The following is a 55,365-nucleotide window of genomic DNA, read 5'->3' on the forward strand; positions in this document are numbered from 1 at the left end:
AGCGCTGATGGGCAAAGGTGCCGCTGTAGGCGGCCAACGGGGCATTGCGCTCAATCTCACGGCTGATGGTGGAGGGTGAGCGGTGAAGCAGTCGGGCGATGGCCCGGATGCCCAAGCATTGCTCGCGGTACTGTGCCAGCGCGATGCGCTCGTCCGACTGAAGTTGCTGGTACTGGGGAGCTTTTGTCATTTCTGCACCTTAGTTGAATAAGGTGTTGCACTTCAGATTTGAACTCGCCAAGCGCGAGAGGGCTAAAACGCCCCCATATTGGGCTTAATCGTTGCTGTCGGTCGAGAAGGTGCGCACGTTGCTGTAAGCGTTGCTCACGCCGGGCACGGTGCTGGCCACATAGCGGGCCTTGGCTTCGTCTTGCACGCCTTGCGTCCAGCCGTGCAGGGTGATGCTGCCATTGCTGGCGGTAACGGTCACGTCCTTGGCATCCGCGCCGAGTTGGCTGGTCAGGGTGGATTGCACCGAGTTGGCCAGGTCTGCGTCGTTGGTGGTAGCGTGGGCGGGCAGGAATGCGCCAGCGGTCAGGGCGAGCAGGGCGGAAACAGCGATACGGTTAAAAGAGCGGGTCATGGTGAGGTCCTTTGGGGTTGTTGCAATTGTTTTGCGATGGAGTGATCTTCCCAAGCGGCGGCGGCTTGTGTGTGTCGGCAACCTGCAGGCTGTGTTGCAACTGCAATCTAGGGTGAAACCCTAGGACTTGTGAGTGCTATGTTTTGAATAGCTTTATGCGCAGGTACCATTTGCGCTGGACGGCTAAAACGATAGGAGGTATCCATGGATGGTTGGGACCGCAGCAGCCCATGCACACCGCCGAGTTTGCGATTTGCATTTTTTTAGATATTTCAGCGTATGTCCCAAACAGGCCTCATCGTTCGCGTCGCCGAAGCCGAGCCCCGCGTTGCACATTTGCGTGAGCGCTTCCACCCCGTGGCCAAGCTTGGCGTTCCTGCGCACGTCACGGTGTTGTATCCGTTCATGCCGCCGGAGTGCATAGAGGGGGCCGTGGTTCGACGCATTCAGGAAGCCATTTCCGGCATCAATGTCTTCGGGTTCACTTTGGCGGCGGTGGGGCGGTTCCCGGCTACGACCTACTTGGCCCCCGAGCCCGCCGCACCGTTCATCGCTCTCACCCAATCCTTGGCCCAGGCGTTTCCCGACTTTCCCCCGTTCGGGGGCGAGTTCGAGACGGTCATTCCGCACCTCACCGTCGCGCACGGCAGCGCCACCGACGCAGATACCGCGCAAGCCGAGTTGGCGGTGGCCATGGCCGCAAACGGCCCGATTCACTGCGTTTGCAGCGCTGTGGTTCTACTGGAGAACGCTTCCGGCTTTTGGAAGCAAATGCATGTCTTTCCGCTTTTGCATGGCCAAACTGTCGACTAAGCCACCCCCAAACCAAAAACGGCTGCAGCTATTTTTTAAATAGCTGCAGCCGCTGGTTGCATGGGCGCGAGAGGGCTAAAACGCCCCCATATTGGGCTTAGTCGTTGCTGTCGGTCGAGAAAGTGCGCACGTTGCTGTACGCGTTGGCCACGCCGGGCACGGTGCTGGCTACATAACGGGCCTTGGTTTCTTCTTGCACGCCTTGCGTCCAGCCGTGCAGGGTGATGCTGCCGTTGCTGGCGGTGACGGTTACGTCCTTGGCATCCGCGCCGAGTTGGGTGGTCAGGGTGGATTGCACCGAGTTGGCCAAGTCTGCGTCGTTGGTGGCAGCGTGTGCGGGGAGGAAAGCGCCAGCAGCCAAGGCGAACAGAGCGGAAGCGGCAATGCGGTTGATAGAGCGGGTCATGGTGGAATCCTTTGGGTTGTTGCACCAAGATTGGTGCGTTGTTTTGGGGTGAAGTGATCTTCCCAAGCCGCCACAGCTTTTGTGTGTCGGCAACCCGCAGGCTGTGTTGCAACTGCAATCTAGGGTGAAACCCTAGGTTTTGAATGAAGAGGCCTATTTTGGAGGGTGAAAATGGCTGCCTGTGCTTACGCATTCAGCACAAGCAGCTCCTATTTTTGACTATCAAAAGAGAAGCAACTTGTGCCTGCCGCCTATGGTGGCTTCGTTTTTTTAGCCGATGGAGCGCAGTGCGCCGTTAACCACCTTCACCCGGTCACCGGCTTGCCAGCCGGGCTGCTCGGACTGGTGCAGGGTGCGGGTGGAGCCGTCGTCCAGGCGCACGGTGATCTCGTAGCTGTGCGAGGCCTTTACCTGGCCTTCGATGTGGTTACCCGCAAAGGCACCGCCCAGGGCACCCAGCACGGTCGCCACGTCGCGGCCCCGGCCACCGCCGACCTGGTGGCCCAGCACGCCGCCCACCACTGCGCCGCCTACCGCGCCCACACCGCTGCCTTTGGCGGCGGTGGTGATTTCGCGGGTGGACTCCACCACGCCGCAATTGCTGCAGATGGCGGCCACTGGCCGTGGCTCGGTGTGGGTGTTTGTGGTGGTGTTGCGCACCGGCGCTGCCGCCATTTGCGGGGCCTTTACGGGGGCTCGGACTGGCGCTTCCACCGGGGCTGTGACTGGTGCCATCAGCGCCGGTTGCGCCAGGCTGCTGGTGTCGGTGTTGCGCGCCGCAGAGTTGGGAAGCCAGCCCATGATGGCGGCCGTACCCACGGCGCAGACCAGCACGATGGCCGAGCAGGCGGCAATCACCAAGGGATGCAGACGGGGTTTTGAGAGGGAGTCGGTAGGTGTGTTCATGGAGGTGATGGGGGGGAGAAAGTGGGTGGGCTAAAGGGCTCCACGGGGATGGCCAGAGATGTGACCTGGTGGGTTTTCAACGCCACAGTCTTGGCCGTGGTTGACCTGGGCCTGCACACGGTGGCGGTTTGGCCTGTGGTTTTTCGTACAAAATTGCTATTTAAAATGTAGCTTCTCGCGCTGGTGGAATAAGCGCGGGGTGCCAAAAGTACCTATGCCTTCCGTGGGCCCGGGCCAGGCCCCAACCCATCTACCAAAACACCGCGCTACCATCCCCGCATGACCACCCATTACGAATCCCTGCAGCACGCCGCCACCTACCAGGATGCCTTCGGCGTCGAACCGCCCAGCGCCCTGGGCGAGCGCGACATGTGGCCGCGCAAGCCGGGGTTTTGCATCCGGCCCATGGCGGCCGAGGGCGATGCGCCTGCGTCGCGCGTCTTGACACCCGCCCAGTGGGGCCTGGTGCCGCATTGGGTCAAGTCGGCATCCGACGGCAAGCTGCGTGCGCCCAAGCTGGTCAACGCCCGGTCCGAAACGGCCAGCACCACGCAAAACTTTCGCGATGCCTGGCTGCAAAACCAGCGCTGCATCGTGCCCATGCAGGCCTTTTATGTGGACGACCTGCGCAGCGGCAAGGCCGTGCCCACGCGCATCTCGCGCATCGACGGCAAGCCCATGGGCGTGGCCGGGCTGTGGGCCAGCTGGACCGGGCCGGATGGCGTGCCCTTCCTCAGCTACACCGTGCTCACCGTCAACGCCAACAACCACGCCCTGATGCGCCGCTACGGCCCTGCGGGCAACGACAAACACATGCCGGTCATCCTGAACGAAGGCGCGGTGGATGCCTGGCTCACGGTGCGCATCGAAAAAGCCAAGGAATTCATGCGCCAGTACCCGGCCAACTGGCTGGCCGCCAACCCGCTGGAAACCAAGGCCGACAAGGTGCCGCAGGGGTTGTTTTGACGTTGCAGCCCTTCGCCCCCTGGATGCTGGTGGCTGCCAGCGAGCAGGGCGTGCGCACCGCGCCGCCCGGCCAGAGTAATCCGCGCATCACCGCCTACCACGCAGGCACCAATATCGCGGGCTATGACGACAAGGCGGCCTGGTGCTCGTCTTTCGTCAACTGGACGCTGGCCCAGGTGGGCATACCCGGCACCGGCTCGGCCCTGGCCCGCTCGTGGCTGGACTGGGGCCAGCCGCTGGACGCGCCCGTGCCCGGCTGCATCGTGGTGCTGACCCGCGACAACCCCACCGGCTGGACCGGCCACGTGGGTTTTTATTTGCGCACCGAGGGCGACCAGGTGCTGCTGCTGGGCGGCAACCAGCTGGACTGCGTGTGCGAAAACAGTTACCCGCTGGCCTCGGTGCTGGGCTACCGCCGGCCCTCCGGGCGTTAGCGCACAGACGCACGTCACACACCCGGGTTAGGCTGGGGTTTTAAAAGGAACTCCCATGCGCACACCTTCCATTGGCATCATCGGCACCGGCTGGGTCGGGGCCAGCGTGGCGATTTCGGTGTTGCAGGCGGGGGCGGCGCAAGAGGTGATCTTGTTCGACACGCGCGACGGCCTGGCCGAGGGCGAGGCCATGGACCTGGCGCACGGCGCGGCCTTCTACCCGTCGGCCCAGGTGCGGGCCGGGTCGCTGGCCGAGATGCTGGACACCCAGGCCATCGTCATCACTGCAGGCAAGGGCGGCACACCCGGCCAGTCGCGGCTGGATTTACTGAAAGAAAACCTGGGCATCCTGCGCAACATCGCCCTGCAGCTGCGCGGCTACCAGGGCATTGTGGTCATCGTCAGCAACCCCATCGACGTGCTGGTGTTTGACTTCACCCAGGCATCCGGCCTGCCGCCCGAGCGCGTGATCGGCACCGGCACCATGCTGGACACCGCGCGGCTGCGCCAGATGCTGGGCCAGCAGCTAGCGCTGGACCCGCGCTCCATCCACGCGCAACTGGTGGGCGAGCATGGCGACTCGGAAGTAGTGCTGTGGTCCAGCGCGGAAGTGGGCGGCGTGCCCCTGCGCAGCTGGGCGGGCTGGCAGCCTGCCGACGAAGAGCACATTGCCCACCAGGTGCGCCGCGCCGCCTACGAGATCATCCAGCGCAAGGGTGCTACCAACCACGCCATCGGCCTGGTTACCGCCCACCTTCTGCACGGCATGCTGCGCGACGAGCGCCGGGTGCTCACCGTTACCCGCGTGCAGACCGGCGCGCTGGGCTTGCATGGTGTGGCCTTGTCGCTCCCCACCGTCGTCAGCGCCCAGGGCGCGGTGCAGGTGCTGGAGCCCGCCATGGATGCGCAGGAGCGCGCGGCGCTGGAAAAGTCGGCCGACGTGCTGCGGGCGGCGATTGCCTCGGTGGCCTAAGCATGGCCCAGACTGACAAGTTCATTTAACACTTTCGAAGAAATGTTATATCCGTTTAACACCCAAACCCTTGAAATGGCCGTGCAAGACTGTTAAATTGAGCGTACATTTTCACAGAGTTGTTAAACGCAATGAACACCTTGCAAGCCATCGCCGAGGGCCTGGCTGCGGGTCGCCAGGGCAAAAGTGACGTGGCCCTGGCCCAGCAGACCGGCCTCACGCGCCAAAGCATTGGCCGCGCCTTGAGCGGCGAACACAACTTCAGCGTCACCACCTTGCTGGCGATTGCGCAGGCCAACGGGCAAGAGGTGATGCTGGTGCCCCGCGATGCCGCCCGCGCCCTCACCGGCCCGCGCCAAACGCCTGTGCAAAGCGTGTCCACCATGGCGGACGAACTCAAGCACCTGTGATGTTCAACGTCGAAGTCCTGCACATCCTGCTCGCTGGCCGCCCCGTGGGCCAGTTGTTTCGCTTCGCCAACGGCACGGCCAGCCCCATCATCCGCTTCGTGGCCGACGATGCCTTCGCCGCCGACCCGCAGCAGGCTATTTTGTCCGTCAGCATGCGCGCCCGCGACCCGGCCCAGCAGGCATCGCTGTGGAAAGACGTTGCCGCGCCGGTGTTCAACGGTGCCGATGGCCGCCTGCCCGACTTCTTCCAGAACATGCTGCCCGAGGGCGTGTTCCGCACCCAGCTGGCGCAAGAGCGCGGCTGCCGCGAAGACGACCACTTCGCCCTGTTTGCCGCCTGCGGCCTGGACCTGCCCGGTGCGGTGAAGGCGCTACCGGCCCACCTCGACCGCCAGGCCCTGGCCCGGCTGGTCACGCAAGACAACGATGCGCTGGAAATGTCGGTCACCGCCGACCCGCTGCCCCTGGGCGTGTCGATTTCCGGCATGCAGCCCAAGGTGGGCCTGATCGCCCAGGGCGGGCGCTACGTGGCCCGTAAACGTTCGGGCGTGACCCGCATCATCGGCAAGCTGCCCCAGGTAGACCGCGCCAAGCTGCCCGAGCTGGAGCACCTCAGCCTGTCCATGGCCCAGGCCGCCGGGGCCAACGTGTGCGAGCACAAGCTGGTGCCGCTGGACAAGCTGGACTTTGCCCACGGCTACACCCTGGGCGGCAGCAGCAACTTTCTGGCCGTGACCCGCTTCGACCGCGATGGGGCCAAGCGCATCCACTGCGAAGACTTCGCCCAGGCGCTGGGCGTGGACCCCCGCAACAAATACACCGGTGCCACCTACGCCGCCATGGCCGGTTTGATGCTGCGTTACCCCGACAGCCTGGGCCTGAGCGCCGTGCACGAACTGCTGCGCCTGGTCACCATCAACGAGCTGATGGGCAACTATGACGCGCACCTGAAAAACTTCTGCCTGCTCTACCCCGAGAGCCACACCCCGGTGCTGTCCCCCGCCTTCGACATCGTCGCCTGGTCTGCCTACTACAGCGGCCAGGGCAGTGCGTTGGCGCTGTACCGCAACGACGGGGCCACCGAGCCCGAGCTAGGCAAAACGCTCAACCCCCGCACCCTGCGCGCCTTTTGCAACCGCGTAGGCATCGCCGAACAACCCTGCACCCGCCTCGTCCGCGATACGGTAGCCCGGGCCTACGCCACCTGGCCTGCGCTGGTGGAGGCTAGCCAGATTTTGGAGGGGCAGAAGGAGAAGCTTTTGGCGCGGCTGCGGGGGCATGGGTTTGGGAGGGGGAAGGGCAAGGGCAAGGTGGGCGCGGCGGTAGTGCCTTGATTGTTGGTTTTGGCGTTGCGACTGGTGGTGCGCAAAATTGCTGAGTCTTGCGGATAGTGATTGAGCTTACCGGTGCTCAGTTGACTCGTTCTGCCTGGATTTTGATTGGCCGATGGTGGCTTTGGGTGTATCCAGTCATTGAGACTGGTGTCCGAGTGACAGCAATTGCCATAACCAGCAATTCGACGGGCGACAGTTCAACTGACCGGTTGACCACCAAGACCAGTCGTTCGACTCACACTGACAAGACGAGGTCATGCAAATGACCGGTCTTGGCCGTGATGAACCGGCGCTTTCAGCCCGTTGGCATCATTCGCTCTGAAGATGTGAGCGTACGGTCTGTAGCGGACACATGTTGACCGTAACTTAACCCCTGTTGGGTCTCCCCTAACAGTCCTAAAACACCTTTGGGCATTAGACACAGTTCGATTGAATGGACGGCTGTGCGAAAATACATTATTTTGTGTGCGGTTCACCATAAAATAATGTGCATCCGCACTCATGTAACCCCGCAGATGAACTACGATGTATTTCTTGCTGAGCTGTCGCAAGCTGGATTGACCATACGCGCATTTGCTGAACTCATAGGGATGAATAAGAACTCCGTGTCCAACTACGCCAGCGTCGGCAGGGTGCCTAGCCACCTGGCGGTGATTGCAGTGTTGCTAGCTGAGATGAAGGGACGCGGCATTAGATTTGAAAGTGTGCTGGCAAAGATCGATCGAACTCTAAAGAAGCCACGGGGCGCCGCCAAGGCGGGCCACTTCGGCGGTGACAAGCAAGAGCAGTTGGAGTTGCCTGTGTGATCAAACATCCCCCCATTACCCTGGACTGGCTCCACGAAAGCCTGGGCTGGAATCGGCCCGAGCAGGTCCTGCGACCTGACGGCGCAGGTGCCGCGAAGTTTGCGACGCTGGTACAAGAAAAAATCGGTCGCGCTTTGGCGGGCGAGGCCGCGCTCCAGGTGAGCCGCATTGGTGTCCTAGCCGCGCAGCCTTATGCTGCGAGCACTGAGCCGCCAATCGCCGTCGTAGTTGAGTTCTCACATCCTGCTTCAGAAGAAACGCTTAATGAGCTTCACCGACTGGCGTGGAACTTCTCCCATTGTCCGGCTCTGATTACCATTGAGCCTAGCGTCATACGCGTGTGGACATGCTGCGAAGCTCCCGCCACAAATCAACGGCCCGCGGATCGTGTTGTGCACACAGTGACGGCAGAAGAGCTTGCCGCATCGCATGCAAATGCGCGCGAGCGCACTGCGGCGAATTCGTTGCACTGGATCAATCTGGTGTCGGGGGCCTTCTTTGCCGAACACGCTGGGCGTTTTAATCGGGATGGCCGAGCCGACCAACTGCTGTTGAGGAACCTGAGGCACATCCGGCAGCTACTCGCGAACATTGGCCTGGATGATGATGATGTCTGCCACGACCTGTTGGCTCGCATCATTTTTGTCCAGTTCCTATTCGACAGAAGGGACGTGGACGGTAACCCTGCCCTCACCGCCTCTAAACTGGCGCGACTCCATACTGAGGGTGTGCTGAGTAAGGTACATGCTGGCTTAGACAGCATTCTTTCAAGCTATACGGATGCCTATGCGCTTTTTGAATGGCTGAATGAGCGCTTCAATGGCGACCTCTTTCCTGGAAAGGGCGATACGCCGCACGCTCGGGCCAAGGAATGGGCCCAAGAAAAGCGCATCGTAAACAGGACGCATCTTTCCCTGCTGGCGGATTTCATTCAGGGCAATGTCGACATGCCTTCAGGGCAGCATTGCCTGTGGCCGCAGTATTCATTTGACGTTATTCCGCTTGAGTTCATCAGCAGCATCTACGAGACCTTCATCGATGAACGCGCGGCCGAAGGTGGCGTGTTCTATACGCCGCCACATCTAGTCGACTTCGTGCTAGACAAGGTGCTGCCATGGGACGGGACGGACTGGGATCTCAAGGTGTTGGACCCATCGTGTGGGTCCGGGATTTTTCTCGTCAAGGTCTTTCAGCGCTTGGTCCATAGATGGCGACTGGCCAATCCGGGTCAGACCGTGCGCGCCGAGCTGTTGCGACGATTACTGGAGCGCAACCTGATCGGCGTGGATATCGATCCTCACGCGGTTCGCGTTGCGTCCTTCAGTCTTTACCTAGCGATGTGCGACGAGATCGAGCCTCGTCACTACTGGACGCAGGTTGTGTTCCCGAGCATGCGCGATCGTCGGCTGCTTTGCAGCGACTTCTTTGCGGAACATATTCCTGGCATCAATACGCAGATAAACGCACAGGGCTATGACCTCGTTGTCGGTAATGCGCCATGGGGCGAAGACCTTGTCACGGCAGAGGCAAGGACGTGGGCGGTTGCTGACGGGCGTAACTGGACCGTCGCCAACAAGGACATCGGTGGCTTATTCCTGGCCAAGGCTGCGCAACTACTGAAGCCAACTGGTCGAGTGGCGATGATTCAGTCTGCGAGCGCCTTCCTGTTCAATACAAGCCCCAAGGCTTGCGATTTCCGTAAGCAATTACTCCAGACACATCGAGTCGAGGAGGTGATCAACCTCGCGGCGCTAAGGTTCGACGTGTTCAAGCGCAAGTCTCACACGCCCAAAACATCTGTCTCCCCCTCCTGTATCGTGGTGTTGTCGCCCGGAAAGCCGGCATGGAATGACCGGATCTCATACGTTAGTCCGAAGCGTCTCAAGCCGCTCACCGATGAGTTCACGATTGTTGTCGAACCTCAGGACTGCCGCACCCTGTATGTCCATGAAGCCTTGGACGATTCCGCCATATGGACGGCGCTCATGTGGGGCTCGAACCGTGACCGGGCGCTTCTCAATAGGCTGATTAGATATCCCACCATTTCTCGTCCTAGCGAAGCGATCAAGGTTCTGACGCGCCAAGGCTTTATTTATGGTGACCGTAAACGAGCCCAGCCTGAATTGGAAGGTCGGCCGCTGTTTGATCAAACAACGTTCCCCCAGGGGTCGCTCATGCACCTGGACACGGATGGACTGACCCCAGTACACGATATACGCCTTCACTCGAAGGACTCCACGAGCTTTGCGGCTTTCGAGTGGCCTCAACTTATTCTCAAAAAGGGGTTGCAAAAGGGGCACGCCCGATTCCAGGCGCGCCTGGCAAGGTCGAAGATGCATGCGGCCGCTGTGTTCAATGACAATTATGTGTCGATCCATGGGCCTTCGGAGTTCCTTGAGGCCGCCTGTTTGACAGTGAACAGTTTGTTGGCCGTCTACTTCTTGAAACTCACCAGCGGGCGGATTGCTGCCTATCGCCCTGCGGCATTGACCAATGAGTTGCTCGACATCCCGATCCCGTATCCATTGCCACCTCATACGGAGGAGGCCAAGAGTTACGAGGACATCGATGCGATTGTTTACCGCGCATTTGCGCTAAAAGACGCGGAGAAGGTGTTGATTGAGGATCTGTGTGACTTGGCGCTCGCAGATCTCCGCGAGCTCAAGGGGCAATCCAAGGCCAAGAACCATCTTGTCGAAGAAGCTGCACCATCCGACGCAGCCCTAGAGGATTACTGCACCTACTTTATGCGCGTCCTCAAGGCGGGGTTTGGCGCTGACAAGGCAGTGAGTGCGACCATCTTTCACACCGAGGATGACAAGGCTTTGCCGTATCAGATGGTGTCTATTGAACTTGGCCGCCCTTTTGCCCACCCAGTTGATTGGCAGATGATGACGAACTCAAGCCTTTTGGCCGAATTAGAGCGCCTGGATCTGAGTGGTGGAAAAGCGACCGGGCATCGCCTGGGCATCTACACCCAGCGAGTGGTGCGTCTGTATGACGCCAGCAGTGGCATTCCGACGATCATCATCATCAAGCCGAATGTAGATCGCTATTGGACAAGGTCTGCAGGACTGAACGATGCGGATGAGGCTTCACTGGATCTGTATCGCATGCAGCAGCAGGACGAGCCAGGACAGGTGATCCAATGACGACAATACCGGATCCAGCATTTGTCGCTTTGGCACGCGCGTGGATGCAAGTGCCGACGGGCACCCTCCTGGCACTTGTTTGGGCCGCTTACGACGACATGCAGGCTCGGCCGTCGGCAATCGACACACGCGACCTGGAGCGCAGCATCACCCAGCGGCTGGAAGCGCGCATCAACGATGCGATGTCGGGTGACGAGCCGTTCCGTGTTCAACATGGTCCATACGAGCACGAGACCATGGCACCGTCGCCAGCACAGCCGCCCCAGTACGACATCGCGTTTGTGCTGCGTTCGGACGAACGCTTGATGTGGCCGATGGAAGCGAAAGTGCTGGAGACGGCAGGAAGGGTTGCTGACTATCTTGAGGACATCAAGGATCAATTTCTGACCTGTAGGTACGCGCCTTTCTCAGGCTCGGCGGCGATGCTTGGCTACCTACTAAGCGGAAAGACAGCAGACGCACTTGATAGCATCAGCAAGAAGTTGGGCTGCACGCTTCACGAAGTGAATGGCTTAACGTCGGAGCGGCCGCACAGGATATCCCATCATGTTCGGGCAGTCCCAGCCGGAAAGTACTATCCAAAAGATTTCACCTGCCACCACTTGATACTGGAGTTTTCAGGACTGAAGCGGCACACCTGACCACTACGCCCCACCGCCTCTGGCGCAGCTAGACGCACCGCATATCGACGAGGTCGGATCGCTACGCTAAGCCTGGAAAAAAGCCCGGGGCTGCGAAGCACCTCACATGTCAGGCGAGCTCATCTGAGTCGCTTCGGGATCGCCCATCTGCAACCATCTAGGGTGCGATAGATTTATTTAGACGGCTCTGTCCACGTAGTTCAAAATTCAAAGTCATATAAGCCCCCCGTGCCCATCCGACCAGCACAACCAGCTACAAATACAAGAGCATACCCATGCCCACACTCCACACCCCAGGCCTGCTGCTAAGACCATTCGAGCCCTCCGATGCCCCAGCCTTCACCGAGGCGGTGCTGGAGTCATTGCCATCGCTGTTGCCCTGGATGCCGTGGGCCCATGCGGGGTACAGCGAGCAGGAGGCGTTGGCGTGGTTTGCCTTTACCCACGCCGGGCGGGCGGCGGGCACGAACCATGAATTTGGCGTGTTCTCCGAGGACGGGCAGCGGTTCCTGGGCGGGACCGGCATCAGCCAGCTCCATGCGACGCACAGGGGCTGCAATCTGGGCTACTGGGTGCGGCAGTCGGCGCAGGGGCGGGGTGTGGCCAGCGGCTGTGTGCGGGTGCTGGCCGACTTTGCTTTTGCGACGCTGCAGCTGCACCGCGTGGAGATCAGCGCCGCCGTGGGCAATGCGGCCAGCGCGGGCGCGGCGCGCAAGGCCGGTGCGTTGTGGGAATGCACGGCCCGCAACAAGCTGTGGCTGCACGGCCGGGCGGTGGATGCGGATGTGTTTTCTTTGGTGGCTTGAGTTGTGAAGGTTTTAGGCTTCCCGTGCTTATTCCACTAGCGCAAGCAGCTATTTATTCAATAGCAAATGGTTCCGCCAGCCCAGCGCTCTGGTGCCAGCATTCATAACTCTCTTCAACCAGCAGTTTGCGTGGTTTCGCCGTAAGACCCGCAGATGAGTTGCGCCATGCGTTGCGCCGCTTCGCCCATGCTGCGAGGGGCCCGGTGGAGCAGGCCGATGTCCCGGTGGAAGGTGTGCGGGCCCAGGTCGATGGCGCGCACGGCTGCAGGCCAGCGCCGGTGGGTGTGGGTCTGCGGCACCAGTGCGACCCCTACGCCGTTGGCCACCAGGCGCACGATGGCTTCCAGTTCATCCACTTCGCAGATGTCTTGCACGCGCAGGTGGGCCGCGCGCAGGAAGCGGTCGACCTGTCGGCCACCGAACGAGGTGCGGTCGTAGCGCACGAAGGGCTGGCTGCACAGCAGTTCGGACCAATCCTTGCCTTCCACGGTTTTGGGGACCAAAAGACGGAATGGCTCGGATGCCAGCGTGGTCCACCGCAGATCGGTGTGCAGTGAAAAAGGCGGCCGGATGATTGCGGCCATGTCGATGTCGCCTGCATCCACCCGGTTCACCAGGTCCATGGACAAACCAGGGATCACCCGCGAGCGGCAGCCGGGGAACTGTTTGTGGAACGTGGCCAGCACGTCGGGCAGCAGGGCGCGTTGCACCGACGCAATGGCCCCGATGCTGACCAGCACCGCCGCAGGTTTGCCCGTGCGGCGCGAACCCAGGTCGCTGTAGAGGCGAATCAGCTCTTGCGCCCGGTCCAGGGTCTGATGCCCCATGGCATTGAGCCGCGCCGACCGGCCGGTGCGGTCAAACAGTGGAAAGCCCAGCTCGGTTTCCAGGCGCTGCATCTGTGCGCTGACCGCCGCCTGCGTGAGGCCGATGGCTTCGCCTGCGGCGGCAAACGTGCCTTGCCGGGCCACGGTGACGAAGGTTTTGAGCTCGCGAATCATGGTTTGACTCTGGTGTTGAGATTCAATTTTATTTGAGGTCACGTCAAATATATATTGATTTTATTTTTGTCTCGCTGGATTCACACTTGCGCATCTTCATCCACCACCGAGAGAAAAAATGCAAAGTCCCCAAACCAACCCCGCGCTGCTGTCTCCCTTCCACCTGGCCTTCGCGGTGCACGACCTCGCCCTGGCGCGCAGCTTTTACGGCGGCTTGCTGGGCTGCCCGGAGGGCCGCACGTCGGACGATTGGATCGACTTCAACTTCTACGGCCACCAGATCGTGGCGCACCTGGCACCCAGCGAAACCGGTCTGGCCCAACGCAACGCGGTGGACGGCCATGGCGTGCCGGTGCGGCATTTCGGCATCGTGCTGCCCATGTCCGACTGGGAGGCGATGGCGGCCCGGCTGACCTCGCAGGGGGTCGAATTCATCATCGAGCCCTACGTGCGCTTCAAGGGCGAACCCGGCGAACAAGCCACCATGTTTTTTCTCGACCCGTCGGGCAACGCGCTGGAGATCAAGGCATTTGGCGACATCACCAAGCTGTTCGCCAAGTGAGCAAACCACGATGAAAATTCTGACCTTGACCCTTCTTGCGGCCTGCGCGGCCCTTACTGCGCAGGCCGATACGCTGCAGAAGATCAAATCGACGGGCACCGTCAACATGGGCGTGCGCGACTCGTCTGGCGTTTTGTCGTACACCCTGGGCAAGGAGCAGTACGGTGGCTTCCATATCGACCTGTGCCGTCGCGCTTTGGCGGATATACAAAAACAATTGGGGCTCTCCAAGCTGGATATCCGTTACTACCCGGTCACCTCCACCAACCGCATCCCGCTGCTGCAAAACGAGACCATTGATCTGGAGTGCGGCTCTACCACCAACAACGCGACGCGCCAGCAGCAGGTGGCCTTTGCCGTCACCACCTACGTTGAAGAGATCCGCATTGCCGCCAAGGCCAGCTCCGGTATCCAGTCCATCAGCCAGTTGAATGGCCGGAAGGTCGCCACCACCAGTGGCACGACTAGCGTGCAAGTGCTGCGCAAGCACCAGCGTGCGCAGGGAGTGGAGTTTCAGGATGTCTATGGCAAGGACCACGCCGAGAGCCTGCTCAACCTGGAATCTGGCCGCGCCGATGCGTTTGTGATGGATGCCCAGGTGCTGGCTGGCAACATTGCCAATGCCCGCAACCCCGCCGACTACAGGATCGTGGGCGAGGTCCTGGGTGTGGAGCCCATTGCCATCATGGTCCGCAAAGACGATGCCGCGTTCAAGCAAAGCATCGACAACACCTTGCGGGGGCTGATGAAAACCGGCGAGATTGCGGGCATCTACGACAAGTGGTTCATGAAGCCGATTCCACCCACCGGCAATGCCATCAACCTGCCCGCGTCCCAGGCCACCAAAGCCGCCTGGGCCAACCCCAACGACAAACCAGCTGAAGACTACGCCGCTGCCCGCTGAAGCCAGGGCGCAAACCCCCATTCCACTATCCGTTACTCACTATCCACTACCAGGAGCACACCATGCCAAACCCCAGCGACATCCAGGACTACGAGGCCATCATCCAGGTGGTCCGCAAATACACCGATGGCAACCAAAACGCCAGCAGTGCGACCATGCGGCCCGCTTTTCACCCGCAGGCCACCATTTTCGGGCTCGACGGAGACACGGTCTTCGGCCCCGAGATCGAGAAGCTCTTTGACCTGATCGACCAGTTTGAGCCCTCACCCGAAGCCCGGGCCGTGGTCTCACGCATCGACATCGCAGGCACGGCGGCCAGCGTCCGTCTGGATTGCGACAGGGTCGCGGGCCAACGCTTCACCGATTTTTTCAACCTGTTGAAGGTGGATGGCGCTTGGGTCATCGTCAACAAGACCTATTGCATCTACCCGAAGGCGTAGCGTTGTCAGTCCGATCTCACGCACGCATGGAATGGGTTTAAGTTGCGAGGGTTTTTGGCTTCTTGCGTCCATTCCACCAGCGCAAGCAGCTCTTTATTCCATAGCGCTGCAAGCTTGTCAAAGCGTCCAGTCTTCCAGCGCCAAGCCCGGTACCTGGCGGAAGGCTTGGTCGTTGGTGACGACCACGGCATCGGCGCTCAGCGCATGCGCGGCGATCAATAAATCCATGGGTGCCAGGGGTTTGCCCAGGCCGACCAGCGTGGCGCGCAGGGGGCCGTAGCGGGCAGCGGCGGCGCGGTCCCAGGGCAATACTTCCAGTCGCAGCAAGAGCTCCCGCACGGCTGCATGCACGCGGCTGGCATCCGGTCGTTTGGCCAGGCCGAACAACAGCTCTCCTTCGGTGATGGCGGAAATGCACAGGGCAGCCATAGGAACAGCCACCACGCGCCGGGCCACGGCGGGATGCCGTTTGAGCAGATGGCTGACGGTGTTGGTGTCCAGCAGGTAGCGCTTCATGCGCCCAAGCCTTCCAGGGGGTCGCGGTCGTCTGAGCTGTGTGGCGCTTCGTGGCGTTCTGCCGGGTTCAAAAAGTCGGCGGGTACGTCTGCCGTGGCCAGTACCGCAAAGAAGCCGTCCCAGGTGGCGGGCCTGCGCGACAGGATGACATCGCCGCTGTCTGCGTTCTGGTGGATAAACACTTCGGTGGTGTCAAAACGGTAGGCTGCTGGCAAACGCACGGCCTGGCTGCGGCCATTGGTGAAGAGTTTGGCGGTTTGCTCCATGGTGGCTCCTTGCGAGTGGTCTATACCAAAGTATATGCCTGCAAGAAGCCGGAAGCAAACCTCTTAAGCCATTTCGCCCTCTAGCGCCCATTCCAACAGCGTAGGCAGCTACGTATTCAATAGCAAGGCGCAGCGAGTGTGCGCCTGCTTATGGTTCAGACCAGCGGGTTCAGCTTCAGGGTGCCGTGCTCGGGGTCGGCGACTTTGCTGCCGGGGTAGTTGTCGCTGAGCAACTGCAAGACTCCGTAAGAAAACTCGCTGGTGGAGCTGCTCGTGGTTCCGCTCCAGTTGTCGGGGGTGATGGTGTAGTACAGGATGGACGCGCTGTCGCTGGCCAGCATCTCTGCCACCTTGACGCTGTTTTTGTAGACCCCCACATGGCCTACGCCTGGCAGTAGCGTGTAAGCCCCGGTCAGTTGCGAGAAGTAGGCTGCGGCTGCGTGCGCCACTTCTCCGCGTTCCCACCATTGCGCGGAGGCGTTGGCGGCGGGAATGTAGGGCCAGGCGCAGATGTGCACATTAGGCAACTGCGCCATGGTGTTGAAGGTGGACTGGGGCCGCAGGTGGTCCCAGCATTCCAGCATGGTGATGCGGCCCAGGGGCGTGGTGGCGGCCTGCAGGTTGGTCGCCATGGGCGCATCGCTCCAGTAGTCACGCTCGCCGCCCGAGGGGCGAATCTTTCTGCGTTTGTAAATCACGCTGCCGTCGTCGGCGATCAGGGCCTGGCCCATGTAGGCGTAGTTGCCTTCGATCTCGCTGAATCCGAAGGACAGGTAAATGCCTATCGTGCGCGCCGCGTTGAGGATGCGTAGCCAGTGGGCATCGCCCACGGTGATGGAGTTGGCCACGTAGTTGGCCCAGTTTTGCTGCTTCCAGTTGCTCTGGAAATTGAGCGCCACTGGGTAGCCCGGTAGCCATAGTTCGCCGCAGACGATGAAGCGGGCACCGGCATTCTTGGCCTCTTGCATCAGTGTGAGCAGCTTGGCGATGCCGGTGGCCAGGTCCAGGGCGGGTGAAGCCTCTTTGCCCACGATCGCGACCTTGTAGGGCTCGGTGGTAATGGTGACGTTGGATGCATCGTAGGTACCGGTGGCGGCGCTGGCACCGCCACAACCGGCCAGCACACCCGACAGCAGCGGTACAGCGGCCGCCATGCTGCGCAGCAGCAGCCTGCGTTGGTTCGATGCGGGTGCCAATTCGGGCTGGGACTCGGGTGCGCTGTGGTTGGGGGAATAGGGGGTCATGGGGGTCCTAGGAAGTGGTTGAAAAGCGGTGAGGCAATGGTCTACGCAGTGCCTTCAACCCGCTGTTCCCGGGGCGAACAAAAGCTTTGCCAGGAGCGCACATGGTGTTTATGGGGCATGTTTATTGCGTGTATGACGACCCAAACGCCCCTCACCCCTCGCTACGCGCAACCATGGTGCAAGCCGCCTCCCAACCCCCGCCAGTCGCCATTGAATTCGTGCGCGCCGACACCGCAAACGAGCTTCCCGGGGAGCGCGAGGCGTATTGGAACGAGGTGGTGCGCAAGCATGTCGTTCAGCTCGATTGCAAGGCGGACACTCGACACGACCTTTTGTGTTCCATGGAGGGCTTTTCCTGTGAAGCCGGGTCGGTAAGCGCAATCCGGGTGGGCCGCAGGCTGTCGGTACGGCGCGGCACGCAGGTGGTAGACCGAGAATCGTCCGAAGCGGTCATCATGAACCTGATGCTGCATGGCGACATGCATGTAGCCCAGGACGGTAACGCCTGCGTCATGCAGCCGGGCGAGTTTTCCCTGTGCACTGCCGACCGCCCTTACGCCCTGGAAATTCCGACGGGTATGCAGGTGGCCTGCTTTCGGGTGCCCATTGACCGGCTTGGCTGCAACAAGACGGTGCTTAAACGCCTGGTCGCCCAGAGGTTTTCTGGCGAAAGCGGCATGGCCCCGCTCGTCAGGGCTTACGCGCGGGCGCTGGTGGACCAACGGCTGCAGGTCGACGCGAGCAGTGCCGCGCTGGCATTGCGCCACTTGGCGCTGCTACTGGGCGCAGCCGTTCAAGAGCGGTTGGCAAGCACCCCGGTGCAGAGCACCGAGCACCGCGAACGCATGCTGCTGCAGGCCCAGTACCACGTGGCGCAGCATATTGACGATGATGCCTTGAGCGTGGCCTCTGTTGCAGCGGCCCTGCGTGTGTCCACACGCTACCTGCAGCAACTGTGGGCATCCGAAGGCGATTCGCTGGCGGGTTACATCGCCCACATGCGGCTGGACCGCGCGGCGCAGAGCCTGCGTAACCCGGCGCGTGCGCAAGAGTCATTGACCCAGATCGCCATGTCGCACGGCTTCGTCAACATGAGCCATTTCTCCAAGGCGTTTCGCCAGAACTATGGGGAAACGCCGAGCGCGTTCAGGCAGCGCTTATTGGAACTTCGCAGCCACTGACGATGGTGGGGTCGGCGCTGGCGGGTACTGAGACGTGGTTTGAGGTAATTTAAGCCGCCCGTGCTCATCCCACCAGCATAAGCAGCTCCTTATTCCATAGCAATTCACCCCACCCGGCAAGCCTTCCAGGCCGCTACAAACCCTGTCGCCCGCGCCTTCACCTGGTCCGCAGGCGTGCCCGGCGCGTAGAGCTGGCCGCCGATGCCGAAGCCGGTGGCACCTGCTTTGACCCAGCCCGCCATGCTCTCGGGCGTGATGCCGCCTACGGGCCAGATGGGGGTGCCGCTAGGCAGCACCGACAGCAGGGCTTTGAGGCCTGCGGTGCCGACCTGTTCGGCGGGGAAGATTTTCAGGGCGTGGGCACCGGCCTCGAGGGCGGCGAAGGCTTCGGTGGGGGTGGCGATGCCGGGGGCGCTGAACAGGCCGGTGGCCACGCTGCGGTGGATCACGGCGGGGTTGCAGTTGGGCGACACGATGAGCTGGCCGCCTGCGGCGTGCACCGCGTCCACGTCGGCCACGCTGAGCACGGTGCCTGCGCCGACCAGTGCGTCGGGCGGGGCGATGGCGGCCAGGCGGGTGATGCATTCCAGCGCGCCGGGGCGGTTCAGCGGCACTTCCAGCAGGCGGAAACCGGCATCGAACAGGGCACGGCCAACGGCTTCGGCGGATTCCACGTCCAGGCCGCGCAGGATGGCGACCAGGGGCATGTCGGTGGGGGCGGCAGGGGTGGAGGAAGTCGTGGCGGATGTGGTCATGGGTCAGGCCTTGTGGGTTTGGATGTAGTGGAAGCCGCTGAGGATCACGTCGCGCGGCGAGAGCAGGGTGAGTGCGCTACCGAGCTGGCGGGCGGCGACCTGGTAGGCCTCGGCCAGGGCGGGGGAGCCGATCAGGTGAAACTGGTCACTGTCGGATGTGCCGAGGTCTTGCAGCACGTCTTGCAGCTCGCTGCCGATCAGCAGGCCGCTTAAATAGGCCAAGGCCTGGCTGGCGGGCATGGTGCCGGTGACCACGCGGGCGCGGCAGGCAAACAGCTGGTGCGCCAGCGCGCCGGGGACTCCGGCGGCCACGCCATCGGCAAAGGCGGGCTGGCTCCACAGGGGTTCTGTGCCCGCTGGCTGTGCCGTTTGTGATGCAGCGGCCAGGGTGCCGTTGGTGGACAGCAGGGCAAACAGCTCGCCGGTCATGTAGGTGCGCAGTTGTTCCACGCGGCCATCGCGCAGCAGCACCCATTTGCTGTGCGTGCCGGGCAGCACGAACCAGCCGTTGCGCAGGCCCATGGCCACCGCGCCGAGCAGCTGGGTTTCTTCGCCGCGCATCACGTCGGGCTGGCCGGCGGCATCACGCACGCAGTAGCCGGGCACGATATACCGCTGCGGCTGGCCTTCGACGTGCACCAGGTGCTGCGGCAGGGCTTCGAGCGGTACATCGGGGCCGAGGTAGGGCGCTTCCTGCCAGCCAAAGGCGCTGCCCACCATGCCCGACATCACCACATGGCAGTCTGCAGGCGCACCCAGTGCAGGTAGCCACGCGGCCAGGGATTCGGCGTGCCGCCCACGGGTGGTGAGTGCGCCCTGGTCGTCGCTGGCCTCGGTGGTGCAGGTGCCATTGGCGGCCAGTGCGTAGCCACGGCGGTGGGTGGTGCCCCAGTCCACGCCGATCCAGGGGGTGTGAGTTGCTGTCATAGGTGCTGTGTGGAGAAAGCCGTGGCGGAATGGGGTTTGATTGTATGATTTATTATTGCCCTGTAGTGTCACAATGCGGTATGCAGCCCACGCGGCTTTTCTTGGAGTGATGTTGATGCGGTCTCCCTCGAACCAAAGTGTCTCGGCAACCTACTCGGGGCGCAATCTGCACGGGCAGGTGGTCAAGTCCCTGGGCCACGGCGTGGTGGGCGGGGCCTATCCGGCGGGCGAGCTGCTGCCCAACGAAGAGGTGCTGTGCCGCACGCTGGATGTGAGCCGCACCGCGCTGCGCGAGGCCATCAAGGTGCTGGCCGCCAAGGGCTTGCTGGAGTCGCGCCCCCGGGTGGGCACCTGGGTGCGCCCGCAGGCCAGCTGGAACATGCTCGACCCCGACGTGCTTTCGTGGCGCTGCGCCACCGGGCCCGACGCGCAGTTTTTGCGCCACCTCACCGAAATGCGCGAAATCATTGAGCCCGCCGCCGCCGCCCTGGCCGCGCGCAGCCGCAGCCCCGAGCAACTGGCCGCGCTGGAGGCTGCCTTCCACGCCATGGAAAGCGCCAGCAATGTGAATGAATGGGTGGAGGCCGACCTGGCTTTCCACAGCGCCATCCTGCAGGCCACCAATAACCCGTTGCTGGTGCCGCTGGCCGCCATCATCGGCAGTGCGCTGGAGGCCTTGCTGGGCATTTCTGCGCGCAAGGCGGGCGATTTCCACGATGCGCTGCCCGACCACCGCAAGGTGCTGGACGCCATCCGCGCGGGCGACGCGCAGCGGGCCTTGCACCGCATGGCGGTGATGCTGTCGGACACCCGCGACCTGATGCAGCGCTCGGCCATGCTGTCCGACGGCCCGGCCGAGGCGGTGCCTGTGGCGGGCCATGTGGCGCATTCGGCGGGTCCAACGGTGTAACAACCTCCGGTATTTGGTGGGCCAAGGGTTTGTCCTGATCATAGAATGCGCGGTCATTTGTATGATTTATTAGTCCGCGACAGCGCTATCCCACATCCCCACCGCCATGAGCACCGAATCCCCGAAAAAACGCCGTTCCCAGCACTGGTTTGGCGGCACCAGCAAAGACAACTTCATCCACCGCAGCTGGATGAAAAGCGAAGGCCTGCCCGACGACAGCTTCGATGGCCGCCCGGTCATCGGCATCTGCAACACCTGGAGCGAGCTCACCCCCTGCAACCAGCATTTCCGCCAGATCGCAGAGCGCGTGAAGCACGGCGTGCTACAGGCCGGTGGCATTGCGGTGGAATTCCCCGTGTCGTCGCTGGGCGAAACCCTGATGCGCCCCACCGCCATGTTGTACCGCAACCTGGCCAGCATGGACGTGGAAGAGGCCATCCGCGCCCACCCGCTGGACGGCGTGGTGCTGCTGGCGGGCTGCGACAAAACCACGCCCGCCACGCTGATGGGCGCAGCCAGTGTGGATTTGCCCACGCTGGTGGTGTCGGGCGGTGCCATGCTCAACGGCAATTACCGCGGCGAGCCCATCGGTTCGGGCACCCACGTGTGGAAGTTCTCCGAGGCCGTGAACGCGGGCAAGATGACCCTGCCGCAGTTCATGCAGGCTGAGAGCTGCATGTCGCGCTCTGCAGGCGTGTGCATGACCATGGGCACCGCATCGACGATGGCCAGCATGGTCGAGGCGCTGGGCGTGTCCCTGCCCACCAACGCCGCCATTCCCGCCGTGGACTCGCGCCGCCTGGAGCTGGCGCAGCGCTCGGGCCGCATGATTGTGGACATGGTCGAGCGCGACATGCGCCTGTCGCACGTGTTGACCCGCGAAGCCTTTGAAAACGCCATCCGCGTCTGCGGGGCCATCGGCGGCTCCACCAATGCCGTCATCCACCTGATTGCCATCGCCGGGCGCATGGGCGTGCCGCTGTCGCTGGACGACTGGGATCGCCTGGGCCGCGACATCCCCACCATCGTCAACCTGATGCCGTCGGGTGAATACCTGATGGAAGACTTCTACTACGCCGGTGGCCTGCCGGTGGTGATGAAGCGCCTGCTCGAAGCGGGCCTGCTGCACGGCGATGCCATCACCGTCAACAACCGCACCCAGGCGCAAAACGTGGCCCATGCCGAGTGCTTCAACGACAAGGTGATCCGCCCGCTGGACAAGCCCTTGGTGGAGCAGGGCGGCCTGGCCGTGTTGCGCGGCAACCTGGCCCCGCAGGGCGCGGTGATCAAGCCGTCTGCCGCTACGGCCCGCCTGCTGCAGCACCGGGGCAAAGCCGTGGTGTTCGAGAACATCGAGCACTACAAGGAGCGCGTGATGGACCCCGACCTTGACATCGATGCCAACAGCGTGATGGTGCTCAAGAACTGCGGCCCCAAGGGCTACCCCGGCATGGCCGAGGTGGGCAATATGGGCCTGCCGCCCAAGCTGCTGCAGCAGGGCGTGACCGACATGGTGCGCATCTCGGACGCGCGCATGAGCGGCACGGCCTTTGGCACCGTGGTGTTGCACGTGGCCCCCGAAGCCGCCGCCGGTGGCCCGCTGGCCCTGGTGCAAGACGGCGACGAGATCGAGCTGGACGTGGCGGGCCGTGGCCTGCACCTGCACGTGAGCGACGCAGAACTGGCCCGCCGCCGCCAGGCCTGGGTGGCCCCGCCCGAGCCGGCCTCCGGCTACGTGCGCCTGTACCACCGCCACGTGTTGCAAGCCGACCAGGGGGCCGACATGGATTTCCTCGTCGGCTGCCGTGGCGATGCCGTGCCCCGCGATTCGCATTGAGGATGTCCGCATGAAAACCGCACACTACCCCAGCCTGGAAGGCCGCAGCGTGTTCATCACCGGTGGCAGCTCGGGCATCGGTGCCGACATCGTGGTGGGCTTTGCCCGCCAGGGTGCCAAGGTGGCCTTCACGGGCCGCAATGCCGAGTCCGCCGCCAAGGTGCTGGCCGCAGCCAGCGCCGTCGGCCCCACGCCGCTGTTTTTGCAAAGCGAAGCCAGCGACGTAGCCGCACTGCAAGCCGCCATTGCCCAGGCCGCCGCCGCGCACGGCGACATCAGCGTGCTGGTCAACAACGTGGCCAACGATGCGCGCCACGACATCATGGACGTGACCCCCGAAGACTTTGACTGGCGCGTCTCCATCAACCTGCGCCCCGCCTTCTTCGCCGCCCAGGCCGTGGTGCCCGGCATGCGCCGTATGGGGGGCGGGGCCATCGTCAACCTGGGCTCGGTGAGCTGGATGATCAAGGGCAAGGGCTACCCCGTGTACGGCACCTGCAAGTCCGCCACCGTGGGCCTCACCCGCTGCCTGGCCCGCGACCTGGGCCCCGACAACATCCGCGTCAACACCCTGACCCCCGGCTGGATCATGACCGAGAAGCAGCTCACCCACTGGGTGGATGCCGAGGGCGAGCGCCTGATCGACACCAACCAGTGCCTGCCCGGCCGCGTGGTCGGTACCGACGTGGCCCACATGGCGCTGTTTTTGGCGGCCGACGACAGCAGCATGGTCACCGCCCAAGACTTCGTGGTGGACGCGGGCTGGACATAAGCTTGTTGCACACCCCCAGGCTACAGCGCAAGCGCTTTTCGCCAACCCCCTTGCAGGGGGCAACACCAGCAGCCTGGCAAAGCCAGTTCTGCGGTGTTCCACGAACGGGCATCGCTGCGCTTGCCTTGGGTGATACCGCGGCGCTTAATGCGTCTCTGGTATTTCTTCCTCGCCCATCGGGAGAAGGTCGGGGTGGGGGTATTTTCAGGTTTTAAGCCCATTTCCATGAACCCAATTGGCTGCCACCGCCCATTCCATCGGCGTGACAAGCTATCATTTTTAGATCAAAATCTATAGCACCATGCCCCTAACCTGTACTGTCACCCCCATCTGGCCCGCCACCCTGCAACTCGGCGAGGGCACGCTGTGGCACGCCGCCAGCAGCCGCTTCTTCTTTGTGGACATCCTGGGCCAGGCCGTGCACAGCTGGTCGCCCACCACCGACGTGCGACAGAGCTGGCAGATGCCCGAGATGGTCGGCTGGCTGGTGCCCTGTGCCGATGGCCAGGGCTTCATCGCAGGCTTCCAGTCTGGCTTTGTGCGCCTCGCGCTGGAGCCAGAGCTGAAGATCGAACGCCTTGGGTCCCCCCATCCCGACCAGCCCGGCCTGCGCCTCAACGATGCCAAAGCCGATGCCGGTGGCCGCATCTGGGCCGGGTCCATGCACCACGAAAGTCCCCAGCAGCCCCTGGGCCAGCTCGCCTGTCTGCACCCCGATGGGCGCATCGAGGTGGTCGAGCACAACATCCACATCGCCAACGGCCCTGCCATCTCGCCCGACGGCACCGTGCTGCTGCACACCGACAGCCTGCTGCGCAGCATCTACTGCTATCGACTCAGCGCCGACGGCCAGTTGCACAACAAAAACCTCTGGAAAACCTTCGCCCCCGCAGACGGCGAGCCCGACGGCATGACCTTCGATGCCGAAGGCCATGTCTGGGTGGCCTTCTGGGGCGGCAGCTGCCTGCGCCGCTTTAACCTGGCAGGCGACGAGCTGCAACGCATAGACATGCCCGCCAGCCAGATCACCAACGTGGCCTTTGGCGGCGAAAACCTGGATCTGATGCTGGTGACCAGTGCCCGCGTGGGCTTGTCGGAAGAGCAATTGGCCCAGCAGCCGCTGGCGGGCTCGGCCTTTGTGCTGCGCACCGGCGTGCGCGGGGTGGTGCCGGGGGTGTGGGGCTGACGGGGTGGCTCTTAGCCGATGCCATCGGGCTATCTAAGAGCGTCACTTTGAGTGACGCATAAACACCTTATGCGTCAAATAAAGTGTCGTATATGTGGGTGTGCGACAGACAGGCTTGGGGTGCGCTACTCAGATCCCCACTGCCTTCAACTTCACCCGCTTGGCATTCTGGGCCAGCACCGCATCCAGCGTCACCAAGCCCTGCGCTTTGGCCGCCAGCGCGCAGGCCAGGTGCAAGGCATCCCCGGCACGCAGGCCCGTGCTTGCATCCATCGTCAACATGGCCGCCTTGTGGAAGGTGGTGGACTCCACAGGCAGCAATTGCAGGTCGTTGGCGCACACGCGCTCGAATTGCATCCAGGCGGTTTGCGCCTGGGGCTTGGTGAGTTGCCCGGTGCGTTGCTTCAGTGCCAGGGCGCTGGCGAATTCGGTGACGCACCATGCGGCCGAGGCCAGTTCTTCGGTGCACGCCGCGTACCAGCGCAGCACATCCGCCGTGGTGGCCTCGTGGGTGCACAGGGAAACGAGCACGCTGGTGTCTACGTAGAGCATCGGTAATGGGTTCAGTAACGCGCTTCTTCGCGTAGCTGCGCGATCACCGAGGTGCCCAGCGGCAAGGCCTGGCGGCGTTGTTCCAGTTCTTGCGCAAAACCCGCGCGGCTCCAGGTGCTGGCCCGCAGGTTCAGGCCCCCGTCGGCACCCAGGTGGACCTGCAACGGGTCGCCTTCTTTGGCCCCCATTTGCCGCACTGTGTCGGCGGGAATGCGGACGGCCAGGCTGTTACCCCATTTGGCGATTTGGAGGTGCATCATGGTGGTGCGGATATACGTTAGCGTGTCTACAGTTTAGTGCGCGCACGCCCCTTGGGCAAGCCGAATCACCTGGTTTTTCCAGCGCCGTCATTTGCCTTCAGATACTGCGGCATGTGCGTTTGCACCAGTTGCTCCACCAGATCGGCCTGCTGTGCGTCCTTCAGGCGTTTTTTGGGGTCGCGGCCTGGTGCTTTGGAAATCATCCGTTTGATGGCGATAAAGGTGGGCGGGTCCATGGTGTGCATGACGGCCATGTGGCCGGTTTCTGCGACCACGACCTGGCTGAACCTGTGGGCGCTGAGCATGCGGTTGGCACCTTCCACCTGCACGGCCCACATGTCATCTTCGTCGTCGCTCATGCGAAACGGATGCGGGTCACCGTCGATGGCCATGCGGCGGATCACGTCCACCTCGAAGCCTGCGTCGTTGATGGCGGTTTGTTTCTGGTCCTGCATGACGCGAAAGCTGGGGTCGGCTTTGCGCAGGGCGCCGATGAAGGAACTGTCCAGGCGCTTCATTTGCGACACAAAGGCCATGCGTTTGCGGCTGTCGAAGAGTAGGTCGATATCTTGTGTGGCCAGCGCTCCAGGCAGGCAGCGCACGCCACAGGCGCTCTCAAAAGCGTAGAGGGCGTGGGTGCCGATGGTCAAAAAATGCTCTTCCAGCCCGGCGGCTTCCAGGGCGTTGAGGGTTTTAACCACGATGTTGGGCACGCGCCCCACGCGCAGCGCTTTGTTCAGGCGTTGCTGGTCCGCGGCGGCGCTGGTGAGGGCGGCCAAGCGGCTGGTGGCTGCGGCTTTACGGGCCTTGAAGCGCTCAAAAATAGCCTGGGTTTCGGGCGAGAGGAGGCCGAGAGATTTTTGCGCCCCACCGCTGGATTCGCGCACCAGAAACTGCCGGTCGTTCTGGGTGCGCCAGAACATGGAGCCGCGCACCTCCGCTGCCTCCAGCCGCGCGCGGCGCAACTCCAGAAAGACGGTTTCCGCGTCAATGTACTGGCGAGTTTGCGCAGGTTGCAGGTCAAGAAATGGATGCATTTCAGGTGATTTTATAAGAAACCTGGTTTTATCCTGAAATTGTTATTAAATCAACGGCTTAGAGTTCTTTCGCCAACTCCCCCACCAGCTCCCCCAGCCGCGCAAACGCCCGGTCCACCTCCGGCGTGAACGGCCAGCCGCAGTTGACGCGCAAATGGCTCTCAAACCGGTTGGAGTTGGTGAAGATGGTGCCGGGGGCGATCACGGTGTTCTCGGCCAGGGCGGCGTGGAACAGGGCGGTGGCGGACAGGCCGTGGGGCAGCTCGATCCACAGCGACAGGCCGCCGCGCGGCACGGTGAGGCGGGTGCCGGGCGGGAAATAGGTGGCCACGGCCTGGGCGGTCTGGGTGCGCTGGGTGGCCAGGGTAGCTCGCAGGTGGCGCAGATACCGATCAAAAGCGGGCGAGGCGATGAAGCTGGCGGCGGCGCGCTGGCCCAGGCGCTCGTTGCTGCGCGAAGCGGCGAACTTGAGCATCTCCACCCGCGCCTGCCAGCGCCCGGCGCTGACCCAGCCCAGGCGCAAGCCGGGAGCCAGGCATTTGTGCAGCGACGCGCAATACACCACGTGGCCGCTGTCGTCCCAGGATTTGATGGCCCGCAGCGGCTCCATGCGCAGCACGCTGTCATCCACCAGGGCGCTGTAGGTGTCGTCCTCCACCAGGGCCACGTCGTGCTGCTGGCACAGGCGCAGCAGGGCTTGTTTGTGGGCGCTGGGCATGATGCTGCCGGTGGGGTTTTGCAGGTAGGGCACGACCACCACGGCCTTGATGCCCGGCGTGTTGCGCAAGGCCAGTTCCACCGCGTCCACCGAGATGCCGGTGCGCGGGCTGGTGGGGATTTCCAGCGCTTTCAGGCCCAGGCTTTCCAGGGTTTGCAACAGGCCGTAGAAGGTGGGCGACTCCACCGCGATGGTGTCGCCGGGCTGGGCCACAGCGCGCAGGGCCAGGTTCAGTGCTTCGGTGCAGCCGTTGGTGACCTGGATGTCGGCGGCCGACAGCCGCATGCCCGCCAGCAGCGCCCGCTGGGCCAGCACTTCGCGGAACTCGATGCAGCCTTGCGGCGGGGCGGCGCGCACCAGTTGCTCGGGGTCCAGGCGCAGGCTGCGCTGGGCGGCTTGCTGCAGGGCTTTGGCGGGATACAGCTCGGGCGCGCAGCGGGCGGTGGACAGGTTGGTTTTGAAGCGCTGCATGCGCCCCAGCGCCAGAAATTCAGACACCTTGGTGTGGATGCCCACGTACTGCGCCGGGTCGGGCGCGCGCTGCATCGGCGGGTCGTTCACCGGGGCCAGTTTTGCCGCCGCCGATGCCTGGCGCACAAAGTAACCCGAGCGGGGCCGCGCCTCCAGCCAGCCTTCGCTCTCCAGCAAGCGGCAGACCTGCATGGCCGTGGACAGGCTCACCGTGTGCTGGCGCACCACCTCCCGCAGCGACGGCATGCGGTGGCCTGGCAGCAGGCTGCCCGCGTGGATGGCGCTGCGGTAGTGGTCGGCGAGGTGCTGGTATTTGGGCTGGGTGGGCATGGTCATGGCCTGCCCATCATGCGGGCTGGGGTGGGGGCTGAACAGGTACAGACGAGGGCAAAACAGACCATAACAGATGCCAAATTTCTGCACTGTTGCGATACAGATGGGTGGAGTCTGTGGCTGTTCGGCGCAGGCTGGATTTTTTACGCTACAGGCTCTTTCACACAAAGGCCTTGTATGTCCACCCTTGCTGCTCCAGAACCCCTGTTCACCCTGCACCTGCAGCCCGCCCAGCGGGCCTGGGAGCGTTTACCGAGCGGGGCCGAAATCGCCGTGCAACAGGGGGCGGTGCGCCTGCATGTGATGGCCTATCTGGCGGGGCTGTGGGTGGAGCTGCCGGTGCTGTTGCAAGAAGGGCAGCGGCACCGGGTGGAGGTGGCGGGCTGGATGCAGATGGAGGCGGTGGGCACCGCCAAGCTCAGCGCGGTGGCGCGGCCAGGCTGGGGCGTAATGCCTTGGATTTATTCCTGTTTTGATAGCGCCTTGCGCCGATTCCCTAAGCGCAAGAGGCAGTTTTAGCTTGTAAGAATTTACCGCGCTTGCGCACGCGTCAGCAGGTAGTCCTGGTGCACGTGGTTGTCGACAAAGTAGTCGGCGGCCAGGGCTTCGAATCCGGCGCGGAACTGTTGCAACTGCTCGGGCGTACTGGCCAGTTGGGCAACGATTTTTTGCATCGGCCCGATGGTCTGCTCCAGAAACAGGCGGTAGTGGGGGAGGCTCAGGGCGGGCAGGGCCATGGCTCCGCGGGCGAAAAACGGCGGGCTGAACCTGTCGCCCAGGCGCTCGGCAATGGTGGCGGGGTGGCCCCACTGGGGCGGGGGGGCGGCCCCCTCGGGCGGCGGGGGCGCGTGGCGGCCAATGAACCCAAACATCCGCCCAATCATGTGCTCGGGCGGCCAGGTGGCAAAGGCGATGCGGCCCTGGGGTTTGAGCACGCGGCGCATCTCGGCCACCACCAGGGCCGGGCGCGGGGCAAACATGTGGCCAAACTGGCTCAGCACCACGTCAAACGACGCGTCGGCGTAGGGCAGTTGCTCGGCATCGCCTTCGGTCCAGACGATGTCTTCCAGCCCGGCGATGGCGGAGTTGTCGCGCGCCTGCACCAGCAGCTCGGGCGTGAGGTCCAGCCCGGTGACCCGTGCGCCCGCCCGCGCCGCCGTCAGGGCCACCACGCCAGTGCCGGTGCCCACGTCCAGCACCGCCTCGCCCGGGCGGATGTCGGCAAACCGCACCAGGTGCGCCGCCACCGGCAGGGTGAACAAGGCCATGGGCGTAAACGATGCCCACATTGCACGCTGTTGCTGCTTCCAGTCTGCCAACGGGTCGTTTGCCATGGAGCGCTCCTAAACGCCAAATACTAGTTCGCATAGCCCAAAACGCAAGCGATTGCCGGGGATTGCAGATGCAACACAGCCAGCATGCTGCCGACACACAAGATGGTCCGCCGCTTGGGAAGATCACCCCATCGCAAAAACATTGCAACAACCCCAAAGGACCTCACCATGACCCGCTCTTTCAACCGCATCGCCGCTTCCGCCCTGTTCGCCCTGGCTGCTGGCGCTTTCCTCCCCGCACACGCTGCCACCAACGACGCAGACCTGGCCAGCTCGGTACAGTCCGCCATCAGCACCCAACTGGGTAGCGATGCCAAGGACCTGACCGTCACCGCCAACAACGGCACCGTGACTCTGCATGGCTGGGCACAAGGCCCCCAAGAAGATGCCAAGGCCCGTTATATCGCCAGCACCGTGCCCGGCGTGACCAATGCGTACAGCAGCGTGCGTACCTTCTCCAACGACAGCAACGAATAAGCCAAGAATGGGGGCGTTTTAGCCCTCCCGCGCTTATCCTTCCAGCGGTGGTAGCTATCTAAAGAATAGCTACCACCGCTTTTGGCGTTGGAGCGGAAGCTGCCACAATCACCCCCGTCTTCTCTCTCACCTGCTCCATGCAAATCCCCTACGAACTTCTGGTCGGCTGGCGCTACACGCGGGCGGGCCGGGCCACCCGGCGCAACGGCTTCATCAACTTTATTTCTGGCGTGTCCATGCTCGGCATTGCGCTGGGCGTGGCGGCGCTGATCATTGTGCTCAGCGTGATGAACGGCTTTCAGAAAGAGGTGCGCGACCGCATGCTGTCGGTGGTGGCGCACATAGAAATCTTCGCCCCTAACGGCGAGGCCCTGCCGGATGTAGCCAAGACCCTGGCCGAGATCAAACAGAACCCGGCGGTGGTAGGTGCTGCACCTTTTATAGCAAGCCAAGCCCTGCTGGCGCGCGGTGAGGACATGAAAGGCACGATAGTGCGCGGCATCGACCCGGCGCATGAAGGCGAGGTGACTGACCTGGCCGTGGCCTTGCCCAAAGAGACGATGGCCAAGCTGGTGCCCGGCGAGTTTGGCGTGGTGCTGGGCATCGACCTGGCGCGCAGCCTGGGCGTGCGCCTGGGCGACCCGGTCACGCTGATCGCCCCCAGCGGCCAGGTCACCCCGGCGGGCGTGGTGCCGCGCCTGAAGCAGATGACGGTAGTGGGCACGTTTGAGTCGGGCCACTTTGAATACGACTCGGCCCTGCTGATGCTGCATATGGATGATGCGGCTCGCATCTTCCGGCTTGAAGGCCCCACCGGCATCCGCGTCAAGCTGCAGGACCTGCACCAGGCGCGCGAGGTGGCCCAGCAGCTGGCGGGCAGCCTCAGCGGCAACTTGTTGATCCGCGACTGGACGCAGCAAAACAAAACCTGGTTCGCCGCGGTGGAGCTGGAGAAACGCATGATGTTCATCATCCTCACGCTGATCGTGGCCGTGGCGGCGTTCAACCTGGTCAGCACCCTGGTGATGACCGTGACCGACAAGCGCGCCGACATCGCCATCCTGCGCACCCTGGGCGCCAGCCCGCGCAGCATCATGGGCATCTTCATGGTGCAGGGCGCGATGGTGGGTGTGATGGGCACGCTGGCCGGGCTGCTGCTGGGCCTGGGCATTGCCTTCAACATCGACGTGATCGTGCCCGCGCTGGAACACTTGTTCAAAGCCAGCTTTTTGCCGCGTGAGGTGTATTTCATCAGCCATATGCCCAGCGAACCGCAGCAGTCCGACATCCTGCCGATCGCGGTGATCTCGCTGATCCTGTCTTTTGTGGCCACCATTTACCCGAGCTGGCACGCCAGCCGCGTCAACCCCGCCGAGGCTCTCCGTTATGAGTAAGTTGGTACTGCAGGCCACAGGCCTGACCAAGCGTTTCACCGAGGGCCGCCTGGACGTGACCGTGCTCAAGGGCGTGGACCTGCAGGTGTTTGCGGGCGAAACCGTGGCCATCGTTGGTGCGTCCGGCTCGGGTAAAAGCACGCTGCTGCACCTGCTGGGCGGGCTGGACGCACCCAGCAGCGGCGCGGTGCAGCTCCATGGCCACGACATGGCCCAGTGGGATGCGGCCGAGCAGGGCCGCCAGCGCAACCAGCACCTGGGCTTTGTCTACCAGTTCCACCACCTGCTGCCCGAGTTCAGCGCGCTCGACAATGTGGCCATGCCCTTATGGATTCGGCGGCTACCGCGCGACCAGGCGGCACAAGCAGCTATGAAAATACTAGCGTTGGTGGGTTTGCAGGACCGCGTGCACCACCGGCCCGCCGAGCTCTCGGGCGGCGAGCGCCAGCGCGTGGCCATCGCCCGCGCCCTGGTGGCCCAGCCCGCCTGCGTGCTGGCCGACGAACCCACCGGCAACCTGGACCGCAGCACCGCCGATGGCGTGTTTGCGCTGATGCTGCAACTGGCCCGCGACCAGGGCACGGCCTTTGTGCTGGTGACCCATGACGAGACTTTGGCGGCCCGCTGCGGACGCACTTTGCGCCTCAACCAGGGCCAATTCGCCGCAGCTTGAACCTGCTATTCGCTGTATAAACACCGATTTGCACCCTTCTTGCACAAGCGTACACTCGGTAAATTGTGTATTTTTGTATCGGAGTCGGGTCTGACGTGAGCCTGCCAGGGCCCATATCCGTGCCCTGCCAGCGCTACCTGGGTGAGCGCGTTACGGGATCATCGAGTTCAAGACAAAGGGCGAGTCCATGCCAGGTAAGGATAAATTCCACGCGCGGGTTCTCCAGGTGCTGCGCGACAGCCGCGTATTTGGCACGCTGGACCAGGCGGTGTTGAACGAGCTGGCCGGTGTGCTGGAGCTGCAGGAAGTGCGCGGTGGCAGCCTGGTGCTGGAAGAGGGCGCGGCGGCCGACAGCATGTTCTTCGTGATTACCGGCCGCCTGCGGGCTTCGCGCCGCAACCGCGACGGCAGCGTCTTGTTGTACAACGAAATCCGACCCGGCGAGAGCGTGGGCGAGATGGGCATGATCCTGCGCCAGCCGCGCACCGCCGACGTGACCGCCGTGCGCGACTCCACCCTGGCCGTGCTGGACCGCAGCCACTTCGAGGCCATGCTGGTGCGCCATCCGCTGGCCTTCAACCGGGTGTTTTCCCAAGCTATTTTTGACCACCTGCGCCACACGACCCAGGTGGTGGATCGGCACCAGGCCCAGGCCTTTGTGGTGGTGCCGCTGCACGAGGGGGCGGGCTCTGCCGAGGTGGCGCGCGGCCTGGCCCAGGCCTTTGGGCGCATGGGCCGGGTGCACCACATCACCCCCTCGGCCGAGCTGGAGCGCGGCTCGCAAACCTCGGAAGGTGCGGGCAGTGCCGACCGTTTTGACGCGCTGGAAGATGCCTACGACTTTTTGGTCTACGAGGCCGATGCCACGCCCTCTTCGTGGACGCGGCGGGCCTTTCGCCAGGCCGACCAGGTGATCTTTGTGGCCAATGCCGGAGCCTCGCGCGAACGCGGCGCGCTGGAGCAGCAGCTCATCGACGAGCCTGGCTTCGGCATGAAGCGCCAGCACCTGGTGGTGCTGTACCCGGCGGCGACCGCCGCCCCCGAGGTGACCACCGTCTGGCGCGCCGGGCGGCAGATTGAACGCGTCTATCCCACGCGCAGCCAGCATGCGGGCGATTACGCCCGGCTGGCGCGCTACCTGACGGGCCGCGCCGTGGGCGTGGTGCTGGGCGGCGGCGGGGCGCGCGGTTTTGCCCATCTGGGCGTGCTGCGGGCCATGCAGGAGGCGAATATCCCGGTCGATCTGGTCGGCGGCAACAGCATGGGCGCGCTCATCGGGGCGCAGTATGCCTGTGGCCTGCCGCTGAACCAGATCCGCGACCAGACCCGCAAGTTTGCCGAGGGCGGCGAGTGGCCCACCCTGCCGCTGGTGTCCATCGTCTCGGGCGGCCGCGTTAAACGCGACCTGCGCGCCATGTTTGGCGACACCCAGATGGATGCCCTGTGGACCCCGTACTTTGCAGCGGCCTGCAACCTCACCAAGGGCGGCACCATGGTGCAGGAGACCGGGCCGCTGTGGCGCGCCGTGCTGGCCAGTAATTCGCCCGCAGGCCTGTTCCCGCCGGTGCTGGTGGACGGCAATTTGCTGGTGGACGGCGCCATTCTGGAAAACGTGCCGGTGGACGCGATGCGCATGCGCCTGGGCGTACCGCTGGAGAAGCGCCGTGGCAACGGCACCATCGTCGCCATCGACGTGGACGTGCAGATCGAGATGGGCGTGGACCCGGCGCTGGAGCGCCTGTCGGTGCGCCACACCCTCAAAGGCATGGTGTCGCGCAAGCCCCGCAGCACCCCGGGCATCACCGAAATCTTGTACCGTGCCGGGCACATTGGCGGCCTGCACCAGCGTGCGGCCACCATCGCCCAGGCCGACCAGTACCTGGAGCCGCCGGTGGCGGGTTTCTCCCTGATGGCCTACAGCCGTGCCGACGAAATTATTGAGGTGGGCTACCGCCATGCGATGGAGACAATCGAAAAATGGAAGCTGTAACGCCGGTAGAGCGTCGCCAGGAAGACCTGACCCTGTCCCTGAGCCAGCGCGAGGTCTGGCTGGACCAGCGTACCTGGGCGGGCAGTGCGCACCTGAACATCGGCGGCGGCGCGTTTTTGATGGGGCCGCTGCACCTGCCGCGCTTCAAGGAAGCCCTGGCCCAGCTGGTGGCCGAAAGCGATGCCTTGCGCCTGGCCCCGATGGCCGACGGCAGCCAGACCCTGCTGTCGCACAGCGCACTGAACCTGGAAGAGGTGGACCTGTCGGCCGAGGCCGACCCCAAAGAGGCCATGCGCATCTGGTGGCAGCAGCGCATGACCGTGCCCTTTGTGCTGGACGGCACGCCCCCCTGGCGCTTTGCCCTGCTGCGCGCCAGCGATGTGCTGCACGGGCTGACCATCCAGTTCCACCATCTGGTGATGGACGGCTGGGGCACCTCGCAGGTGATGCGCCGCTGGAGCGAGCTGTACAACGCGCTGGAGGCGGGCCAGGCCCCGGCGCTGCGCAGCGACCCCGGCTACAAGAAGTTCATTGAAGAGTCTGCCCTGTACCACCAGTCGCCCGCGTTCGAGCGCGATGCCGAATACTGGCGCGGGCAAATGCCGGTGCTGCCCCCGGCCCTGATCGAGCGCCGCTACGCCAGCGCCCGCCAGCACGAGCTACCCGCCGCCCACATGGGGATGCAGCGCATCCCCCGCGCCGGGTACGACCGGCTGCGCCAGGTGGCGGCCGAGCGCGGCTCCAGCGCCTTCAACTTCTTTCTGGCGGCTTTGATCCTGTACTTTGGCCGCGTCAGCAACCGCCAGGAAGTGGTGGTCGGCGTGCCCAGCCTGAACCGGGGCGGGCGCCGTTTTACCGACACGCTGGGCATGTTTGTGGGTGTGATACCGGTGGCGGTGCAACTGGCCCCCGACATGACCCTGGGCGGGCTGCTGGCCGCCGTGGGCAGCGCCATGCGGGCGGCATTGCGGCATCCGCGCTACCCCTTGAGCGAGCTGGGCCGCACGCTGGAGGTGGCGCGCAACCGCCGTGACGGCCTGTTTGACGTGCTGCTGTCGTTTGAGCGGCAAGACTACGCGGTGTCGTTTGGCACCGCCGAGCTGGTCGAGTCGCGCCAGCTGTTCTCGGGCCGGGCCCGCTTTCCGCTGGGCGTGACGGTGTGCGAGTTCCATGCCGACGAGGACGTGGAGCTGGCGCTGGAGGCCAGCGCCGCCTGCTTTGCCGAGGGCGAGGTGGAGCTGCTGGGCCGCCGCGTGTGGCACCTGGTCGAGGCCACCATGGGCCCACCCGAAACCCTGCTCGACAGCATTGCGCTGGTGCCACCCGAAGAGCACTGGATGGTGATCGACGGCCTGCACAAGGACGTGGCCGCCATGGCCGTGGTCGAGCCTTTTGTGGTTCAGTTCGCGCACCATGCCGGTTTGCGCCCCGAGTCCAACGCCCTGGTGTGGAACGACGGCCAGGGCACCGGCGAAATGGACTACGCCACGCTGGATGCCGTGTCCACCCACCTGGCCTGGCGGCTGCTGGCGCTGGGCGCGGGCAAGGACACCACCATCGCCCTGGTCATGGACCGCTCGCCCGACTGGGTGGTGGCCATGCTGGCCGTGGCCAAGGCCGGTGCGGCGTTTTTGCCGCTCGACCCCGAGGCCCCGCTGGCCCGGCTGGCCGCCATTTTGGAAGAGGCCGGTGCCATCGCCGTGCTGATCCAGCCACACACCGAAGAACGCCTGGGCAGCCTGCACCCCCGCACCCTGCTAGCGGATTGGACCCAGGCCCTGGCCGAGGTAGGCCGCCACGGCCTGCAGCGGCTGACCACCCAGCCTGCGGCGGACGACCTGGCCTATGTGCTGTTCACCTCGGGCTCCACCGGGCGGCCCAAGGGCGTGATGATCGAGCACGGCACGCTGGCCCGCCGCCTGGGCTGGTTGTCGCGGGCCTATGCGGTGGAATGGCACGACCGCTCGGCCCAGGCCACCCAGGTCACGTTTGACCCCTCGCTGATCGAGCTGCTGCTGCCGCTGGTGCACGGTGCCAGCGTGGCCCTGCCGCCGCCGGGGCGTTTGCTGCCCGAGTCGCTGGCCGACTTTGCAGTGCGCCACCGGGTCACCATCATGGCCTTCGTGCCCAGTACCCTGAGCCGGTTTCTGGATTCGGCCGGGCACCGCAAAGACCTGAAGCTGCGCGTGGCTTGCTGCGGTGGCGAGGTGCTGTCGCCCGAGCTGGCGCAGCGCTTTTTGAAAGAAACCGGGGGCCGCCTGTACAACGTCTACGGCCCCACCGAAACCGCCATTTTCGCCACCGCCTGGGAGTGCGAAAACCACCGCACCGACACCGCCTTGCCGATTGGCCGCCCCATCGACGACACCCGTATCTACGTGCTCGACCCGGCGCTGCGCCCCATGCCGCTGGGCGTGCCGGGGGAAATCTACATCGGCGGCGAGACGCTTGCGCGTGGCTACCTGAACCGCCCCGAGCTGGACGCGCAGGTGTTTCTGCCCGACCCGTTCCGCCCCATTGGCCAGGGCCACCGCATGTACCGCACCGGCGACCGCGGCTGGTTGGGCAGCGACGGCAATCTGCACTTTCTGGGTCGGCTTGACCGGCAGGTCAAGCTGCGCGGCTACCGCATCGAGCTGGGCGAAATCGAGTCGGCGCTGTCGGCGATTGAAGGCGTGCTGCAAGCGGCGGCCAAGCTGATCGAGCGCAAAGGCAAGCCACAAATCCATGCCTGGGTGGCGGCCATCGGCAACCCGTCGGTGGAGAGCCTGCAGGCCGTGCTGCGCATGCGCCTGCCCGACTACATGGTTCCCAGCGGCATCAGCATCCTGCCGGGCCTGCCGGCCAGCGTAGCGGGCAAGACCGACTACGACGCGCTGCCCGACCCGAGCCACACTGCCAGTTCCACCCAGGCCCGCAAGGCCAATCGGCGTTATGAGGCCGAGCTGCTGGCGCTGTGGGAAGACGTGCTGGACACCCGGCCCATCACGGTGTTCGACAACTTCTTTGACCTGGGCGGCGACTCGCTGGCTGCCGTCACCATGCTGAGCAGCATCGAGAAGCTGGTGGGCCGCAAGGTGCCGATGTACCTGATCACTGAACACCCCAGCATCGAAAGCCTGGCGGTGGCGCTGGCCGACAAGAGCAAAGGCCCCAGCGTGATGCTGAACCTGGGGGCCGACACCGGGCGGGTGCCGCTGTACCTGGCGGCCTCGGGCCACGGCGACCTGCTGCGCTTCCAGAACCTGGCGCGCGCACTCGGCAATGCCTGCGATGTGCACATGCTGCAACCCCCGTTCACCGAGCCCATCGCCTGCATCGACGACCTGGCCACCCTGTATGCCGATGCCATCCAGGCGCACGGCAAGCGGCCCGGTTTTCTGGCCGGGTTCTCGGTGGGCGGTATTGCCGCGCTGGAGGCCAGCCGCTTGCTGCAGCAACGGGGGATTCCGGTGCGCGGGCTGTTTTTGATCGACACCACCTATCCGGCTTCGCGCCTGGGCGGCACGGCGTTCTGGCGGTTTTCGGGCTGGCTGGTGAAACGCTTTCGCATCCAGGAGCTGAGCCTGAATGGCCGCCGCATGGGGGCCATGTTCAACGACCCCGGCCTGGTCAGCCAGGTGATGGCCCTTAAGGGCTACAGGCCTGCGGGTTATGACGGGCCTACGCTGCTGCTCAAGTCGTCTGGCCTGGCGAGTTGGAGCCGCTGGCTGTTCCGGCCCTGGGGGCGGCTGATGCCCAAACATTTGTACGAGCACCAGATCCGCGGGCTGCACGGCTCGATCTTTGAGCCCGGCAACGTGACCGAGCTGGCCCTGGTGATCGCTGAGCGCATGGACAAGGCGGCACCTTGAATGCGTCCATGCGTTGGCGCGTCGTCGGCCTGGTGCTGGTGGTGGCCGCGCTGGTAGGCCTGGCCGTGGCCTGGAGCGCTTCGCCGCTGCGCCAGTGGCTGGATGCCGACCGCATCGTCGCTACGCTGCGGGAGCTGGGGGCATCCTTCGGACCCGTCGCCGCGATTCTGGGCTTTGCGGTGGCCAGTGTGCTGGTGGTGCCGCTGGGCTTTTTGACCCTGGTGGCCCTGGTGGCCTTTGGGCCCTGGATGGGCATGGCCACCACCTTCGGCGGGGCATTGCTGGGGGCCATGGCCAGCTACGGCCTGGGGCATCTGCTGGGCAACCCGGTGCTGCAAAAGCTGGGTGGTGAGCGGGTCAACACCGTCAGCCGCCGCCTGGCCGAACGCGGCCTGCTGGCAGTGATTGCGGTGCGGGTGGTGCCGATTGCGCCGTTTGCCATCGTCAACATGGTCGCCGGGGCCTCGCATATCCGCCTGCGTGACATGGTGCTGGGCACCGCGCTGGGCATGGCCCCGGGCACGGTGATCATGGCATTTTTTGTGGAGCAGATCGTGGCCGCCTTCCGCCAGCCCGGCCCGCTGGCGGTGGCCATTGTGCTGGGCCTGCTGGCACTGGTCGCCGTGGGGGGCTGGGCGGCGCGGAAGTATTTGCGCTAAGGCCAGACCTGGGCTTGGCGCGGGCGGCAGGGCCCTTATCGGTCTGGAAAACGGGGTTACCACCAGTCTGCGGTGTAATGCCCCACTGCATTGCGCCGCCCCCAGGGCGGCGTTGACGGCCTTTTTCGTATCCCGCAGATGGCCGCCCAGGCCCCTGAACCCGATGCCGTGGTCCGTGGGCGCATCCGCCCGGACTGGCTATTCATAATTCTTTAATAGGCTGTTATTTTTTGTTTACTATGTATTGTTTATGTATTTATGGCGAATGATTTTTTGATTTAAAAAATATATAACATATTAATAATAAATAAATCCGTCTCCATGAAGCATCCGCGCGCGCCCCGCACTCCCAAAATCATCCGCCATGGTCTGCGCAAGGCCTTTTCCTTTTTACCCCGCCCCATTCGATTTTCCATTTACCGGTCGTTTGTCGAATGCGACCCGAATCCTGACGCACGGCTGGAGTTGAAAATTGCCGATACCCAGGACGAACTGGAAGCCTGCTTCAAGCTGCTGCACGATGCCTATGTGGGCAGCGGCTTCATGCAGCCCGATCCGTCGGGGCTGCGGGCTACGGTCTACCACGCGCTGCCGACCACCACCACCCTGTGCGCCAAATTCGACGGCGAGGTGGTGGGCACCATTTCGCTGATCCGGGAGAGCAGTTTTGGCTTTCCCATGCAGACGGTGTTTGATCTGAACGAAATCCATGCCGAGAAAGGCAAGATTGCCGAGATATCGGCCCTGGCGGTGCACCCCCGGTTCCGCAAAAGCGGCGGCTCCATCCTGTTTCCGCTGATGAAGTTCATGTACCAGTACAGCACCACCTTCTTCGACACCTACCACCTGGTGATTGCGGTGAACCCCGACCGGATCGAGATGTACGAGTCGCTGCTGTTCTTCAAGCGCCTGCAAAAAAATACCGTGCAAAACTACGACTTTGCCAATGGCGCACCGGCCGTGGGGGCGACGCTGAATTTGCTGCAGGCACCGAAGCTGTTCAAAAAAATATACGGGGGTAAGCCCAAGCGCAAAAACCTGTATTTTTATTTTGTCAAAACCAAGCTCAAAAATATTGTTTTGCCCACCCGCCGGTACTTCACCACCAATGACCCGGTGATGACGCCCGAGATGCTGGACTATTTCTTCAACCAGCGGACCCAGGTGTTCGCCCATTTGTCCGACCGCGAAAAGCTGCTGCTGGCCTCCATCTACGACATGCCCCATTACCAGGCGGTGCTGCCCCCGGTGGCCGGGTCCGCCGCATCGCCGCAAGACATCCGCCAACACCGGCGCTACTCACTGAAGTGCCGTGGCACGCTGACCGTGGGTACGCAGACCATGGCGCTGCAACTGGTCGAGTTGTCCGACGATGGCTTCCAGGCCCATGCCAAGGGCGAAGTGCCGCTGAATATGTGGTCGAGCGTCCGAATCCAGCTGGGCAGCGCCGAGGCATCGACCCTGCAGGTGATTGCGGTGCGGGGGGAGTCGCATGGCGACTACCACTATTACGGCTTCAAGCTGGCCTCGCCCGACCTTGCTTGGCGCAAGTTTGTGGCGGCGCTGCAGTCGGGTGTTACCGCCAAGGACCTGGACAACGCCAGCCTGTTTCTGCCCGGCCACCAAGACTTCGATGCCACCACTGTGCCGGACGATCTGGCGCGGCCGGAATTCGAAGACACCCGGCCCGTGCGCTGAGGGGTACAGTCGGTCCCCATGTGGATCGACACGCACTGCCATCTGGATGCCCCAGAATTTAAAGAAAATCATGCTCTGGCGCTTATCCTTAGAGCACGAGCAGCTATTGAAAATGTAGCGCTGTGCGTGCTGCAAGGGGTGATGGCGGCCAACTTCGACACGGTGCGCAGGTTGGCCCACCAGACCCAAGATGCCTACGCGCTGGGCATCCACCCGCTGTTCGTGGCCCGCAGCCAGGACGGCGACCTGGACCTGCTGGATGCCGCGCTGACCGCCCACCGTGGCGACCCGCGCCTGGTGGCCGTGGGCGAGATCGGGCTGGACTACTTTGTGCCCGCACTGCAAGAGCCCGCTTTGCTGGCGCGGCAACAGTTTTTTTACCGCGCCCAGCTCAAGCTGGCCAAAAAGCACGGCCTGCCGGTGATCCTGCACGTGCGCCGCAGCGCCGACCATGTGCTGAAACACCTGCGTGCCGTAGCCGGGCCGGGCGGTACGTGGTGCGGCATTGCCCACGCCTTCAATGGCAGCCCGCAGCAAGCACAAGCCTGTATCGACATGGGTTTGAAACTGGGCTTTGGCGGAGCCATGACTTTTGAGGCCGCCAACCAGTTGCGCCGCCTGGCCGCCAGCCTGCCGCTGGAAGCCTTGGTGCTGGAAACCGACGCGCCCGACATTCCGCCCCAGTGGCTGTACACCACTGCCGCCCAGCGCGCGGCGGGCCAGCCGCAGGGTATCAACTCGCCGCTGGAGCTGCCGCGCATCGGTGCGGTGCTGGCCGGGCTGCGTGGGGTGGATGTGGCCGTGGTCGAAGCGGCCACCACCGCCAATGCATTGGCCGCCTTGCCGCGTTTGAAAGCCTTGCTGCCATGACCCGGCTTGTCGGTCTGCCGCCGCTGGTGATGCCTGATACACGGCTGCTGGTGCTGGGCAGCTTTCCGGGCGCGGCCTCGCTCGCGGCGCAGCAGTACTACGGCCATCCGCAAAACCAGTTCTGGCGTATCTTGCAAGCGATTTATGCCCCCCGTGCTGATCCCATGAGCACGAGTAGCTATGAAAAAAAGAGCAATTGGATGCTGTCACACGGCGTAGGCCTGTGGGACGTATACGCCAGTTGCGAGCGCCAGGGCAGCCTGGATAGCCAGATCCGCAACGCCGAGGTCAACGACTTCGCCTCCCTGCGCCAGCGCTGCCCGCAACTGCGGGCCGTCGCGCACAATGGGGCCGAGAGTTTTCGCCACACAAGGCAGCTAGAAAATTTGGGCCTGCCCACCGTGCGCCTGCCATCCACCAGCCCGGCGAATGCCAGCTGGAGCTTTGAGCGCAAGCTGGCCGCCTGGCGCGACGTTTTTGAACAATTTGGATTGATTGAAATTAATGGCCCGTAAATCTGTTGCAAGTGCAACTTCTTCCGCCCTGCCCGAAGTCAATTTTTGCGACTACGGCGACGTGCGCACCCTGCACCTGGGCACCGAGTGGGTCCAAGGCTCGATGCTGCTGGACACGCCCTATGAGATCGAGCTGGAGTACGTGCAGCGCATGATGGCCTGGCTGCTGTTTGTGCCGCCCAGCAGCGTGGCCAAGCGCCATGCCATGCAGCTCGGCCTGGGCGCGGCGGCGCTCACCAAGTTTTGCCGCAAGAAGCTGCGCATGAACACCACCGCGGTAGAGCTGAACCCGCAAGTCGTCTCGGCCTGCCGCTTCTGGTTCAAGCTGCCGCCCGACGACGAGCGCCTGCACATCGTGCTGGGCGACGCGGCCCTGAAAATCCAGAACACCGATTGGGCAGGTACCGTGGACGCGCTGCAGGTGGACTTGTACGACGAAGACGCCGCAGCCCCCGTGCTGGACAGCGCCGACTTCTACGCCGACTGCCGCAAGCTGCTCACCGAAGAGGGCTGCATGACCGTCAATCTGTTCGGCGAATCCAGCAGCTACCCGGCCAGCGTGGAAAAGATCACCGCCGCCTTCGGGGCCGACGCGGTGTGGGCCTTCAAACCCACGCGCGAGGGCAACACCGTGGTGCTGGCCCAGCGCAATGCCACCCGGCCTAGCCGCGAAGACCTGGTGGAGCGCGCCGATGTGATCCAAACGCGGTGGGGCCTGCCCGCCGCAAAATGGCTGAAAGTTTTTAAACCCGTAGTCGCTTAAAACGTGTCAAACACAACCTACCAAGGCCCGGTCCATTGGCGTTTGCTGGTCGGCTGGCTGGCCGAAGACGGCGTAATCGCCCCCAGCGAGCAGCAGCGCACCATCGCACGCTGTTCGCAGGCCGAAAGCGCCCAGCCCGCCCTGGTGCGCCTGGCCAGCGTGGCCATGCTGCGCGCCCGCGACGGCAAGCCGCTGGACATCGAGCTGCTGACCCAGTGGCTTGCAGGGCGCGCCGGGCTGCAGTACCTGCGCATCGACCCGCTGAAGGTGGAGGTGGGCAAGGTGGCCGACACCATGAGCGCGGTGTACGCCGAGCGCCACAAGGTGCTGCCGGTGCAGGTCACCACGGCCGAGGTGGTGGTGGCCACCAGCGAGCCGTTTTTGACCGACTGGGTGGCCGAGGTGGAGCGCCAGTCGCGCCGCACGGTGCGCCGGGTGGTGGCCAGCCCGCTGGAAATCCACAAGTTCACGGCCGAGTTTTACGCTCTGGCCAAGTCGGTCAAGGCGGTGCAAAAGGCCGGTGGCAACATCGGCGCGGGCAGCTTTGAACAGCTGGTGGAGCTAGGCAAGACCGCCAAGCAGCTCGATGCCAACGACCAGGGTGTCGTGCAGGTGGTGGACTGGCTGTGGCAGTACGCCTTCAACCAGCGCGCCAGCGACATCCACCTGGAGCCGCGCCGCGAGCAGGGCGTGATCCGCTTCCGCATCGACGGCGTGTTGCACCCGGTGTACCAAATGCCCATGAGCGTGATGAATGCCATGGTGGCCCGCATCAAGCTGCTGGGCCGCATGGACGTGGTGGAAAAGCGCCGCCCGCTGGATGGCCGCATCAAAACCCGCAACCCGCGCGGCGATGAGGTGGAAATGCGCCTGTCCACCCTGCCCACGGCGTTTGGCGAGAAGATGGTGATGCGCATTTTTGACCCCGACACCGCCGTGAAAGACCTGGACGCGCTGGGCTTCACCCCGCACGACGCCCAGCGCTGGGAGGCGCTGGTGAAGCGCCCGCACGGCATCATTCTGGTGACTGGTCCTACCGGCTCGGGCAAGACCACCACGCTGTACTCCACCCTGAAGCGCGTGGCCACCGAAGAGGTGAACGTCAGCACGGTGGAAGACCCGATCGAAATGATCGAGCCCAGTTTCAACCAGACCCAGGTGCAGCCCCAGCTCGACTTTGGCTTCACCGAAGGCCTGCGTGCCCTGATGCGGCAAGACCCGGACATCATCATGGTGGGCGAAATCCGCGACCTGGCCACGGCCGAGATGGCCATCCAGGCCGCGCTGACCGGCCACCTGGTGTTTTCTACCCTGCACACCAACGATGCGCCCTCGGCCCTCACCCGGCTGATGGAGCTGGGCGTGCCCGCCTACCTGCTCAACGCCACCGTGCTGGGCGTGCTGGCCCAGCGCCTGGTGCGCACCCTGTGCAAATCCTGCCGCGCCCCCGACGAGGCCCTGGCCCGAGAGACCCTGGGGGCTGCCATCAAGCCCTGGAAGATCAATGCCGGGTACACGCCTTACAAGCCCGTAGGCTGCGTGGACTGCCGCATGACCGGCTTCATGGGCCGCATGGGCGTGTACGAGCTGCTCAGCGTGACCGAGGCCTTCAAGGGCCTGGTCAACCAAAGCCCCAGCATCGACGCGCTGCGCCGCCAGGCCGTGGCCGACGGCATGCGCCCGCTGCGCCTGGCCGGTGCGCTGCGCGTGGCCGAGGGGCTGACCACGCTGGACGAGGTGCTGTCCACCACGCCGCCGCTGGAGTAATGCCGTTACACGGTCGGTGTCGCTTCCCGTAGCCGGACGAAGCGCTGCTCCACCACTTCCTGGCCCCATTGGCTGCCGGGTTCTTCTTGCGCCAGGACAAAGCCCAGGCTTTCGTACAGGCGGCGGGCGGCATCCAGCCCCTGGAAGGTCCAAAGGTGCACCTCTGCGCGCTCCTGCTGGTCACAGAACGCCAGGGCCTGCTGCAATAGTGCGTGGCCCACGCCCGACCCCCGCAAGCTCTCGTCCACGATGAACCAGCGCAGGTGGGCCATGTCGCCGCCCAGGCCTTCGCCGTCGATGGCAATCGAGCCCACGATGTGACCGTCCTGCATGGCCGTCCACAGCGCGTTGCAGGGCCGGTCCAGCCGGGCGGTGAATTCGGCCAAGCCGGTAGCCACTTGGCTCTCGAAAAACTGGCCGAAGCCGAAGTTGCGGGCATAGTAGCTTGCATGCATCTGCGCTACCCGTCCGATCACGCCGGGCTGGTATCCGCGCTCAATGCGGGTCTGCGCCGCAGTGCTGGTCGGGTGGCCCAGGCGCAGGGCCTCCAGCGCCTGGGCATAAGCGGCCAGCCCATCGCGCACCACGCTGTGTTGCGCCTTGGCCAAGGGGGCCAGGGCGGCGGCCACCTGCTGCTTGCCAAAGGCCTCTACCGCCGCCCAGGTGCGCTGGCCTTGCGGGGTCAGCGTCAGTGTCTTGGCGCGGCCATCGGCTCCGCTGGCACTTTCCTGCACCTCGTTTGCCTCCACCAGCTTGCGCACCATGCGGCTGACGCTGGATTTGTCGAGGTTCAGGATGTCGGCAAGCTGGGCGGCTGTGAGCGACTGCTGCCTGCCGATTTCCAGAATCGCGTGGACTGCCGACGGCGGGTAGTCCGTGGCCGCCAGTGTGGACTGCATAAAGCCCAGTTCGCGCACCATCTTGCGGGATGCGATGCGCACCGCATCGACCAGGGAAGGATGGATGCCAGACATGTTGAGGCCATCAAAAAAGGTTGCATCGTACAACTAGTTGGGTGGCGGTGCAATGTGTTGTATTGTGTGCGTATGCACACTACATCTGATCTGGAACAGTTTCTCGACACCCTGGCCCGCGCTGCCCGCCCCGGCGACCGGCTGCCACCGATACGCGATCTGATGCGCCGCTTTGGTGTCTCGCAAATGGTGGTGCAACGCGCATTCCAGAACCTCAAAACCCGGGGCTTGATTGACGCGCAGGTGGGCCGGGGGACGTACTTTTTGGCTGCCGGGGAGCCTACGGGCACGGTGGTGGCCCATGCCGCCTCGCGTTCGCCTGCGGGGCGCTCGGTGCTGCTGTTGCGCCGTTCGGTGAATCTGGCCCGTGGCCGTGTCTTGGTGGAGGGCTTGCAGAACCGCTTTACCGCCGATGGCGACCGGGTGCTGGGGGTTTCTTACACCGACCCGGCGCATGCGCTCACGGTCTTGCGGGGTTTGCCGCGCTTTGATGCTTGTGTGGTGCAGTCGTCTTTCAAAACTATCACCATCGCGTTGCTGGCCGCTTTGCGGGAGAAAAGCGAGGTGGTGGCAGTGGATGGCGCGGCGCTGGTGGGCGCAGACGTGGAGGCCGTGGGGATGGAATGGGGCGAGCCCTTGGCGCAGGCGGTTGGCTTGCTGCAGCAGCAAGGCCATAGCCGCATCGCCTATGCCTGCACCTCGCACCCGTTTCTGGCGACCCAGTTGGGGCGGCGGCGCTTTGATGCCCTGCAAGCCGCCTTGCCCGGCACCGTGCTGCAGGCCATCAGCCTGCCGCAGTTGCCAGACGAAAACTACGCCGCTGCACTCGTGGCGCAGCTGAAGGCCAGCCTGGACGCTGCCGGGCGGCTGCCGTTTACCGCCTTGGTGGTATGGGGTATCGAGGACGGCGGCCAGCTTCGCCGCCTGTTGGCGGACATCGGGGTGGACGTTCCTTCGGCATTGAGCGTGGTGTTGCTGGGGCGTACCGATCTGGCCAGCGAGCACGCCGACTTCTTTGACACGCTGGGCTGCAGCGTTGCGGACCAGATCGACGCGCTGTACCAGGCCATCCAGGCACGGTGGGCCAACCCCGCGCTGCCCTATGGCGTGAAGTTGATTCCCGTCACCCGCCGGGCGGGGCAGTCTGTGGCTATGCCATCACCCGCTTGACGGTATCGACCGTGATGGCCACTGACGCGCCCACGTAGTTGCTGGCCACCAGGCTTTGCGCCAGGTCGGGTGGCAGGCCGTGCTGGCGGAACAGCGGATGCTCGGCAATGCAGGTCAGGAAGGGCAGGCTGTCGGATTGGGCGCGCTGCGCGGCCTCGTACAGCAGGTGGTGGGCTTCGTGCCGCCCCATCGACTGGGTCAGGCGCATCATCGCGGCCTCCGAGGCGATCAGGCCGTTGGTGAGCTCCAGGTTTCTGCGCATGGCTTCGGGATAGACAACCAGGCCTTGCGCCAGGCGGCTGAGCGTTTCGGCCACCGAGGTGGCGATGATGGCGATCTCGGGCAGCAGCGTATCGGTAACGTTGGACGACGAAGAGTCGCCCTCGTCCATGCGCACCATGGCTTCCAGCGCGGTGGGTACACGTGCGCGCAGCATGCGGCTGAGGCTGATCAGCAGCAGCGCGGTCGCCGGGTTGCGTTTTTGCGCCATCGTCGAGCTGCCCACCTTGCCCATATGGAAAGCTTCGGCCACTTCGCCAATCTCGGTGCGCTGCATGAAGACAATGTCTTGGGCCATTTTTTGCACCGTGCCTGCCAGCAGGCCCAGCGCGCTGGTGTAGTCGCTGGCGCGGTCGTAGGATCCCCGCATCGGTAGCCCGGCGGGTTGCAGGCCCAGTTGTGCCGCCAACTTCGATTCAACGGCACGGCCTGCGCTGCCCATGGCGGCGAACGTGCCAATCGCGCCCCCCAGGCAGGCCACGAAGGACGGGGCCAGGCGCTGCTGCAGGCGGCTGCGGTCCCGGTCCAGCTCGTCGATCCAGCCTGCCAGTTTGAAGCCAAAGGTCATGGGCAGGGCGTGTTGTCCGTGGGTGCGGCCGGGCATCACGGTGGCCTGGTGTTCTAGCGCCAGCGTGCCGAATGCGGCGATGGCGGCATCCAGGTGGCCGATCAGCAGGCGGTGCGTCTCCAGCATCTGCAGCGCATTGGCGGTATCGAAGATGTTCTGGGTGGTGGCCCCCCAGTGGATGAAGCCCGCAGCGGGTTCGCCGCACAGGGCTTCGAACTGGTGCAGCACGGGCACCAGGGGATGCTGTGCAAACGCAATGTCGCGCGCCAGGCGGGGCACATCGAACAGGCTGGCATCGGCCTTCTCGGCAATGGTCTGCGCAGCGGCGGCAGGGATGATGCCCAGCTCGGCCTGGGCCTGGGCGAGTGCCGCTTCCACATCCAGCCAGGCCTGCAGGGTGGCGACATCGCTCCAGATGCGCTTGGCATAGCTGCTGAACCAATGGCCCGTGATGAACGATTCAAACATACCGATCTGCATGGAGAGCTCCTGTGGGGATGAAGGACTAGGTTGATACATATTGTATTTATGTGCATGCTGTAAAACCATTGTTTTATATGTATTTTATGGGATTTTAGGGTTTGTACTTACAATATTTATTGTATCAATTGTATTTGTCCTGAATATACTTGAGGCATCAGTGAATGGTGCTGGTACACACCCATAGCAAAAAGGACTCGCCATGGAACGCAGGATGTTGAATAAGTTGCTCGCACTCGCCGCAGGTGCATGCCTGTGCGGTACCGGCTTTGCGCAATCGGACAAGCCCATTTCTCTGGTGGTGGGTTATTCGGCGGGAGGTAGCGCCGACTTTGTGGCACGGGTGGTGGGAACCGAGCTGTCCAAACGCCTGGGGCGCACCGTGATCGTCGAGAACGTGGTGGGCGGCAGCGGCATGATTGCGGTGCAAAAGCTGCTCAACGGACCTACCGACGGCAGCATCGTCTACATGGGCGGTACCGACACGGTGGTCGTGCCCATGGTCAACCCGAAGGTCAAGCTCGACTGGGAAAAAGACCTGCAGCCCATCGGTCGCATGACGACGGTGCCGATGGTCTTTGCAGTGCCCACCCAGGCACCCTTCGCTACCCTGGCCGATTTGCTCGGTGCCTTGCGCAAGCGCGGCAAAGAAAGCTTCAACTACGCCACACCGGGTGTGGGCACGATGCAGCATGTTTTTGGTTCGCTGATCAACAAGCAGGCCAAGATCGAGATGCTGCACGTACCCTACCGGGGTGGTGCCCAGATTGCCAACGACCTGGTCGGTGGCCAGGTCGATAGCGCGGTGCTGGTGCTGTCCACGGCGATGCCGTTTCTCAAAGAAGGCAAGATCAAGGCGCTGTCGATTTCCGACACCATCCGCGCGCCGCAACTGCCCAATGTGAAACGCATTGGCGAGGAAGAGGGCTTCAACGGCATGTCGCTGCCGCTGTGGCAGGGTCTGTTCGTCAAGGCGGGCACCCCTGCCGCCACCTTGGCGGTGTTGGAAAAGGCTTTGCTTGAAGCCGTGGCACAGCCCGAGGTGCGGACCAAGCTCGCGGAGGCCGGTGTGACCGCTGCCCCCCTGGCCGGACAGGAGTTTCGCGCCTTCATCAAGCCGCAAGCTGTGTTGTACCGAGACATCGTGACCAGCGGAAAAATCACGGTGGACTGAGGCGCGCGCGCGACCGAGATGCCCTCTACCACGCCGCCGCTGGAATAACAGCTATGTAGTTTCCCTCACGTTTACCCTAGGGTCAACCCGCACAAGCCACGGCACGTCGTACAACCATAATCGCGCCACAGGTATTTTTGTTTCTGGCGTGTAACTTTTTTGGGAGGACAGTACGTGTTAATTAAAAGTCAGAAAGACTTCTTTTCGGGGCTCATGTTCATGGGTGTGGGTGTGGCGTTTGCGTGGGGGGCCACCACCTACACCGTAGGCACCGGTGCCCGCATGGGGCCGGGCTACTTTCCGCTGGTGCTGGGCGTGGTGATGGCGATTTTGGGTGCCATCATCACCTTCAAGGCGCTGGTCACCGAGACCGAGAGCGGCGACAAGATCGGCAAATGGGCCTGGCGTCCGGTGTTCTTCATCCTGGGTGCCAATCTGGCATTTGGCGTGCTGCTGGGTGGCTTGCCCAGTGTCGGCGTGCCCGCCATGGGCTTGATCATCGCCATCTACGCGCTGACGCTGATTGCCGCCAAGGCGGGCGAAAAGTTTGTGCTGCGCGACGTGCTGATTCTGGCCACCGCGCTGGCCATCGGCAGCTACCTCGCCTTCATCTTGCTGCTCAAGCTGCAGATCCAGGTCTGGCCCACGTTCATCACAGGTTAAGAGGTTTCCATGGATTTGCTAGCTAATTTGTCGCTCGGCTTCGGCGTTGCGTTCACCCCCATCAACCTGATGTATGCGTTGGTGGGTTGTATTTTGGGCACCTTGATTGGCGTGCTGCCCGGCATTGGCCCGGTGGCCACCATCGCCATGCTGTTGCCTGCCACGTATGCCTTGCCGCCGGTGTCGGCGCTGATCATGCTGGCCGGTATCTACTACGGTGCGCAGTACGGTGGCTCCACCACCGCTATTTTGGTGAATCTACCGGGGGAGTCGTCCTCGGTGGTCACGGCGATTGACGGGTACCAGATGGCCCGACAGGGCCGAGCGGGGCCGGCGTTGGCGGCTGCGGGTATTGGCTCGTTCTTCGCGGGTTCGGTGGGTACGCTGATTCTGGCGGCCTTTGCACCTCCGCTGACCGAAATCGCCTTCAAGTTCGGCCCGGCCGAATACTTCTCGCTGATGGTCTTGGGCCTGATCGGTGCGGTGGTGCTGGCTTCGGGCTCGCTGCTCAAGGCGGTGGCCATGATTTTGCTGGGCCTGTTGATCGGCCTGGTGGGTACCGACGTGAACTCGGGCGTGGCCCGCTTCAGCTTCGACATTCCTGAACTGACCGACGGCCTGGGCTTTGTGGCCATCGCCATGGGTGTGTTCGGCTACGGCGAAATCATCAGCAACCTGGCCCAGCCCGAGGATGACCGCGAGGTGTTCACCGCCAAGATCAGCGGCATGTTCCCCACCAAGCAGGACTTCAAGGACATGCTGCCCGCCATGCTGCGCGGCACTACGCTGGGTTCGGCCCTGGGCATCTTGCCCGGTGGCGGTGCCTTGCTGGCCTCGTTTGCCAGCTACGCGCTGGAAAAGAAGATGAAGATGAAGCCCGGTGAAGTGGCTTTCGGCAAGGGCAATATCCGTGGTGTGGCGGGCCCCGAGTCGGCCAACAACGCCGGTGCGCAAACCTCGTTCATTCCGCTGCTGACGCTGGGCATTCCGCCCAACGCCGTGATGGCGCTGATGGTGGGTGCCATGACCATCCACAACATCCAGCCCGGCCCGCAGGTAATGACCAGCAACCCCGAGCTGTTCTGGGGGCTGATTGCCTCGATGTGGATCGGCAATCTGATGCTGGTGATCTTGAACCTGCCGCTGATCGGCATGTGGATCAAGCTGCTGTCGGTGCCTTACCGCTTTCTGTTCCCGTCCATCGTGCTGTTCTGCGCGATTGGCGTGTACTCCACCAACAACAACACCTTTGACATCTGGCTGGTGGCGGGCTTTGGCTTCCTGGGCTATTTGTTCAACAAGCTGGGTTGCGAGCCTGCACCGCTGTTGCTGGGCTTGATTCTGGGCCCGATGATGGAGGAAAACTTGCGCCGCGCACTGCTGTTGTCGCGTGGCGACTGGAGCGTGTTTGTCACCCGTGGCCTGTCGGCCAGCCTGTTGGCGGTGGCGGCCCTGATGATCATCATCGTGCTGCTGCCTGCGGTGAAGAGCAAGCGCGAAGAAGCGTTTGTGGAAGACTGAAGTCGCTCCCACTTACCAAAAACGGCACACAAGCGGCACCTTAGGGTGCCGTTTTTTTTGGGCAGCAGGGGCATCGCCATTGGCTATGCGGCGGCACCGTCGTTGTACCTAAAATGGGCCTCTCACGCTTATTACATCGGCACCAGTGGCTACAAAAAACAGAGCATCCGGCTTACTGCTCGCCCTCATCGGCTCCGTCGCCTTCAGCGGCAAAGCCATCATCGTCAAGCTGGCCTACCGTTTTGGGGTGGATGCGGTCACGCTCATCATGTACCGCATGCTGTTTGCGCTGCCCATCTTTGCGGTGATGGCCTGGTGGGCCAGCCGGGGCAAGCCGCCGTTGACTGCCAAGGATTGGTGGGGCGTGCTGGGCCTGGGCTTTACCGGCTACTACCTGGCCAGTTTTCTGGACTTTGCGGGTTTGGGCTACATCAGTGCCTCGCTGGAGCGGCTCATCCTGTACCTGAACCCCACCCTGGTGGTGCTGCTGGGCTGGGTGCTGTACCGCAAATCCATCACCCGCACCCAGGCCCTGGGCATGGCCGTGTGCTATTGCGGTGTGGTGCTGGTGTTTGGCCACGAAATCAATTTGCAGGGTGCGAACGCCGGCCTGGGCGCGGCACTGGTGTTCGGCAGCGCCATCAGCTACGCCATCTACCTGGTGTACAGCGGGCAGATGGTGCAGCGCCTGGGCTCGTTGCGCCTGGTGGGCCTGGCGACCACCGTGGCGTGTTTGCTGTGCCTGTTGCAGTTTGTGCTGCTGCGCCCCATGTCGGCAGCCCATGTCGCGCCCGAAGTGCTATGGCTGTCGGTGCTGAACGCCACCGCCTGCACTGCCGCCCCGGTGCTGATGGTGATGATGGCCATCGAGCGCCTGGGCTCGGGTTTGACCGCGCAGGTGGGCATGGTGGGGCCGCTGTCCACCATTTTGATGGGCGTGGTGATTTTGGGCGAACCGTTTACGGCCTGGGTGGCTGCGGGTACGGTGCTGGTGGTGGCTGGGATTTATGTTTTTACGCGCTCTGGACGGCAGGCTTCTCCCTAGTTTAGGGGATGCGGGTGCGGGCGCGCGTGGCTAATCTGGCGGCATTCCACCACCGGAGAATCGCATGCAAACCCGTTTTGTTTTTCGTTACCTTGCCGTTCCCATGGCCGTAATGGCCCTGATAGGCTGCGCAACTGAGCGCAAAGCTATTTCACTAGGTCTGAGCCAGTTAGGCACGGAGGAGCAGGTGGATGCCGGCTCTTGGTTTAATAACCTGCAACACCGCCGTTCGTACAGCATCACTGGGCAAGGAGCGGCCGATGTGGTGGGCTTGGCGAGCACCGACCCCGATCCCCCTTTGCTTCCCAAGTTGAGGTTGTCCCGCGACCGTTTGCCCGATAACTTGGCCTTGCGCCTTTCGCCAGACTGCTCATTTGTCGCCACGGTGGACTACACCAACACCGATTTGAAAGCCAAGACTGTCGTCGATGCACGCGCGGCTTTGGGTGAGGTGTCTGCTTTGTCTGCAGAGATCGCCGAAGTGGTGGCGCACCAGGGCATTCTGGCCATGTTGGGACAATCCTACAGCGAATCGACCCAAGCCGCCGAAGCCTCCAAGCAAGCAGATGCCATCGCCACGACTGCGAAGCAGGGGGCAGACAGCGCCGCCTTGGCTACCGCCACCACGGCAGCGGCTACAGCCAAGGCCGCCAGCGAACAGGCGAGCGCGTTTGCTGCCAACTACCAAAAATCGATTTTGTCGGCATGGCCCGATCCCCGTGGATTGAAAGATGCCAAGGATGTGGAGGACAGCATCAAGAATGGGAATGTCCAACTGGTGGCGTTGGTAGCAGACCAAGCCAAGGCCCAATATAAGTTGGATACGGCACTGAATACGCCAGGCCTCTTGGTATCCCGCTGGGCACTGGCCGATAAAAAGGTGACTGCCGTGGGCGTGGCCGATGTGGCAGGCTTTCGCAGCCAGAGCGAGGACCGACAAAACGGTTTCCTGTTGTTGGGCAATCCCCGCGTACTGACCCTGGTGGTTGGCGATGATTTCTTATGGCGCGCCTGCAAGGCAAATGGGGCGAATTGCAAACAATGGGATTCAAAAAGTGACGCATTGGTGGACTACAAGCCATCCTCCCCTCGTACCGGCATGGACACCGCTATCGCGGCCAAGAAGCAATACATCACTACCTATCAGTTGCTGGCCCAGTATCTGGAGTGGACGGAAGACCGCAGCGAGCAGCGATCTCGCCAGATACAGGTACGCATCGACCAGCTGCTCACCGCACTTCAGCCCTTGGCCGGGGCGGGCAGCGTGGTGAGTCGATTGGCCCAGATTAAGTTGGAGGTGCAGCATGCCTCTAGCCTGTCGCTCAGCGCATCGAATTCGGGCTTGATGGAAAAGCCGCTGGTGACGGTAGACCGCTTTAGTTTTGCTTCCGATGGCGAGCATTACAAGTCCATAGAGAACCAATTTTTGACGCAAAAGAATTACGCGCGTGTCATCTCCATGCGCACCACTTTGGACAACTATGTGACCAGTGCCTTCCACTCCGTGGTGGTGCCCACTACCCCGATCACCCATTGCAGCGGTCCTACGATGCGGCAGGCGGACAGCTTGTCTGCCCTGAAAAAGCAGTGCGAGACAAAGGCCAACACGGAAGAGATAGCCGCCTGCCAGAAAAAATTTAACGACTTCGAGATGGGCTTGAGCAGTTGGCTAAAGCCCTGATCCCGAGCACCACCTATGATCCTTGGTGCGGGCCACCGTAGCGCCCGCGCAAAGGAAACATGATGGATTTGGGAATCGCGGGCCGCTGGGCCCTGGTGTGCGGGGCCAGCAAGGGCCTGGGGCTGGGCTGTGCGCAGGCGCTGGTGCGCGAGGGGGTGAACGTGCTGATCGTCGCGCGCGGTGCCGCCGTGCTGGAGGCTGCTACTACGCAATTAATAGCTGATTACGCTGATGGAATGGGCGTGAGCGTGCTATTTTGTGCCGCAGATATCACCACGCCCGAGGGCCGGGCGGCGGTGTTTGCCATCCGCTCCGACTTCGACATCGTGGTCACCAACGCGGGTGGTCCGCCCACCGGCGATTTCCGCAGCTGGGACCGCGACACCTGGATCAAGGCGGTGGATGCCAACATGCTGACCCCCATCGAGCTCATCAAGGCCACGGTGGATGGCATGGCGGCGCGCGGCTTTGGGCGCATCGTCAACATCACCAGCAGCGCGGTGAAGTCGCCCATCGATGTGCTGGGCCTGAGCAACGGCGCGCGCAGCGGGCTGACGGGTTTTGTGGCCGGGGTGGCGCGCAGCCCGCTGGCCGGGCAGGGCGTGACCATCAACAACCTGCTGCCCGGTGCTTTTGACACCGACCGCCTGCGCGGCAACATGCAAGGCGCAGCGGTCAAGACCGGGCAAAGCGTGGAGGTGCTGGCCGATGCGCGCCGCCAGGCCATTCCGGCAAAGCGATTTGGCACGCCCGATGAGTTCGGGGCCATCTGCGCCTTTTTGTGCAGCGCACATGCCGGCTACATCACCGGGCAGAACGTGCTGGCCGATGGTGGCGCTTATCCCGGGACTTTTTGAATACGCAGTTTTCCAGTTTCAGGGCCTTTTTTTGACCCTGAAAATGGCATTCCGTGCTTATGGAATGGGCGTGAGAAGCTCCTGTTTTTGATGTCAAAAATAGGAGCTAGGCTTATACGGGATTGCGCAGCGCCTCCAAAGCCTCGGCCACCTCGTCCAGGCTGACACCGTCGGCGGGTTGCAAGCTACCCAGGGCGGCTGTGCCTTCCGCCTGCAACTGGCGGATGGCCGTGCCTGCGTCTTTGGGTGCGGCAAACCCGGCACTCAGCAGTAACAAGCGGCCCTGGGCATCCACCAGCTTGAAGTGGAATAGCCCGTCGGCCTCGCGGTACTGCTTGAAGCTGGGCAGAGCTGCCTTGGTTACCTTGGCAGTTTTTTGCGTGGCCTGGGCGTTCAGGTCGCGCAGGCCCACGGCGTGGCGCAGTTGGGCGATGAACGGGGTGGCCGTCTGGCGGGCCTTGGCGGCACCGGCACGCAGAATGGTTTCCACCTCGCCGGGGTTGTCCATGTAGCGCTGGTAGGCCTCGCGCATCGGGGCGACTTCCTGGTCGATGCGCTCGAACAGCACCTGCTTGGCATCGCCCCAGGCGATGCCGTCGGCATAGGCCTGGCGCAGGGTGGCGGTTTCTGCTTCGCTGGCGAAGGCCTGGTAGATCTCGAACAGGGCCGAGCTCTCGGTGTCCTTGGCTTCGCCAGGGGCGCGCGAGTCGGTCACGATGCTGGCAATCAGCTTGCGCAGCTCGGCACGCGGTGCGAACAGCGGAATCGTGTTGTCGTAGCTCTTGCTCATCTTGCGGCCATCCAGGCCGGGCAGGGTGGCCACCGACTCTTCGATCAGCGCCTCGGGCAGCACAAAG

55 protein-coding genes (1 of these 55 only partly in view) are annotated in these 55,365 nt (G+C 63.5%); 37 read left to right on the forward strand and 18 right to left on the reverse strand.

Annotation, left to right across the window (positions count from 1 at the left end; all coding sequences use genetic code 11):
* A partial coding sequence (locus tag AC097O_RS06855; protein WP_479592100.1) for a helix-turn-helix domain-containing protein occupies positions 1-190 on the reverse strand: 190 nt, incomplete at its 3' end.
* An 84-nt stretch (positions 191-274) separates the two neighbouring features.
* Positions 275-583 (reverse strand): BON domain-containing protein, encoded by a 309-nt coding sequence (locus tag AC097O_RS06860; protein WP_479592101.1) that lies wholly within the window; start codon positions 581-583, stop codon positions 275-277.
* A gap of 279 nt (positions 584-862) precedes the next feature.
* Between AC097O_RS06860 and AC097O_RS06865 the strand changes: the two genes are divergently transcribed.
* The gene (locus tag AC097O_RS06865; protein WP_479592102.1) at positions 863-1,396 is read left to right on the forward strand and encodes a 2'-5' RNA ligase family protein; all 534 of its coding nucleotides are present in this window, start codon (positions 863-865) and stop codon (positions 1,394-1,396) included.
* 97 nt (positions 1,397-1,493) lie between these two features.
* Here AC097O_RS06865 and AC097O_RS06870 read toward each other — a convergent pair whose 3' ends face one another.
* On the reverse strand, positions 1,494-1,802 hold the full coding sequence (locus AC097O_RS06870) for a BON domain-containing protein (RefSeq protein ID WP_479592103.1): 309 nt from the start codon (positions 1,800-1,802) through the stop codon (positions 1,494-1,496).
* 270 nt (positions 1,803-2,072) lie between these two features.
* Positions 2,073-2,708, reverse strand: coding sequence for an outer membrane lipoprotein (locus tag AC097O_RS06875; RefSeq protein ID WP_479592104.1), 636 nt, complete (start codon positions 2,706-2,708; stop codon positions 2,073-2,075).
* Positions 2,709-2,987: 279 nt separating this feature from the next.
* On the opposite strand from AC097O_RS06875, the gene AC097O_RS06880 reads away from it, so the two are divergent.
* The 9 genes from AC097O_RS06880 (at position 2,988) to AC097O_RS06920 (ending at position 12,230) form a co-directional block, all read left to right on the forward strand.
* Positions 2,988-3,674: an SOS response-associated peptidase gene (locus tag AC097O_RS06880; RefSeq protein WP_479592105.1), complete on the forward strand. Its 687-nt coding sequence runs from the start codon at positions 2,988-2,990 to the stop codon at positions 3,672-3,674.
* Entirely contained in the window at positions 3,671-4,108 is a 438-nt protein-coding gene (locus AC097O_RS06885; RefSeq protein WP_479592106.1) for a TIGR02594 family protein, read from the forward strand. Before AC097O_RS06880 ends, AC097O_RS06885 begins: the two co-directional genes overlap by 4 nt.
* Positions 4,109-4,163: 55 nt before the next feature.
* Positions 4,164-5,081: an L-lactate dehydrogenase gene (locus tag AC097O_RS06890; RefSeq protein WP_479592107.1), complete on the forward strand. Its 918-nt coding sequence runs from the start codon at positions 4,164-4,166 to the stop codon at positions 5,079-5,081.
* Between the two features lie 131 nt (positions 5,082-5,212).
* Positions 5,213-5,491 (forward strand): helix-turn-helix domain-containing protein, encoded by a 279-nt coding sequence (locus AC097O_RS06895; RefSeq protein WP_479592108.1) that lies wholly within the window; start codon positions 5,213-5,215, stop codon positions 5,489-5,491.
* Complete coding sequence (locus AC097O_RS06900; RefSeq protein WP_479592109.1) at positions 5,491-6,825, forward strand: type II toxin-antitoxin system HipA family toxin; 1,335 nt, start codon at positions 5,491-5,493, stop codon at positions 6,823-6,825. Before AC097O_RS06895 ends, AC097O_RS06900 begins: the two co-directional genes overlap by 1 nt.
* Positions 6,826-7,340: 515 nt before the next feature.
* Positions 7,341-7,631 (forward strand): XRE family transcriptional regulator, encoded by a 291-nt coding sequence (locus tag AC097O_RS06905; protein ID WP_479592110.1) that lies wholly within the window; start codon positions 7,341-7,343, stop codon positions 7,629-7,631.
* Positions 7,628-10,783, forward strand: coding sequence for an HsdM family class I SAM-dependent methyltransferase (locus AC097O_RS06910; protein WP_479592111.1), 3,156 nt, complete (start codon positions 7,628-7,630; stop codon positions 10,781-10,783). The genes AC097O_RS06905 and AC097O_RS06910 overlap by 4 nt, the downstream gene beginning before the upstream one ends.
* On the forward strand, positions 10,780-11,424 hold the full coding sequence (locus AC097O_RS06915) for a hypothetical protein (protein ID WP_479592112.1): 645 nt from the start codon (positions 10,780-10,782) through the stop codon (positions 11,422-11,424). Before AC097O_RS06910 ends, AC097O_RS06915 begins: the two co-directional genes overlap by 4 nt.
* A 275-nt stretch (positions 11,425-11,699) precedes the next feature.
* On the forward strand, positions 11,700-12,230 hold the full coding sequence (locus AC097O_RS06920) for a GNAT family N-acetyltransferase (RefSeq protein ID WP_479592113.1): 531 nt from the start codon (positions 11,700-11,702) through the stop codon (positions 12,228-12,230).
* A 113-nt stretch (positions 12,231-12,343) separates the two neighbouring features.
* Here AC097O_RS06920 and AC097O_RS06925 read toward each other — a convergent pair whose 3' ends face one another.
* Positions 12,344-13,231 carry a LysR family transcriptional regulator gene (locus tag AC097O_RS06925; RefSeq protein WP_479592114.1) on the reverse strand — a complete coding sequence of 296 codons (888 nt, stop codon included), beginning with the start codon at positions 13,229-13,231 and terminating at the stop codon, positions 12,344-12,346.
* 118 nt (positions 13,232-13,349) lie between these two features.
* Between AC097O_RS06925 and AC097O_RS06930 the strand changes: the two genes are divergently transcribed.
* From AC097O_RS06930 to AC097O_RS06940, 3 genes are all read left to right on the forward strand, one after another.
* Positions 13,350-13,793 (forward strand): VOC family protein, encoded by a 444-nt coding sequence (locus tag AC097O_RS06930; protein WP_479592115.1) that lies wholly within the window; start codon positions 13,350-13,352, stop codon positions 13,791-13,793.
* Between the two features lie 10 nt (positions 13,794-13,803).
* Positions 13,804-14,697 (forward strand): amino acid ABC transporter substrate-binding protein, encoded by an 894-nt coding sequence (locus tag AC097O_RS06935; protein ID WP_479592116.1) that lies wholly within the window; start codon positions 13,804-13,806, stop codon positions 14,695-14,697.
* A 62-nt stretch (positions 14,698-14,759) separates the two neighbouring features.
* Entirely contained in the window at positions 14,760-15,137 is a 378-nt protein-coding gene (locus AC097O_RS06940; RefSeq protein ID WP_479592117.1) for a nuclear transport factor 2 family protein, read from the forward strand.
* A gap of 117 nt (positions 15,138-15,254) precedes the next feature.
* On the opposite strand, the gene AC097O_RS06945 is transcribed toward AC097O_RS06940, so the two are convergent.
* The 3 genes from AC097O_RS06945 to AC097O_RS06955 form a co-directional block, all read right to left on the reverse strand.
* A complete protein-coding gene (locus AC097O_RS06945) occupies positions 15,255-15,653 on the reverse strand; it encodes a PIN domain-containing protein (protein ID WP_479592118.1) in 399 nt (132 codons plus the stop codon).
* Positions 15,650-15,919 (reverse strand): antitoxin, encoded by a 270-nt coding sequence (locus AC097O_RS06950; protein WP_479592119.1) that lies wholly within the window; start codon positions 15,917-15,919, stop codon positions 15,650-15,652. The genes AC097O_RS06945 and AC097O_RS06950 overlap by 4 nt, the downstream gene beginning before the upstream one ends.
* Positions 15,920-16,074: 155 nt before the next feature.
* Positions 16,075-17,163 carry a nitrilase-related carbon-nitrogen hydrolase gene (locus tag AC097O_RS06955; RefSeq protein ID WP_479592120.1) on the reverse strand — a complete coding sequence of 363 codons (1,089 nt, stop codon included), beginning with the start codon at positions 17,161-17,163 and terminating at the stop codon, positions 16,075-16,077.
* A 173-nt stretch (positions 17,164-17,336) separates the two neighbouring features.
* Here AC097O_RS06955 and AC097O_RS06960 point away from each other — a divergent pair, with 173 nt between their 5' ends.
* On the forward strand, positions 17,337-18,344 hold the full coding sequence (locus AC097O_RS06960; protein ID WP_479592121.1) for a helix-turn-helix domain-containing protein: 1,008 nt from the start codon (positions 17,337-17,339) through the stop codon (positions 18,342-18,344).
* 104 nt (positions 18,345-18,448) lie between these two features.
* On the opposite strand, the gene AC097O_RS06965 is transcribed toward AC097O_RS06960, so the two are convergent.
* Together AC097O_RS06965 and AC097O_RS06970 are read right to left on the reverse strand one after the other, a co-directional pair.
* Positions 18,449-19,099, reverse strand: a complete 651-nt coding sequence (locus AC097O_RS06965; RefSeq protein WP_479592122.1) for a 2-dehydro-3-deoxy-6-phosphogalactonate aldolase — start codon at positions 19,097-19,099, stop codon at positions 18,449-18,451.
* 3 nt (positions 19,100-19,102) lie between these two features.
* Positions 19,103-20,026 carry a 2-dehydro-3-deoxygalactonokinase gene (locus AC097O_RS06970; protein ID WP_479592123.1) on the reverse strand — a complete coding sequence of 308 codons (924 nt, stop codon included), beginning with the start codon at positions 20,024-20,026 and terminating at the stop codon, positions 19,103-19,105.
* Positions 20,027-20,141: 115 nt separating this feature from the next.
* Here AC097O_RS06970 and AC097O_RS06975 point away from each other — a divergent pair, with 115 nt between their 5' ends.
* The 4 genes from AC097O_RS06975 (at position 20,142) to AC097O_RS06990 (ending at position 24,731) form a co-directional block, all read left to right on the forward strand.
* The gene (locus tag AC097O_RS06975) at positions 20,142-20,936 is read left to right on the forward strand and encodes a FadR/GntR family transcriptional regulator (protein ID WP_479592124.1); all 795 of its coding nucleotides are present in this window, start codon (positions 20,142-20,144) and stop codon (positions 20,934-20,936) included.
* A gap of 106 nt (positions 20,937-21,042) precedes the next feature.
* Positions 21,043-22,773, forward strand: a complete 1,731-nt coding sequence (locus AC097O_RS06980) for an IlvD/Edd family dehydratase (protein ID WP_479592125.1) — start codon at positions 21,043-21,045, stop codon at positions 22,771-22,773.
* A gap of 10 nt (positions 22,774-22,783) precedes the next feature.
* Positions 22,784-23,545, forward strand: coding sequence for an SDR family NAD(P)-dependent oxidoreductase (locus AC097O_RS06985; RefSeq protein ID WP_479592126.1), 762 nt, complete (start codon positions 22,784-22,786; stop codon positions 23,543-23,545).
* A 301-nt stretch (positions 23,546-23,846) separates the two neighbouring features.
* Positions 23,847-24,731 (forward strand): SMP-30/gluconolactonase/LRE family protein, encoded by an 885-nt coding sequence (locus AC097O_RS06990; RefSeq protein ID WP_479592127.1) that lies wholly within the window; start codon positions 23,847-23,849, stop codon positions 24,729-24,731.
* Between the two features lie 129 nt (positions 24,732-24,860).
* On the opposite strand, the gene AC097O_RS06995 is transcribed toward AC097O_RS06990, so the two are convergent.
* The 4 genes from AC097O_RS06995 to AC097O_RS07010 all read right to left on the reverse strand — a co-directional run bounded on the left by AC097O_RS06995 (position 24,861) and on the right by AC097O_RS07010 (position 28,099).
* Positions 24,861-25,283 carry a type II toxin-antitoxin system VapC family toxin gene (locus AC097O_RS06995; RefSeq protein WP_479592128.1) on the reverse strand — a complete coding sequence of 141 codons (423 nt, stop codon included), beginning with the start codon at positions 25,281-25,283 and terminating at the stop codon, positions 24,861-24,863.
* Positions 25,284-25,294: 11 nt separating this feature from the next.
* Positions 25,295-25,543, reverse strand: coding sequence for an AbrB/MazE/SpoVT family DNA-binding domain-containing protein (locus AC097O_RS07000; RefSeq protein ID WP_479592129.1), 249 nt, complete (start codon positions 25,541-25,543; stop codon positions 25,295-25,297).
* A 65-nt stretch (positions 25,544-25,608) separates the two neighbouring features.
* Positions 25,609-26,580: a GSU2403 family nucleotidyltransferase fold protein gene (locus AC097O_RS07005; RefSeq protein ID WP_479592130.1), complete on the reverse strand. Its 972-nt coding sequence runs from the start codon at positions 26,578-26,580 to the stop codon at positions 25,609-25,611.
* 58 nt (positions 26,581-26,638) lie between these two features.
* Positions 26,639-28,099 carry an aminotransferase-like domain-containing protein gene (locus AC097O_RS07010; RefSeq protein WP_479592394.1) on the reverse strand — a complete coding sequence of 487 codons (1,461 nt, stop codon included), beginning with the start codon at positions 28,097-28,099 and terminating at the stop codon, positions 26,639-26,641.
* A 180-nt stretch (positions 28,100-28,279) separates the two neighbouring features.
* Between AC097O_RS07010 and AC097O_RS07015 the strand changes: the two genes are divergently transcribed.
* The gene (locus AC097O_RS07015) at positions 28,280-28,621 is read left to right on the forward strand and encodes a hypothetical protein (protein WP_479592131.1); all 342 of its coding nucleotides are present in this window, start codon (positions 28,280-28,282) and stop codon (positions 28,619-28,621) included.
* Between the two features lie 11 nt (positions 28,622-28,632).
* Here the strand turns inward: AC097O_RS07015 and AC097O_RS07020 are convergent, their stop codons facing one another.
* The gene (locus AC097O_RS07020) at positions 28,633-29,436 is read right to left on the reverse strand and encodes a class I SAM-dependent methyltransferase (protein ID WP_479589203.1); all 804 of its coding nucleotides are present in this window, start codon (positions 29,434-29,436) and stop codon (positions 28,633-28,635) included.
* 168 nt (positions 29,437-29,604) lie between these two features.
* Here AC097O_RS07020 and AC097O_RS07025 point away from each other — a divergent pair, with 168 nt between their 5' ends.
* The 11 genes from AC097O_RS07025 to tfpB all read left to right on the forward strand — a co-directional run bounded on the left by AC097O_RS07025 (position 29,605) and on the right by tfpB (position 44,096).
* A complete protein-coding gene (locus tag AC097O_RS07025) occupies positions 29,605-29,913 on the forward strand; it encodes a BON domain-containing protein (protein WP_479592132.1) in 309 nt (102 codons plus the stop codon).
* Positions 29,914-30,050: 137 nt separating this feature from the next.
* Positions 30,051-31,307 carry a lipoprotein-releasing ABC transporter permease subunit gene (locus tag AC097O_RS07030; RefSeq protein ID WP_479592133.1) on the forward strand — a complete coding sequence of 419 codons (1,257 nt, stop codon included), beginning with the start codon at positions 30,051-30,053 and terminating at the stop codon, positions 31,305-31,307.
* Complete coding sequence (gene lolD / locus AC097O_RS07035) at positions 31,300-31,980, forward strand: lipoprotein-releasing ABC transporter ATP-binding protein LolD (protein ID WP_479592134.1); 681 nt, start codon at positions 31,300-31,302, stop codon at positions 31,978-31,980. The genes AC097O_RS07030 and lolD overlap by 8 nt, the downstream gene beginning before the upstream one ends.
* 187 nt (positions 31,981-32,167) lie before the next feature.
* Positions 32,168-33,970, forward strand: a complete 1,803-nt coding sequence (locus tag AC097O_RS07040; protein ID WP_479592135.1) for a cyclic nucleotide-binding and patatin-like phospholipase domain-containing protein — start codon at positions 32,168-32,170, stop codon at positions 33,968-33,970.
* Positions 33,958-37,824 carry a non-ribosomal peptide synthetase gene (locus AC097O_RS07045; RefSeq protein ID WP_479592136.1) on the forward strand — a complete coding sequence of 1,289 codons (3,867 nt, stop codon included), beginning with the start codon at positions 33,958-33,960 and terminating at the stop codon, positions 37,822-37,824. The genes AC097O_RS07040 and AC097O_RS07045 overlap by 13 nt, the downstream gene beginning before the upstream one ends.
* A gap of 8 nt (positions 37,825-37,832) precedes the next feature.
* Complete coding sequence (locus AC097O_RS07050; RefSeq protein WP_479592137.1) at positions 37,833-38,483, forward strand: TVP38/TMEM64 family protein; 651 nt, start codon at positions 37,833-37,835, stop codon at positions 38,481-38,483.
* Between the two features lie 321 nt (positions 38,484-38,804).
* A complete protein-coding gene (locus tag AC097O_RS07055) occupies positions 38,805-40,181 on the forward strand; it encodes a GNAT family N-acetyltransferase (protein WP_479592138.1) in 1,377 nt (458 codons plus the stop codon).
* An 18-nt stretch (positions 40,182-40,199) separates the two neighbouring features.
* Positions 40,200-41,051 carry a TatD family hydrolase gene (locus tag AC097O_RS07060; RefSeq protein WP_479592139.1) on the forward strand — a complete coding sequence of 284 codons (852 nt, stop codon included), beginning with the start codon at positions 40,200-40,202 and terminating at the stop codon, positions 41,049-41,051.
* Complete coding sequence (locus AC097O_RS07065) at positions 41,048-41,566, forward strand: DNA-deoxyinosine glycosylase (RefSeq protein ID WP_479592140.1); 519 nt, start codon at positions 41,048-41,050, stop codon at positions 41,564-41,566. Before AC097O_RS07060 ends, AC097O_RS07065 begins: the two co-directional genes overlap by 4 nt.
* Entirely contained in the window at positions 41,556-42,329 is a 774-nt protein-coding gene (locus tag AC097O_RS07070; protein WP_479592141.1) for a class I SAM-dependent methyltransferase, read from the forward strand. Before AC097O_RS07065 ends, AC097O_RS07070 begins: the two co-directional genes overlap by 11 nt.
* 3 nt (positions 42,330-42,332) lie before the next feature.
* Positions 42,333-44,096, forward strand: a complete 1,764-nt coding sequence (tfpB, locus tag AC097O_RS07075) for a type IV pilus assembly ATPase TfpB (RefSeq protein WP_479592142.1) — start codon at positions 42,333-42,335, stop codon at positions 44,094-44,096.
* Positions 44,097-44,101: 5 nt separating this feature from the next.
* On the opposite strand, the gene AC097O_RS07080 is transcribed toward tfpB, so the two are convergent.
* A complete protein-coding gene (locus AC097O_RS07080; protein ID WP_479592143.1) occupies positions 44,102-45,070 on the reverse strand; it encodes a bifunctional helix-turn-helix transcriptional regulator/GNAT family N-acetyltransferase in 969 nt (322 codons plus the stop codon).
* 72 nt (positions 45,071-45,142) lie between these two features.
* On the opposite strand from AC097O_RS07080, the gene AC097O_RS07085 reads away from it, so the two are divergent.
* The gene (locus AC097O_RS07085; RefSeq protein WP_479592144.1) at positions 45,143-46,240 is read left to right on the forward strand and encodes a GntR family transcriptional regulator; all 1,098 of its coding nucleotides are present in this window, start codon (positions 45,143-45,145) and stop codon (positions 46,238-46,240) included.
* Here AC097O_RS07085 and AC097O_RS07090 read toward each other — a convergent pair.
* Positions 46,221-47,567 (reverse strand): class-II fumarase/aspartase family protein, encoded by a 1,347-nt coding sequence (locus tag AC097O_RS07090; protein ID WP_479592145.1) that lies wholly within the window; start codon positions 47,565-47,567, stop codon positions 46,221-46,223. The two genes, AC097O_RS07085 and AC097O_RS07090, sit on opposite strands and share 20 nt — an antisense overlap.
* Positions 47,568-47,781: 214 nt before the next feature.
* Here AC097O_RS07090 and AC097O_RS07095 point away from each other — a divergent pair, with 214 nt between their 5' ends.
* From AC097O_RS07095 to AC097O_RS07120, 6 genes are all read left to right on the forward strand, one after another.
* The gene (locus AC097O_RS07095) at positions 47,782-48,741 is read left to right on the forward strand and encodes a Bug family tripartite tricarboxylate transporter substrate binding protein (RefSeq protein WP_479592146.1); all 960 of its coding nucleotides are present in this window, start codon (positions 47,782-47,784) and stop codon (positions 48,739-48,741) included.
* Between the two features lie 174 nt (positions 48,742-48,915).
* Positions 48,916-49,404 carry a tripartite tricarboxylate transporter TctB family protein gene (locus AC097O_RS07100; RefSeq protein ID WP_479592147.1) on the forward strand — a complete coding sequence of 163 codons (489 nt, stop codon included), beginning with the start codon at positions 48,916-48,918 and terminating at the stop codon, positions 49,402-49,404.
* A gap of 9 nt (positions 49,405-49,413) precedes the next feature.
* Positions 49,414-50,925 (forward strand): tripartite tricarboxylate transporter permease, encoded by a 1,512-nt coding sequence (locus tag AC097O_RS07105; protein WP_479592148.1) that lies wholly within the window; start codon positions 49,414-49,416, stop codon positions 50,923-50,925.
* Positions 50,926-51,070: 145 nt separating this feature from the next.
* Positions 51,071-51,970, forward strand: coding sequence for a DMT family transporter (locus tag AC097O_RS07110; protein WP_479592149.1), 900 nt, complete (start codon positions 51,071-51,073; stop codon positions 51,968-51,970).
* Positions 51,971-52,034: 64 nt separating this feature from the next.
* Positions 52,035-53,651: a hypothetical protein gene (locus AC097O_RS07115; RefSeq protein WP_479592150.1), complete on the forward strand. Its 1,617-nt coding sequence runs from the start codon at positions 52,035-52,037 to the stop codon at positions 53,649-53,651.
* Positions 53,652-53,713: 62 nt separating this feature from the next.
* Complete coding sequence (locus tag AC097O_RS07120; protein ID WP_479592151.1) at positions 53,714-54,508, forward strand: SDR family oxidoreductase; 795 nt, start codon at positions 53,714-53,716, stop codon at positions 54,506-54,508.
* 112 nt (positions 54,509-54,620) lie between these two features.
* Here AC097O_RS07120 and AC097O_RS07125 read toward each other — a convergent pair whose 3' ends face one another.
* A protein-coding gene (locus tag AC097O_RS07125) for a tryptophan--tRNA ligase (RefSeq protein WP_479592152.1) crosses the window boundary here: on the reverse strand, positions 54,621-55,365 show its 3' portion. It continues 554 nt past the right edge of the window; 745 of the gene's 1,299 nt are visible here — the last part of the coding sequence; the start codon falls outside the window, past its right edge — the gene reads right to left on this strand; its stop codon occupies positions 54,621-54,623.

The organism is Rhodoferax sp. LS1P39, assembly GCF_056521425.1.

What these genes read in the sequence shown, in the direction of transcription:
- AC097O_RS07045 (WP_479592136.1), top strand. Translation starts at nt 33,958, where the DNA reads ATGGAAGCTGTAACGCCGGTAGAGCGTCGCCAGGAAGACCTGACCCTG.
- AC097O_RS06915 (WP_479592112.1), top strand. Translation starts at nt 10,780, where the DNA reads ATGACGACAATACCGGATCCAGCATTTGTCGCTTTGGCACGCGCGTGG.
- AC097O_RS07085 (WP_479592144.1), top strand. Translation starts at nt 45,143, where the DNA reads ATGCACACTACATCTGATCTGGAACAGTTTCTCGACACCCTGGCCCGC.
- AC097O_RS06930 (WP_479592115.1), top strand. Translation starts at nt 13,350, where the DNA reads ATGCAAAGTCCCCAAACCAACCCCGCGCTGCTGTCTCCCTTCCACCTG.
- AC097O_RS07040 (WP_479592135.1), top strand. Translation starts at nt 32,168, where the DNA reads ATGCCAGGTAAGGATAAATTCCACGCGCGGGTTCTCCAGGTGCTGCGC.
- AC097O_RS06975 (WP_479592124.1), top strand. Translation starts at nt 20,142, where the DNA reads ATGCGGTCTCCCTCGAACCAAAGTGTCTCGGCAACCTACTCGGGGCGC.
- AC097O_RS07105 (WP_479592148.1), top strand. Translation starts at nt 49,414, where the DNA reads ATGGATTTGCTAGCTAATTTGTCGCTCGGCTTCGGCGTTGCGTTCACC.
- AC097O_RS06980 (WP_479592125.1), top strand. Translation starts at nt 21,043, where the DNA reads ATGAGCACCGAATCCCCGAAAAAACGCCGTTCCCAGCACTGGTTTGGC.
- AC097O_RS07055 (WP_479592138.1), top strand. Translation starts at nt 38,805, where the DNA reads ATGAAGCATCCGCGCGCGCCCCGCACTCCCAAAATCATCCGCCATGGT.
- AC097O_RS06860 (WP_479592101.1), bottom strand. Translation starts at nt 583, where the DNA reads ATGACCCGCTCTTTTAACCGTATCGCTGTTTCCGCCCTGCTCGCCCTG.
- AC097O_RS06875 (WP_479592104.1), bottom strand. Translation starts at nt 2,708, where the DNA reads ATGAACACACCTACCGACTCCCTCTCAAAACCCCGTCTGCATCCCTTG.
- AC097O_RS06955 (WP_479592120.1), bottom strand. Translation starts at nt 17,163, where the DNA reads ATGACCCCCTATTCCCCCAACCACAGCGCACCCGAGTCCCAGCCCGAA.
- AC097O_RS06880 (WP_479592105.1), top strand. Translation starts at nt 2,988, where the DNA reads ATGACCACCCATTACGAATCCCTGCAGCACGCCGCCACCTACCAGGAT.
- AC097O_RS07115 (WP_479592150.1), top strand. Translation starts at nt 52,035, where the DNA reads ATGCAAACCCGTTTTGTTTTTCGTTACCTTGCCGTTCCCATGGCCGTA.
- AC097O_RS06920 (WP_479592113.1), top strand. Translation starts at nt 11,700, where the DNA reads ATGCCCACACTCCACACCCCAGGCCTGCTGCTAAGACCATTCGAGCCC.
- AC097O_RS06890 (WP_479592107.1), top strand. Translation starts at nt 4,164, where the DNA reads ATGCGCACACCTTCCATTGGCATCATCGGCACCGGCTGGGTCGGGGCC.
- AC097O_RS07010 (WP_479592394.1), bottom strand. Translation starts at nt 28,099, where the DNA reads ATGCCCACCCAGCCCAAATACCAGCACCTCGCCGACCACTACCGCAGC.
- AC097O_RS07060 (WP_479592139.1), top strand. Translation starts at nt 40,200, where the DNA reads ATGTGGATCGACACGCACTGCCATCTGGATGCCCCAGAATTTAAAGAA.
- AC097O_RS07005 (WP_479592130.1), bottom strand. Translation starts at nt 26,580, where the DNA reads ATGCATCCATTTCTTGACCTGCAACCTGCGCAAACTCGCCAGTACATT.
- AC097O_RS06865 (WP_479592102.1), top strand. Translation starts at nt 863, where the DNA reads ATGTCCCAAACAGGCCTCATCGTTCGCGTCGCCGAAGCCGAGCCCCGC.
- AC097O_RS06950 (WP_479592119.1), bottom strand. Translation starts at nt 15,919, where the DNA reads ATGGAGCAAACCGCCAAACTCTTCACCAATGGCCGCAGCCAGGCCGTG.
- AC097O_RS06965 (WP_479592122.1), bottom strand. Translation starts at nt 19,099, where the DNA reads ATGACCACATCCGCCACGACTTCCTCCACCCCTGCCGCCCCCACCGAC.
- AC097O_RS07050 (WP_479592137.1), top strand. Translation starts at nt 37,833, where the DNA reads ATGCGTTGGCGCGTCGTCGGCCTGGTGCTGGTGGTGGCCGCGCTGGTA.
- AC097O_RS06935 (WP_479592116.1), top strand. Translation starts at nt 13,804, where the DNA reads ATGAAAATTCTGACCTTGACCCTTCTTGCGGCCTGCGCGGCCCTTACT.
- AC097O_RS06940 (WP_479592117.1), top strand. Translation starts at nt 14,760, where the DNA reads ATGCCAAACCCCAGCGACATCCAGGACTACGAGGCCATCATCCAGGTG.
- AC097O_RS06945 (WP_479592118.1), bottom strand. Translation starts at nt 15,653, where the DNA reads ATGAAGCGCTACCTGCTGGACACCAACACCGTCAGCCATCTGCTCAAA.
- AC097O_RS06995 (WP_479592128.1), bottom strand. Translation starts at nt 25,283, where the DNA reads ATGCTCTACGTAGACACCAGCGTGCTCGTTTCCCTGTGCACCCACGAG.
- AC097O_RS07000 (WP_479592129.1), bottom strand. Translation starts at nt 25,543, where the DNA reads ATGATGCACCTCCAAATCGCCAAATGGGGTAACAGCCTGGCCGTCCGC.
- AC097O_RS07015 (WP_479592131.1), top strand. Translation starts at nt 28,280, where the DNA reads ATGTCCACCCTTGCTGCTCCAGAACCCCTGTTCACCCTGCACCTGCAG.
- AC097O_RS07080 (WP_479592143.1), bottom strand. Translation starts at nt 45,070, where the DNA reads ATGTCTGGCATCCATCCTTCCCTGGTCGATGCGGTGCGCATCGCATCC.
- lolD (WP_479592134.1), top strand. Translation starts at nt 31,300, where the DNA reads ATGAGTAAGTTGGTACTGCAGGCCACAGGCCTGACCAAGCGTTTCACC.
- AC097O_RS07090 (WP_479592145.1), bottom strand. Translation starts at nt 47,567, where the DNA reads ATGCAGATCGGTATGTTTGAATCGTTCATCACGGGCCATTGGTTCAGC.
- AC097O_RS07030 (WP_479592133.1), top strand. Translation starts at nt 30,051, where the DNA reads ATGCAAATCCCCTACGAACTTCTGGTCGGCTGGCGCTACACGCGGGCG.
- AC097O_RS06900 (WP_479592109.1), top strand. Translation starts at nt 5,491, where the DNA reads ATGTTCAACGTCGAAGTCCTGCACATCCTGCTCGCTGGCCGCCCCGTG.
- AC097O_RS06905 (WP_479592110.1), top strand. Translation starts at nt 7,341, where the DNA reads ATGAACTACGATGTATTTCTTGCTGAGCTGTCGCAAGCTGGATTGACC.
- AC097O_RS06895 (WP_479592108.1), top strand. Translation starts at nt 5,213, where the DNA reads ATGAACACCTTGCAAGCCATCGCCGAGGGCCTGGCTGCGGGTCGCCAG.
- AC097O_RS06870 (WP_479592103.1), bottom strand. Translation starts at nt 1,802, where the DNA reads ATGACCCGCTCTATCAACCGCATTGCCGCTTCCGCTCTGTTCGCCTTG.
- AC097O_RS07025 (WP_479592132.1), top strand. Translation starts at nt 29,605, where the DNA reads ATGACCCGCTCTTTCAACCGCATCGCCGCTTCCGCCCTGTTCGCCCTG.
- AC097O_RS06990 (WP_479592127.1), top strand. Translation starts at nt 23,847, where the DNA reads ATGCCCCTAACCTGTACTGTCACCCCCATCTGGCCCGCCACCCTGCAA.
- AC097O_RS06960 (WP_479592121.1), top strand. Translation starts at nt 17,337, where the DNA reads ATGGTGCAAGCCGCCTCCCAACCCCCGCCAGTCGCCATTGAATTCGTG.
- AC097O_RS07120 (WP_479592151.1), top strand. Translation starts at nt 53,714, where the DNA reads ATGGATTTGGGAATCGCGGGCCGCTGGGCCCTGGTGTGCGGGGCCAGC.
- AC097O_RS06970 (WP_479592123.1), bottom strand. Translation starts at nt 20,026, where the DNA reads ATGACAGCAACTCACACCCCCTGGATCGGCGTGGACTGGGGCACCACC.
- AC097O_RS07070 (WP_479592141.1), top strand. Translation starts at nt 41,556, where the DNA reads ATGGCCCGTAAATCTGTTGCAAGTGCAACTTCTTCCGCCCTGCCCGAA.
- AC097O_RS06985 (WP_479592126.1), top strand. Translation starts at nt 22,784, where the DNA reads ATGAAAACCGCACACTACCCCAGCCTGGAAGGCCGCAGCGTGTTCATC.
- AC097O_RS07095 (WP_479592146.1), top strand. Translation starts at nt 47,782, where the DNA reads ATGTTGAATAAGTTGCTCGCACTCGCCGCAGGTGCATGCCTGTGCGGT.
- AC097O_RS07065 (WP_479592140.1), top strand. Translation starts at nt 41,048, where the DNA reads ATGACCCGGCTTGTCGGTCTGCCGCCGCTGGTGATGCCTGATACACGG.
- AC097O_RS06925 (WP_479592114.1), bottom strand. Translation starts at nt 13,231, where the DNA reads ATGATTCGCGAGCTCAAAACCTTCGTCACCGTGGCCCGGCAAGGCACG.
- AC097O_RS07020 (WP_479589203.1), bottom strand. Translation starts at nt 29,436, where the DNA reads ATGGCAAACGACCCGTTGGCAGACTGGAAGCAGCAACAGCGTGCAATG.